This window comes from Pseudoclavibacter sp. RFBI5, assembly GCF_002931395.1.
Lineage (GTDB): Bacteria > Actinomycetota > Actinomycetes > Actinomycetales > Microbacteriaceae > Pseudoclavibacter.
Genome location: NZ_PSYA01000008.1, coordinates 1 through 57,336, shown reverse-complemented (window position 1 = coordinate 57,336; position 57,336 = coordinate 1). Strand labels below are relative to the sequence as shown.

Sequence of the window (57,336 nt, the reverse complement as noted above, 5' to 3'; positions counted from 1 at the left end):
TGCTGGCCTGCTGGCGCTGCTCGGCCGCACCGGCGAGCGCACCGAGGACGCCCACATGGTGGTCTCCAGCACGCGCCCGCCGCTTCGAGAGTGGACGGCAGCGAACCCCCGCGTGGCCGGACAGCCGCTCCCGCTCTCCCCCGGTCAGGCCCGCCTCTGGTTCCTCAACCGACTCGCGCCGAGCTCCGGCGACTACAACGTCGTCCTCAGCGCTCGGCTCGACGGCGAACTGGACCGGGAGGCGCTCGTCGGCGCGCTCGACGACCTCGTCGCCCGCCACGAGGTGCTGCGCACGAGCTACCCGGAGGCCGACGGGGCACCCGTGCAGCGCATCCACGCCCCGGTCTCCGGCCTGCTCCAGAGCGAGCCGGTCGACGCCTCCGCCGGCTTCGACCTCACTCGCGACCTGCCCTTCCGCGCGGGACTCTCCGAGCAGGGCGACGGATCCTGGCTGCTCCAGCTCGTGATCCACCACATCGCGACCGACGGAGCCTCGCTGGCCCCCCTCGCCCACGATCTCGCAACCGCGTACACGGCGCGAAGGAGCGGCTCCGCAGCACTCCGGCGCCCGCTGCCTGCCCAGTTCGCCGACTTCGCGCGCCTGCTCACGGCGCACGAGGACGAGGCATGCGAAGCACGCGAGCTCACCGCCTGGACCGACTTCCTCGACGGTGCGCCGTCGGTGCTGGAGCTCAGCGCAGACGGCGCCCGCGAAGCCGGGAGCGCCCAGCCGGCGCGCCAGCTGGCCTTCACGGTCCCCGCGAACGTCGCCACCGGTCTCGGCTCCGTCGCCGCCGGCACGTCCGCGAGCGGCTTCCACGGCTGGCTCGGCGCGCTCGCCGGCTTCCTCATGCGCACGGGCTCGGGCACGGACCTCGTGATCGGGGCCCCGTCGGCGGGGCGCCAGGATGCTGACCTGAGCGACCTGATCGGGTTCTTCGTCAACACGCTGCCCCTCAGGATCCAGCTCGGAGACGACGCCACCCTGGCAGGCGCCGTCGAGGCCGCACGAGCGTCAGCGCTCTTCGGCATCGACCACGAGCAGGTGCCGTTCGAGCGCATCGTCGAGGCCGTCGCGCCGGAACGCGTGCTCGGACGCCACCCCCTGTTCCAGACGATGCTGGCCGTGGAAGAGCAGAGCGATCTGCCGCTTGCGCTCCCCGGCGTCGATGTCTCGCCCGTGGCCCCGGAGAGCACGGGAGGCGCGAAGTTCGACCTGTCCTTCACGCTGCGCCCGGCCGAGGCCGGCTCCGACGTGCCAGGAGTGCTCGAGTACAACTCCGCGCTGTTCAGCGAGGCAGCGGCCAACGGCCTCGTCGAGCGACTCCTCGCCTTCCTCACGGTCGCGACCGAGACCCCGGATGCGCCGCTCGCGTCGATCACCATCCCTGGCACCCCGGAACGGCTGCCTGCCTGGCGGCCTGACGGTGACGCGGCTGCGGACGCGGACCTCCGCTCCGTGCTCGAGGCCTTCGATGCCGCGGCAGAGCGCACCCCGGACGCACCGGCCGTCGTCGCCCCGGATGGTGCGGTCGATTTCCGGACCCTCGCCGAGCGGACCGAGCAGGTGTCCCTGGCGCTGCGTCGCGGCGGCGTGACACGGGGCGGCGTCGTCGCCTACCGCCTGCCACGGTCGGTCGACACCGTCGCCGCTCTCCTCGGAATCTGGCGGGCCGGTGCCGTCGCGATGCCCATAGACCCCGAGTACCCGAGCGAGCGCGTCGACGCGATGCTCGATGCGGCCCGTCCCGCGCTGGTCATCGACGGAGGACTCGACGAGATCCTCGCCGAAGGCGCCGGCGCCGGCGCCGGCGGCGAGGCGGGCAAGACCGGCGGCTCCGAGGTGCGCACCGCGCAGCTCGACGCCCCCGCCTACCTCATCTTCACCTCGGGAACGACCGGGGTCCCCAAGGGAGTCCAGGTGCCCCACCGCGCTCTCGCGAGCCTCCTGCGCAGCCACCGCTCGACCCTGCTGCCGGACGCCGCCGAGCGCCGCATCCGCGTCGCGCACACCACCGGCGTCGGCTTCGACGCGGCCATGGACCCCATCCTGTGGCTCGCGAGCGGCCACGAGCTGCACGTCATCGCAGACGACGTGCGCCGCGACCCGGAGGCGCTCGTCCAGCTGTTCGCCGACCGGCAGATCAGGGCATGGGAGACGACGCCGAGCTACGTCGAGGCGCTCACCGCGCAGACGGGCCTCGAGCACTGGCTCGACTCCCTCTCAGCCGCGGACAGCTTCACGCTCCTCCTCGGCGGCGAAGCGATCAGCGGCGAGCTCTGGACCTGGCTGCGTCGCCGGACCAGCACCCGTGCCTGGAACCTGTACGGCCCGACCGAGGTCGGCGTCGACTCGATGCTCGCCAGCATCGAGGACACGAAGGAGCCCACGCTCGGATCCACGACTCGGGACGTCGTCGGCCACGTGCTCGATGCCCGCCTCCGACCGGCACCAGCTGGCAGCATCGGCGAGCTCTGGCTCTCCGGGCCCCAGCTCGCCGACGGCTACACGGGCCGCTCAGCAGCCACCGCCGAGCGCTTCGTCGCCGACCCCTTCGCCCGCGACGGCAGCCGCATGTACCGCACCGGCGACCTCGTGGTCGTGCGGGACGCGATGCCTGACGAGCCCAGCCGCGTCGTCTCGCTCGGCCGCACCGATGCGCAGCTCAAGATCCGCGGACACCGCGTGGAACCCGAGGAGCTGACCCGCGTCATCTCCGAGCAGCCCGGCGTCGCCAGTGCCGTGGTCCTTCCCGTCGAGTCGGCCGGACAGACTGTGCTCGGCGCCTGGATCGTGCCGAGCGAGCTGCCCGCCGAGTCGGACGACACGGCGCGGGAACAGCTGGCCGATCAGGTGCTCGCGGCCGTTCGCGGACGGGTGCCCGACTACATGCATCCGGTCGGCATCAGGGTCATCGCGCGCATCCCGCTCACGCCGAACGGCAAGCTCGACCGAGACGCCCTCCCGGAACAGCAGGCGAGCGGAGGCACCGGGCGCGCCCCGAGCACACGCGCCGAGCTGGCCGTGGCAGCGGCCTTCGCCGAGACGCTCGGCGTCGACGACGTCCGCGCCGACGACTCGTTCTTCGCGCTCGGAGGCCACTCGTTCGTCGCGCAGCCGACCATCCGGGCCATCAACGACGCGCTCGGCACCGAGCTGCCCGTGCAAGCCATCTTCCAGGCGCCGTCGGTCGAGGGCCTCGCCGCCCTCGCAAGCGACGGTGGCGGCGACATCGCGGAGAGCCTCCGGATGATCCTGCCGCTGCGCCCAGCGCGCGACGCGGACGGCTCCACCGCCGGCCAGGAGCCGCTCTTCGCGGTCCACCCAGCGAGCGGGATCTCCTGGAAGTTCGCGGGGCTCCTCGCGCACCTCGAGGGCAGCCGGCCGCTCTACGGACTGCAGCTGCCCGGCATCGCGCCCGATGTCGATCACGAATTCGAGCACAGCTCGCTCGAGGAGCTGCTCGACGCGTACGTGAAGGCCATGAAGAGCGTGCAGCCCGAGGGTCCGTATCGGATCGTCGGATGGTCCTTCGGCGGACGCCTGGCGCACCACCTCGCCGCCCACCTCCAGCGAGGCGGCGACGAGGTCGAGCTCCTCGCCATCATCGACGCCTACCCGACGGAGCATTCTTCCGTCGCCGGAGTCGACGGCGGCGACCGCATGTGGCGCGCGTTCCTCGACGCCAACGAGGTGGCGGCCCCGGCAGGCGAGCTCGACGCCGAAGCGGTGCGCGCAGTCCTGGCAGAGGCGGGCAACCCCCTCGCGGACATCCCGGCACGGAGCATCGACCGCATGGTGCGCGGCTTCCTCCGCGTCGGCGCGCTCCTCGACACGACCCCGATCCCCACCTTCGAGGGCGGGCTGCACGTGTTCGAGGCGCGCGTCGACGTGCCGGCAGACCGGCCAGCCCCACAGGCCTGGGCGGCGCACGCCACGGGTCGGGTCACCTCGAGCGGAGTCCAGGCTCGCCACTCGGCGCTGCTCGACGACGCCTCCCTCCGCGTGATCGCCCCAGTGCTCGACACGCTCATGTCCGATTCACATGCACAGCTTGCCAACCGATAGCGAGCCTGCTCCGAAGCACCTGGAGAACCATTCGCGCCACCTCACTCACGAACCCCCGCGTGAACAGAGAAGGGAACATCATGACCAATCCGTTCGATGACATCTCCGCAGAGTTCCGAGTCCTCGTCAACGAGCTGCAGCAGCACTCCCTCTGGCCCGACTTCGCCGACGTGCCCGCAGGCTGGGTCGTCGTCTACGGCCCAGCCCCCAAGCAGGCCTGCCTCGACTACGTGACCGAGAACTGGCGAGACATCACGCCCGTCCGCGAGCGCGACCTGGCGGTCTCGTGATCTCGATCCGCGGGCTCAGGAAGCGCTTCGGCGACTTCACCGCGCTCGACGGCGTCGACCTCGAGATCCCAGCAGGCTCCGTCCACGCACTCCTCGGCCCGAACGGGGCGGGCAAGACCACCACCGTCCGAGTCGTCACGACCCTCCTCGACCCGGATGCCGGCGACGTGCAGGTCGCCGGCCACTCCGTCCGGCGCGAGGCTCAGGACGTGCGCCGCAGCATCGGCGTCTCCGGCCAGTACGCGGCCGTCGACGAGAAGCTCACCGGAGTCGAGAACCTGACGATGGTCGGCCAGCTCTACGGCATGCGGCGCCGAGACGCGAAGGCACGCGCGAACGAGCTGCTCCGCGACTTCCGCCTCGACGACCTGCACCCCAAGAAGCGCGCGGGCGACTACTCGGGCGGTATGCGCCGCCGCCTCGACCTTGCCGGCGCCATCGTCGCCAGGCCACCAGTCGTGATCCTCGACGAGCCGACGACGGGACTCGACCCGCGCGGGCGTCGCGATACCTGGGATGCGATCCAGACGCTCGCGACGGCAGGCACGACGGTGCTCCTCACAACCCAGTACCTGGAGGAGGCCGACCAGCTGGCCGATGCCATCTCGGTCATCGACTCGGGCCGGATCGTGGCAGAGGGCACCGCGTCGGCGCTCAAGGCGCGGGCAGGAGGAGCCGCGATCGATCTTGTGCTCGAGCGGGCGGAGGACGGCCACAGGGCTCTCCAGATCGTCGCCGCGGTCGGACGCGAGGCGTCCCTCGACGACCGCGCCGTGCGCATCACCGCCAAGGCACCGAACGGCAGCCGTGATCTCGCTGCCGTGCTCGCTGGCCTCTCGGAGGCCGGGATCGGCACGATCGAGGCGGCGCTGCGGCAGCCGACCCTCGACGAGGTCTTCCTCCAGATCACGGGGCAGCGACCCGACGATGCGTCCGCCGAGCTGCACACCAACGACGAGCGACAGGCGGTCACCGCATGAGCGCAATCACCGCGGCCTTCCGCGACGGCAGCATCGTCGCCCGCAGGAACGTGCTCAACGTGCAGCGCACGCCTGGCGCCCTCGTGACCGGCATCGCGCAGCCCATCATCTTCGTCCTCATCCTCGCCTTCGTCTTCGGCGGCGCGTTGGGCGGCGCCGACTACCGGCAGTTCCTGATCGGCGGCATTCTCGCCCAGACCCTGACCTTCAACTCCTCGTTCACCGCCGTCTACCTCGCGAAGGACCTGCAGTCCGGCCTCATCGATCGGCTCCGCACGCTCCCCATGTCGCGCGTCGGCGTCATCCTCGGACGGACGAGCTCCGATCTCGTCACGAGCATCATCTCCATCGCCGTGATCCTGACGTGCGGACTCGCGATCGGCTGGCGCGTCGAATCCGGCCCGCTCGAAGTGCTCGCCGCTTTCGCGCTGCTGCTGCTCTTCGCCTTCGCGACCTCCTGGATCGGCGCGACCATCGCGCTCACTGCAAAGAGCGTCGAGGTCGCGCAGAGCCTCGGCCTCCTGTGGCTGTTCCCCGTCTGCTTCATCTCCGGTGCCTTCGTCTCGGCGGACATGCTCCCCGGCCCCCTTCGCGCGTTCGCGGAGTGGAACCCGGTCACGGCGGTCGCAAGCGCCGTCAGGGAGCTCTTCGGCAACGCGGCCCCGAGCGGCTTCACGGCTGCCGGAGGATGGCCCGCCGAGAACGCCGTCCTGTACGCGTTCCTGTGCAGCGTCGCGATCATCGCGATCTTCGCGCCGATCGCCGTGTGGCAGTACCGCCGCATCAGCCGCCGATGATCGCCGTGCTCGCCGCTGGCATCGACGAGGTCCTCGACGCCGCGTCGCAGTGCGCGAGCACCGACGATCTCGCCGCCGCCGGCGCTCGGGGCACCGAGGAGCTGCGTCGCCGCACGCTGGCGGGGCGCTCCGCCCTCCGGCTGCTGGCGGCCTGGGGCCGCGGGGTCCCGCTCGAGCTGGCCGGCGAGCTCGTCATCGACCGCCGCTGCGCAGACTGCGGCGGGCGCCACGGGCAGCCGACGAGCAGCGACCTCTCGCTCAGCTCCTCGACGACGAGCGGCCGGGTGCTCGTCGCGATCGCCGACCCGGCGGACGCGATCGGCGTCGACATCGAGACCGTGCCGACACAGCTGTGGTCCGAGTTCGACGCGTACGCCCTGCACCCAGCAGAGCGGCTGCGGATGCCCGCGTCGACGCAGCGGGTGGGCGTCGCCGCTCGCATCGCCCTCTGGACGGCGAAGGAGGCCGCGCTGAAGGTCTCCGGCCGTGGCCTCCGAGACGAGCCGTCCTCGCTGCTCGTCGAGGAGCATCCTCTCGATGGGCACCCCTCCTGGCGCATCGTCCACGGTGCGCCGAGTCCCGCATCTGGTCCGTCTTCCGTGAGTGTGCGCCAACTCGCGATCGGCGGCAGCGCGGCGGCATCGATCGCCACCACCCGCCCCCAGGAGGTACGGCTGTGGAGCATGCCCGAGCTGCTGACCGAGCTCGGCTGCCTCCCGAACACCGGCTACGACGTGGGCGAGCTCTCGCACCTGACCTGACCGCGGAAGCTCCCCGGGCCCGCCAGATGGGCCGAACCCACCAGATGGGCCGAGCCCACCAGATGGGAAAAGGCTGTGCTTCTCACCCCACACGGGCCGGCATCTTCCCGGATTCCAGGCGTGGAAAGCACAATGTGGCTATGCGGAGAGTCAATGTCATCGTGGCCGGGACTGTCCAGGGTGTCGGCTACCGCTTCACCACGGCGCAGGAGGCACAGCGGCTGGGTGTGAGCGGCTGGGTCCGCAACCTGCACGACGGCCGGGTCGAAGCCGAGCTCGAAGGAGAGGAGCACCAGGTGGATGCGCTCCTCGCGTGGATGAGCAAAGGGCCCCCGTACGCCGAAGTCACCGCATCTCGCGTCTCCGAGCGGACCCCAAAGGGAACCGAGGGCTTCCGCGTCGTGCGCTGAGCCTCCCGGCGTTAGCCTCCCCGCGTTGACCTCCCCCTAGGTCGTGAGCCCGCCGAAGAGCACCGAGACCATCATGGCGACGATGACCGAGTTGAACGCGAACGCCAGCACCACGTTGGTCCGGGCGATGCGCCAGCCGCGGCGCGACGTGATCTCAGCCGACGCCGTCGCCGCCATCGTCGACATCAGGACCGCGAGCGTCAGGTAGTCGCCGAAGCGAGGCTCCTCCTCGAACGGGAACACGATCTGCGACCGGCGCGCGGCATCCCGCTCGCGCTCGTCCGCTCCCCCATGTCCCGCCTCAGCATCAGGGACCGCGTCGAGGCGGAGGTACTCCAACGCGAACGCGTAGACCATGAGCGCCCACGAGGCCGCGACCGTGGCGAGCCCGAGCACCACGAAGATGGTCTGGTCGCGGAAGGCGGGTTCCTGCGCGATAGCGACCGTGAGGGCGACCGCGACCATGGCGCCCGCCATCGTCCAGTCCGTCGCTCCCCCGTAGCCGACGAGCCGATGCCACCAGCGGCGCTTCGTGATGCGCTCTCGCCTCGAGGCGACCCGCAGCTGCACCGCGTCCGCGTTGCGGTAGGCGAGGTGCGTCCAGACCAGGTACACCGTTCCGAACAGCGGCCAGAACACGATGAAGATGCTCACGAGGTAGCGAACCGTGTCGCCGATCTCGACGCCGAGGCGTCTCGCCACGAACAGGTAGAAGGCCGCTGCGAACGGCACCGCGATGAGCGCGCTCCAGTTGGCCCGTGCAGTGTCGCCCATGATGCGTCTCGCCATGCGGACATCCTCCCGCATCGTGCGGGGAACCGAGCGGCAGCTCAGACGAAAAAGCCCCGGTCAGATTCAGCTGACCGGGGCTTCGTGGTGGATCTGAGGGGATTCGAACCCCTGACCCCCTGCATGCCATGCAGGTGCGCTACCAGCTGCGCCACAGACCCGCACCCGTTTCCGGGAACTCGAAAATAATAGCTCAGAAGCTGGGACGCACCAAATCGAGGCGGCCAGCGCGTGTCGCTACCGAGCGGTGCGACGGGGCCAGGCATCCACACCCATGCGCACCGCGATGACGACGAGGAAGGCCGCGAAGAGCAGATTCGCGAGCGAGGGCGAGATGGCGGCGGCGCTCAAGCCCCCGAGGCTCGTCGTGAGGCAGGCGGCGCCGCCGACCGCGAGGCCGGCACCCACATCCACGTTCTTGCGGCGCAGGTTGCTGATCGTGCCGGACAGCGCCGTCGGAATCATCATGAGCAGGGAGCTGCCCTTCGCGAGCAGGTCGCTCGAGCCGAAGAGCACGACCAGCATCGGCACGACCACGACTCCCCCGCCGATGCCGAGCAGGCCGGACAGCACGCCCGTGCAGAGGCCCAGGAACACCAGCAGCGCGCCGCCGAGCAGATCGATGTGCACTGCGGCGTCCCTCGACGGCACGACGAGGAAGAGCGAGACGATGACGACGCCGATGAACGCGATGAACGCCCACTGCAGCGTGCGCTTCGAGATCTTCTCCAGCAGCCATGACCCGAGCGGGGCACCCGCGATCGCGCCGATGGCCAGGAGCCCCGCCAGGAGCAGGTCGACGTTGCCGCCGACCGCGTACGTCACCACCCCGACGATCGCCGACGGCAGGATGGCGAGCAGCGAGGTGCCAGCGGCCAAGCGGGTGTCGAGCCGCACCAGATAGACGAGTGCGGGCACGATGAGGATGCCCCCGCCGACCCCGAAGAGCCCAGAGAGGAAGCCCGCGAGCAAGCCGGTGAGGATGAGCCAGACCCATCCGCCCTTCGACCTGCGGGGCGTCACGCCGCTCAGCTCTGCTCGGCCTGGTTCGGCTGCTCGGCGGCTGCGTCGCCCTCGCCGAGATCGAGCTTCACGACGGGTGCGTCGTTCCACAGGCGCTCGAGCCCGTAGAACGTGCGCTCCTCCTCGTGGAAGACGTGCACGACGATGTCGTTGAAGTCGAGGAGCACCCAGCGACCCTCGCGACGGCCCTCTCGGCGCAGCGTGCGCTGCCCGATGTCGCGCATCGCGTCTTCGATCTCATCGGCGATGGAGAGCACCATGCGCTCGTTGCGACCGGAGACGAGGAGGAAGATGTCCGTGAGCGGCATGTTGTTCGAGACATCCAGGGCGACGATGTCGAAGCCGAGTCTCTTGTCGGCAGCCTTCGCTGCGATGTCTGCCAGTTCGATTGCTCGCGTACTCGCGGTCATTCGGTCCCTTTCATTGAGAGCCCAGATGAGCTCAACGTGGTGTCCGAGAGGCGATGCGCTCGCCAGCTGATCAGAACCAACCCTGAACAATACCCAGGATCACTGCGACAACGCCAGCCACAGCGACGGCGAGGCCACTCACGACCGCCCAGATCGACAGCCGCACGCCGTGCCCACGGCGGGGTGCGAGCGGCATTCCAGGCTCGCGCACCGCGCGGCTGGCCGCGACCGGACTGTGCTCCTCGACAGCCCTCGAGTGCAGCTGCTCGTCGCCCTCGTCAGCGTGGTCGATCTCCGGCGAGTCGAGCCCCGTCGTCAGCGTGCCGAAGTTGGAGAGCTCGCGGGAGACCTGCATCTTGCCCGTGATCATGAGATCACCCGCGCCGCTGAGGGCGCCGGTGATATCGGGCGAGCTCATCTCCGGCATGACGATCATGCCCGTCGGCGTCTCGTCCGTGGAGTGGCTGGCCATGACGAGGCGTCGGAAGTAGTCGCCGCTCGTGCCGTCCTCCTGAGCCTCCTGCTCGACGGCCGCCGGGCTCCGATTGAACGAGTCGCCGGGCAACTCGGGGGCCTCAGCGACCTCCTCGACCTCAGCGACGTCCGGGGTCTCAGAAGCCTCAGTGGCCTCGAGCGTCGCCGTCACGTCGATCGGCGTCGGTGAGAGGCCGTCGATCTGGAGCGGAGCCTCGAGCGCGACGCCGGATGCGAGCTGCGCCAGCTGCGCCGATTCAGCAGGAGGGGCCGGAGCGGCTGGAACGATGGGAGCGGCCGGAGCAGCTTCGTCGGATCCCGCCCTGGTCTCCACGGAGACCGTCGGCGCCATCGTCGGGAGCTCTGGCTGCTCGCCCTTCTCGCGGCGACGTTCGAGCTCGCGAAGCTCGCGGCGGGTCAGTGGCGCGTCACTCATATGGCATCAATCTCTTCTGCCGTGTACAGCCTGTGCTTGGCCATGTACTGCACGACACCGTCTGGCACCAGGTACCAGACCGGCTTCTCCTCGTAGGCCCTCGCCCTGATGTCCGTCGAGGAGATCGCCAGGGCTGGGATCTTGAGCGCCGTCACCTTGTCGGCGGGGATGCCGTCGGTGCGCATCTCGTGCCCCGGTCGCGAGACGGCGACGAACTGGGCGAGCTCGAACAGCTCGAGCGAGTTCTTCCACCCGAGGATCTGCGCGATGGCATCCGCACCCGTGATGAAGTACAGGTCCGCGTCCGGACGGAGTCGCTGGACGTCGCGCAGGGTGTCGATCGTGTACGTGGGGCCGTCGCGGTCGACGTCGACACGACTCACCTTGAACCGGGGATTCGAGGCAGTCGCGATGACCGTCATCAGGTAGCGGTGCTCGACCGGGGTGACGTGCGACTTGTGCGACGGCTTCCCCGTCGGCACGAAGAGCACCTCATCGAGATCGAAGTGCGCCGCCGCCTCGCTCGCCGCCACGAGGTGCCCGTGGTGGATCGGGTCGAAGGTTCCACCCATGACGCCGACTCTGCGGCGCTCGGGAACGGGGGAAGGCTCGACGGTGTGAGGCATAAGGCGGGCGCGTCTCCGCGCTAGTGCTTCGAGTGCTCCGAGCCGGCCTCGATGACGCCAGCGTGGTTGAACGGCTCGTAGGGAACGACCTTGGAGTCGACCGGGTTGCTGTGCCACGTGTTGCGGAACGCGTACGTGACGACGATGAGGGCAACGAAGGCGACGAGCGTGACGACACCGAACATGATCGGTGGCATCACCAGCTCGTTGACGATGTGGTGCCCCTCTTCGGCCAGCACGGATTGGGCCAGCACGGCATCAGCAAGCGCAGCGGGAATCAGCTCGATCATGCGTCCCACCCTACCAATGTTCGCGAGGTCACTCGTCGACCTTCCACACGCCGCCCTCGCGCTCGCGCTCGAGTTCGGCACGCGCCGCGGCCTTGCCGTCCATGCGCTCGTAGTAGCCCTCGCGCCGCTCACGCGTGGTGGTGCGGCTGTTCTCCTCGAGGCGACTGTCCGTGCCACGCGGCGAGACCGTGAGCTCTGCCGCGCTCGTGAGCGTCGGCTCCCAGTCGAAGACGATGCCCTGCGCGCCAGGCCCGATGATGACGGCGGAACCGGCGATTGCACCGGCCTTGAAGAGGGCTTCCTCGACACCGATCTTGTTGAGGCGGTCCGCGAGGTAGCCGATGGCCTCGTCGTTCGCGAAGTCCGTCTGCGCGACCCAACGCTGCGGCTTCTCACCGAGGATCCGGTACGTGTTTCCGTGCGTTCCACCCTCGACGCGGATCTCGAACGGCTTCTCGTCGACGGGGCGCGGACGCAGCACGATGCGCGGCTTGATGGCCAGCTCGGCGAGCTTGGCCTCCCTGTCGCGGTCGATGAGCTCGCCGAGCGCGAAGGAGAGCTCCTTGAGGCCCTCGTGGCTCACCGTCGAGATCTCGAAGACACGGTAGCCGCGCTCCTCCAGCTCGGGGCGCACGAATTCCGCGAGCTCACGCCCATCGTGCAGGTCGATCTTGTTGAGCGCGACGAACTGCGGGCGCTCCAGGAGCGGCGTCTGCCCCTCCGGCACCGGGTAGTTGCCGAGCTCCTCGAGGATGACATCGAGGTCGCTGATCGGGTCGCGGCCCGGGTCGAGCGTTCCGCAGTCGAGCACGTGCAGCAGCGCGGAGCACCGCTCGACGTGCCGCAGGAAGTCGAGGCCGAGGCCCTTGCCCTCGCTCGCGCCCTCAATGAGGCCGGGAACGTCGGCGACCGTGTAGCGGTACTGGGCCGCCTGCACGACGCCGAGGTTCGGGTGGAGCGTGGTGAAGGGGTAGTCGGCGATCTTCGGCTTGGCCGCGGACATCGCCGCGATGAGGCTCGACTTGCCAGCAGACGGGTAGCCGACGAAGGCCACATCCGCGACGATCTTGAGCTCGAGCTGCACCTGCAGCTCCTCGCCTGGCGTGCCGAGCAGAGCGAAGCCAGGCGCCTTGCGCTTCGTGTTGGCGAGCGACGCGTTGCCGAGACCGCCCTGTCCGCCTTCGGCAGCGACGTAGCGCATGCCGGGCTCGGAGAGGTCAGCGAGTTCGACGCCGTCCGCGTCGCGGACGACCGTTCCGATGGGAACCGGCAGATCGAGCGGCTGACCGGTGTACCCGTTGCGCCAATCGCCCATCCCGAAGCCGCCCTTGTCGCTCGAGCGATGCGGCTTGTGGTGGTACGACAGCAGCGTCGTCTCCTGCGGGTCGGCGTAGAACGTGATGCTGCCGCCGTTGCCGCCATCACCGCCGTCGGGGCCGGCGAGTGGCTTGAACTTCTCGCGCTTGACAGAGACGCAGCCGTTGCCACCCTCTCCAGCGCGCAGATACAGCGTCACCTGGTCGACGAAGGTGGCCATGAAGAGCTCCTGTAGAACGATAAGTCGTGAAAATACGGATGAGGGGCGGACCGTGGCCCGCCCCTCATCCTGACACCGCCCTGGATTCAGGGACTGTGCTTGCTGCTATTCGCCAGCGACGATGTTGACCACCTTGCGGCGGCCCTTCGCACCGAACTCGACGATGCCTGCCGAGAGGGCGAACAGCGTGTCGTCGCCACCGCGGCCCACGAGGGCGCCGGGGTGGAAGTGCGTGCCGCGCTGACGGACGAGGATCTCGCCCGCGCTGACGGTCTGGCCCGCGAAACGCTTCACGCCGAGGCGCTGAGCGTTCGAGTCACGGCCGTTGCGAGTCGAGCTCGCTCCCTTTTTGTGTGCCATTGAAGTCTGCTCCTCGACTTACTTGATGTCGGTGATCTTGATGCGCGTGAGCTCCTGACGGTGGCCCTGACGCTTCTTGTAACCGGTCTTGTTCTTGTACTTCTGGATGACGATCTTCGGGCCGCGGAGGTCGTTGAGGACCTCTGCAGTCACCGTGACCTTAGCGAGCTTCTCTGCGTCACTCGTGATGGTCTCACCGTCGACGAGCAGCACAGCCGGAAGCGTGACGTTGCCCTTCTTGTCGGCAACAACACGGTTCGTGGTGAGCACAGTGCCCACCTCTACCTTCTCCTGCCGTCCACCGGCGCGCACAACTGCGAATACCACTTCAGTACCTTTTCTCCGAGCCCGACAAGGTCGGACGCTGTGTCTTCAAACTCTGGAAGCCCTGCTCGCTGCGGCGAGCTGACTCTGCCCTGCAACCGGGCGAGGGAATGCCAGCACGAATGCAAACGTGCAACAGCGAACCACTTTACCCGGCAGGGTCGGTGCGCGCAAGCGCACCCACCCACTCGACGCTTTCGCGTCCGGTCGCCCTACTCTGTCATCTTACTCGGCAGAGAGCGGCGGCGTCGTGATGCGGCGGCGGCGCGGACGCCCCGAAGCACCCTTGGGCGGCTCAACCGTCGCCGGTTGCGCTGCCTTCGGCGCAGACGCCGTCGGCGCTTCCTGAACCTTCTCAGGGGCGGCGGCGGGCGTCGTCACCTCGACCGCGGCGGGGGCCTCGGTCGTTTCGCCCGCTGCCGGCTGCTGCTCACCCTCTGGGGTGACCAGCGCATCCAGCAGCGAGTCGAGTTCACGAAGCGCTGCCGGGTCGGCCTCGCGCTTGGTCTGTGCCGGCTCGGCGCTCTGGGCCGAGTCGAAGTCGAAGAGGTTCTCGCTGGCGCGCGCCTTCCGGTCGTCGCCATCCGACTGCTGCACCGCATTGCGGTCGAGCGTCACCGGCTCGCTCGGCGCCTGCTCCGGAGCCTCCGACGTCGCCGGAGCCTGAGCATCCGTCTTGGCGCGCCTGCGGCCGCGACGCGAACGACGCGACTCACCCTGCTGCCCGGACTGCTCGTCGCCGCCACGCTCGTCGGCGACCGGCGCCTGGGCGCTCGCCTGCACGACGGGCTGCTGCTCTTCCGAAGGCTCGCCCTGCTTCTGCCCGGTGAGCGTCGACGCCGCGATCTTCGAGAGAGCGCCCCGCGCCTCCTCGGTGATGCCGTGCGTCGACGTCGCGGCCGGAGCTGCGACGGCACGAGGAGCCTGCTGCTCACGCTGCTGACCACCGCGGCCCTTGCGACTGCTCTTCGCGTTCGCGCTGCTGTCAGGCGCTCCCCCACGGTGCTTGAGCACCGGGTCGTGGAAGACGATGACACCGCGGCCAGCGCAGGACTCGCACGGCTCGCTGAACGTCTCGAGCAGGCCGAGACCGAGCTTCTTGCGGGTCATCTGCACGAGCCCGAGGCTCGTCACCTCTGCGACCTGGTGCTTCGTGCGGTCACGGCTCAGGCATTCGATGAGGCGACGCATGACGAGGTCGCGGTTCGATTCGAGCACCATGTCGATGAAGTCGACGACGATGATGCCGCCGATGTCGCGAAGACGCAGCTGGCGGACGACCTCTTCGGCCGCCTCCAGGTTGTTCTTGGTGACCGTCTCCTCGAGGTTGCCGCCGGAGCCGACGAACTTCCCCGTGTTGACGTCGACGACCGTCATGGCCTCCGTGCGGTCGATCACCAGCGAGCCGCCGGACGGCAGCCAGACCTTCCGGTCCAGCGCCTTCTCGATGTGCTCGGTCGCGCGGTACTCGGCGAAGACGTCGCCGCCCTGGAACGCCTCGACGCGGTCGACGAGGTCAGGGGCGACCTGGTGCAGGTAGTTCGTGATGGTCTCGAGCTCTTCGCTGCCCTGGATCACGATCTTGTGGAAGTCCTCGTTGAAGACGTCGCGGATGATCTTGACGAGGAGGTCGGGCTCGGAGTGCAGGAGCGCCGGAGCGGGTCCCGCCTCGATGCGCGAGGAGATGTCGGCCCACTGCGCGGTGAGTCGGTTGACGTCGAGCTCGAGCTGATCCTGGGTCGCGCCCTCGGCAGCCGTGCGCACGATGACGCCGACGCCTGCCGGCAGCGTCTCCTTGAGGATCTTCTTGAGGCGTGCGCGCTCCGTGTCCGGGAGCTTGCGGGAGATGCCGTTCATGGAGTTCCCCGGCACGTAGACCAGGTAGCGACCAGGCAGCGACACCTGGCTCGTGAGGCGGGCGCCCTTGTGGCCGATCGGGTCCTTCGTGACCTGGACGAGCACGCGGTCGCCCGGCTTGAGGGCGTTCTCGATGCGACGCGACTTGCCGCCGACCTCCGCAGCGGCCCAGTCGACCTCACCGGAGTAGAGCACGGCGTTGCGGCCGCGCCCGATGTCGATGAAGGCGGCCTCCATGCTCGGGAGCACGTTCTGCACGCGACCGAGGTACACGTTGCCGATGAGCGACGACTCCTGCGAACGCGCGACGTAGTGCTCGACGAGCACCTTGTCCTCGAGCACGCCGATCTGGACGCGGTCGTCCTTGGCGCGGACGAGCATCACGCGGTCGACCGCCTCGCGACGAGCGAGGAACTCGGACTCGGTGATGACCTGGCGGCGACGCCCGCTCTCGCGGCCCTCGCGGCGGCGCTGACGCTTCGCCTCGAGACGCGTGGACCCCTTGATCTTCTGCGGCTCCGTGATGAGCACGGGCTCTTCGACCGGCTGCTCCTCGCGGGACTGACGACGACGCGTCGTCGACTGCTGGCGCTCTGCCGGGGCCTGTCGGCGGTCGTCGCGCGACGACTCCCTCGAACGGTCGCCGCGGTCAGCGCGGTCGTTGCGGTCAGCGCGGTCACGCTCGCCACGGTCCGAACGCTCGCCACGCTCGGAGCGGTCGTTGCGATCCTGCCTGTCGTAGCGATCGTTCCGGTCGCCGCGCTCCTGGCGCTCGTACGGCTCGTCGTCCTGACGGCGACCGCGGCCGCGGTCTTCGCGTGGGCTGCGTTCCAGCACCGGGGGCAGATCCGGCTGCAGGAAGAAGAGCGTCGTGGAGGAGATGACGGACGGGACCGACGACGCGGACTCCTCGGTCGACTCGTGCTCCACTGCGCCTACCCCTGCCGCAGTCGCGGACTCCTGGCCCGCCTCTGCGTCGAACTGCTCATCGGTGGTGTTCTGGTCTGATTCGTTTGTGGTCACCATTTCTGGTGTGCTCCTACTCCGGCGTGGCGCAAAGCGTGCGCCCACCCCTCCGGGCGATGAAGATGCCATGCATCCTCATCGAAAATGGTCTCCGCCCGTTCGGCGGAAAGGTTGTACGTGGTGTGCCGCGGTTGCGGCGATCCTGCCTGCGGCCCGTGCGACGGAGCGTTGCTCTGCTCGTGGCTCGTGCCTGAAAAACTTCGGGTGCCGTGGGACTCTGCCCGGTCGACCTTTCCAGTATCGCACGGCCACCGCATCCAGACCCGATTTCGGCTGTGCGCCCACCGTCAGGACAGGACCCGCCTGTGGTGTGCGATGCCGAGGATGCGCTCGGCGGCCGCGCAGTACCCGGCGAGGAACGCGCTCGCCACGAGCCCGACCGCATCCTCCGTCGGAAGGAAGCGCGGGTGGTGGAGCGTCGGGGCGTAGGCGCCTCCGGGCCCAGGCAGACCTGCCGTCTCGACGCCTGCGAAGCACATGATCGAGGGAACCTCGTCGCAGTAGTACGAGAAGTCGTCGCCGCCGAGCGAGCGCATGGGCTCCGCCCCGTCGACGCCGAGGCGCGCGAGCCAGTCGTCGGCATCGGACGCGAGGTGGGTGTCGTTGATGAGGACGGGCATGTTCTGGTGCATGTGCACGATCGCCTCCGTGCCGTACGCCTCAGCAGTGCGCACCGCGAGGTGCTGCACGGCCGCGAACAGCAGCTCGCGGTCTTTCGGCGCCGTCGTGCGCATCGACGCGAGCAGCCGGGCGCTCGAGGGCAGCACGTTCGCAGCCCCCTCACCTGCGGTGAGCGTCCCGACGCTGATCACGGCGGGATTCATGGGCGAGATCGTGCGACGGACGACCTCGGGGAGTCCGAGCGCGATCTGGGCGACGGCAGCGACAGGGTCGGCCGCCTGGTGCGGGTACGCGCCGTGGCCGCCTCGTCCCTGCAGCGAGATCTCGATCTCGTCGGCAGCCGCGTTGATGTAGCCGCCGCCGATCGCGATCGCCCCTCGAGGGACGCCCGGGTGGACGTGCGCGCCGATGACGTGCTCGACCTGGAAGCGCTCGAGGCCGCCCTCCTGCACGATCTGATGCGCGCCCGAGGGGTAGGTCTCCTCCCGTGGCTGCAGGATCGGCACGAGTCCGACGGGGAGGTCGAGGTGGTCCGCGGCCCGGATGAAGGCGACGAGCGCCGCTTGGTGGACATCGTGCCCGCAGGCGTGCATCGCGCCGTTCGACGAGGCGAACGGCACCCCGGTGAGCTCGGTCAGCGGCAGCGCATCTAGCTCGGCACGCACCCCGACGGCACCCCCGGTCGCGGGGCCGAGGCGCCCGATGCGTCCGGAGTCGGCGATGCGGTGCATCGTGACCCGGTCGCCGAGCTCGGCCTCGAGGCGGGCAGCGGTGTCGTTCTCCTCACCGGAGAGCCGGGGGTCGGCGTGGAGCTCCTGACGCAACCGGACCGCCGCTGGCAGCTCCTCACGCAGCGCAGCCCGCCACGCCGAGGCCAGCTCGTCGAGCCGCTCGCTGTGCTCCGTCGACGCCGATCTCCCAGCCTTCATCTCGCAACTCGCCCCCGAATCAATGTTCTCGCACCTGACGGCCCGCCTACCGCGAAGCCTACGACTCGGCCGAAGCCCGACCGAGTCGTCCACCTCTCGAGTCGGTCAGGCCGCGAACCAGATGCCGAGCTCGCGCTCGGCGGACTCGACGGAGTCGGAGCCGTGCACGATGTTGAGGAGCACGCCGGCATCCCAGTCACGACCGAGGTCGCCTCGGATCGTGCCGGGCGCGGCAGTCGTGGGGTCGGTCGTGCCGGCGAGCGACCGGAAGCCCTCGATGACGCGGTGGCCCGCGACGCGGATCGCGACGGTCGGCCCCGACTGCATGAACTCGAGGAGGCCCTCGTAGAACGGCTTGCCCTCGTGCTCCGCGTAGTGCTCCGACAGGAGCGCACGGTCTGCGTGGACGAGGCGGAGGTCGACGAGCGAGTAGCCCTTCGTCTCGATGCGGCGAAGCACTTCGCCCGTGAGGCCGCGCTGAACGCCGTCCGGCTTGACGAGGACGAGCGTCTCTTCGATGGTTGCCATGATTCCTCCATTGGTCGTGGTGGTCGGCCCTGCGAGGGGCCAGGTCGTTCGGTGAATGCGTGCAGGTCAGCTGGTCAGCTGCTCGGTGGGTTGTTCTGCTCCGTGATGGGCATCCCGTCGACGCCGATCTCACCCGCCGCGAGGCGACGGTTGTACTCGGCGATGATCGGAGCGCGCTGCCGGTCGATCTGGCCGCCCTTCCACATGAAGTACGTCCAGGATGCGAGGAACAGCGCCCCGACCACGAACATACCGGGGTGGAGGAAACCGGCGGCGACGAGCAGGATCTGCACGGCCCACCCGAGCCAGATCCCCCACTCGTACCTGAGCAGCCCGATCGTCACGACGATGAGCACGGCGAAGGTGAGGCCGAGCGCAAACGCCGGAACGGGCTCGAGCACGCGCATCCCGAACACGAGCAGCGTGCCGAGGAAGACGACGAAGAGCTCGAAGCCAAGGAAGATGGAGCCGATGACCTCGCGGATGCTGCGCTGACGGGGCAGCCGGCCGCTGTTGCGCCGACTCACGACTCTTGCGCCCAGCCTTCGTCGCGCGAGAGGGTGAGCGCGGTGCCGATGAGCGTCACGGAACCCGTGATGAGCACGGCGGCGTTCCTGCCATCATCTGCGCCATCGGCCAGGAGATCGAGGGCGATCTCGCGGGCGCGCTCGATGGCATCCTCCGCTCGCTCGAGCACCTCGGGCTCGCCGCCGGTGACCTCGCGCACGATGTCGCCGAGCTCCTCGGCGTCGATGGCGCGCACCGAGTCGGACTGGGTGACGACGAAGCGCTCCGCGATGGGCTGCAGGGCGCGGACGATGCCGGCCGCGTCCTTGTCCGCCAGGACTCCGAGCACCACGACGACGCGCGAGAAGTCGAACGACTCGGTCACGGCCCTCGCGAGCGCCTCGGCGCCGTGCGGGTTGTGGGCGGCGTCGATGAGCATGGGCGGGGTGATGCCGATGCGCTCGAGGCGACCCGGCGACTTCACCTCGCCGAACGCCGCCTCGACGAGCTCATCGCGCAGGCTCCGGTTCGCGCCGAAGAACGCCTCGACGGCAGCGAGCGCGACGGCGGCGTTGTGCGCCTGGTACTCGCCGTCCAGCGGCAGGAGGAGGTCCTCGTACGTGCCAGCGACGCCGCGAACCGTCACGAGGCGTCCGCCGACGGCCAGCTGGTTGCTGACGACGGAGAAGTCCCTCGGCTCGGCGTACATGTGCGCCTCGGACATCTCTGCGGCACGTGTGATCTCCGCGAGGACCTCGGGCTGCTGCTCTGCGGTGACGACGCGCGCGGCGGGCTTGATGATGCCGGCCTTGGTGCGCGCGATCTCCGAGAGCGTCCTGCCGAGTCGCTGCGTGTGGTCGAGCGCGATGGGCGTGAAGACGGCGACCTCGCCATCGGCGACGTTCGTGGAGTCCCACTCGCCTCCCATGCCCACCTCGACCACAGCGACATCCACGGGAGCGTCGGCGAAGCACGCGTAGGCGAGCACCGTGAGGGCCTCGAAGAACGTGAGGCGCGGCTCTCCCGCCGCCTCGAGCTCCGCATCGACGATCGAGAGGAAGGGCGTGATGTCCTCCCAGTTCGCGACGAGTCGCTCGTCGCTGATGGGACTCCCGTCGACGGCGATGCGCTCGTTGATGCGCTCGAGGTGCGGACTCGTGAGGAGGCCCGTGCGCAGGCCGTGGGCGCGCAGCACGGTCTCGATGATGCGCGCGGTCGAGCTCTTGCCGTTGGTGCCCGTGATGTGGATGACCGGGTACGCCGTGTGCACGTCTCCGAGGAGCTCGACGGCGCGCCTCGTCGCGTGGAGTCGCGGCTCGGGGGCCGCCTCCCCCACCCGCTCCATGAGCTCGTCGAAGACACGCTCGCCTTCGCTGACCCAGTCGGTGCCCTCGAGGAGCGTTCGCTCGTCTTCCTCGCGCTCCGTCAGGACCTCGTCCTCGTCGTCGGAGAGCGCCGGCGTGAACGTCTCGGCGATGTCCCTCGGCTCGAGCTCGAAGTCGCCGGATGCGTCCGAGGCCTCCGATTCGCCGGACTGCTCTTCCCAGTCGCCGGAATCCTGCTGGTCGCGTTCGCTCACGCCACTACCTCCACGTCGATCTCAAGGGCACCATACGTGTCCGCGCTCACCTCGTCGTCAGCCGGCGACGCGAGTCCGCCGGTGACCTGGAACTCCACCGCGAGGGTCTCCCCCGAGATGAGCTCCCGATGCGCCTCGATGGCGGCGACCGACGCGTCGTCGGCGCGCAGGGCGAGGCGGATGCGGTCGGAGACCTCGAGTCCTGCCTCCTTGCGCGCGTCCTGGACCGCACGCACGACATCGCGAGCGAGGCCCTCTGCGGCGAGCTCCGGACTCACGTTCGTGTCGAGCACGAGGATGCCGCCGCTCGGCAGCAGCGTGATGGCTCGGTCGTCGCTCTCGCCTGCGGTGACGAGCTTGACCTCGTATTCACCCGCCTCGAGCTGCAGTCCGCCAGCCGTGACGACGCCGTCGACCTCGCTCCAGTCTCCGGACTTCGAGGCCTTGATCGCCAGCTGCACCTGCTTGCCGAGGCGCGGGCCGGCGGCGCGCGCGTTGACCTGCAGGACGCGGTCGATGCCGTACTTGGCCTCGGACTCGGCGACGAAGCGCTCGAACTCCACGGACTTCACGTTGAGCTCGTCACGCAGGATGCTCGCGAAGGGCTCGAGCGCGTCCGTGTTCGGCGCGACGACGGTGAGGCTCGCGAGCGGGAGGCGCACGCGGCGCCCGGCCTGCTTGCGCAGGGACAGCGCCGAGCTCGTGACGCGGCGGACCGCATCCATCGAGTCGACGAGCGCCTGATCGCTGGGGAACGCCGACGCGTCCGGCCAGTCGGTGAGGTGCACGCTGCGGCCGCCCGTGAGCCCGCGCCACACCGTCTCGGAGATGAGCGGCGTGAGTGGCGCGGCGACGCGCGTGAGCGTCTCGAGCACGGTGTAGAGCGTGTCGAACGCCTCGGTGCTCGTGGCGTCGTCGGTCACTCCTCGCCAGAAGCGGTCGCGCGAGCGACGCACGTACCAGTTGGTGAGCACGTCGCCGAAGTCGCGCAGGCGCGATGCGGCGGTCGTCGAGTCGAGTGCCTCGAGGTCTGCCTGCACCTCGGAGACGAGCACGCCCAGCTTGGCGAGGATGTACTGATCGAGCACGTCGCTCGAGTCGGTGCGGAACGTCGCCTCGTACGCCTGGGTCGAGCCGACCGCGGTGTTCGCGTAGGTCGTGAAGAAGTAGTACGTCGACCACAGCGGCAGGAGGAACTGGCGGACGCCCTCGCGGATCGTCTCCTCGGTCACGATGAGGTTCCCGCCGCGCAGCACGGGGCTCGCCATGAGGAACCAGCGCATGGCATCCGACCCGTCTCGGTCGAACACCTCCTGCACGTCCGGGTAGTTGCGGAGGCTCTTCGACATCTTGCGACCGTCGTTGCCGAGCACGATGCCGTGGCTCACGACCCGCTTGAACGCGGGGCGGTGGAAGAGCGCCGTCGAGAGCACGTGCATGACATAGAACCAGCCGCGCGTCTGCCCGATGTACTCGACGATGAAGTCGGCGGGCGAGTGCGAGTCGAACCACTCGCGGTTCTCGAACGGGTAGTGCACCTGCGCGTACGGCATGGAGCCGGAATCGAACCACACGTCGAGGACATCGGGGATGCGCCGCATCGTGGATGCACCGCTCGGGTCGTCCGGGTTCGGGCGCGTGAGCTCGTCGATGAACGGGCGGTGAAGGTCGGTCGGGCGCACCCCGAAGTCGCGCTCGATGTCGTCGAGCGAGCCGTATACGTCGATGCGCGGATAGTCGGGGTTGTCGCTCTTCCACACGGGGATGGGGCTGCCCCAGTACCGGTTGCGGCTGATCGACCAGTCGCGGGCCCCTTCGAGCCACTTGCCGAACTGGCCGTCCTTGACGTTGTCCGGCACCCAGTCGATCTGCTGGTTGAGTTCGACGAGCTCGTCGCGGAACTGCGTGACGCGCACGAACCAGCTCGAGACGGCCTTGTAGATGAGGGGCTTGCGGCAGCGCCAGCAGTGCGGGTAGGAGTGCTCGTAGCTGGCCTGCTTGAACAGCCGGCCGTCGGCCCGCAGGAGCTGGGTGAGCGGCTTGTTGGCGTCGAAGACCTGCAGGCCGGCGACGGGCTCGACGGCGGAGAGGAACTTGCCGCCCTCGTCGACGGAGAGGATCGTTGGGATGCCGGCGGCGTCGCTGAGCACCTTGTCGTCCTCACCGTAGGCGGGCGCCTGGTGCACGATGCCGGTGCCGTCGCTCGTGGTGACGTAGTCGCCGAGCAGGAACTGCCACGCGTTCTGCGTGCCGTAGGTCTCGGTGTCGGCGTAGAAGTCCCACAGCCGCTGGTAGCGGACGCCGGCCAGCTCGGCGCCCGTGAGGCTGCGGCTGGTCGCGTCGACCGCGTCCTCCGCGCTCTCGTAGCCGAGCTCCTTGGCATGGGCCGCGACGCGTGCGCTGGCGAGCAGGAAGGAGCCAGCGCCCGTCGCCGTGCCGTCTGCCGCGCCGAGCGGGCCAGCTGGCACGACGGCGTAGTCGATGTCCGGGCCGACCGCGAGGGCCAGGTTGGTCGGGAGCGTCCACGGGGTCGTCGTCCAGGCGAGCGCCTTCACGCCGGCGAGGCCGAGCGCATCCGCTCGCTCCCCCTCGAGCGGGAAGGTGACGGTGACGGTCTGGTCCTGACGCATCTGGTAGACGTCGTCGTCCATGCGCAGTTCGTGGTTGGAGAGGGGCGTCTCGTCGTTCCAGCAGTACGGGAGCACGCGGAAGCCCTCGTAGGCGAGCCCGTCGTCGTAGAGCTTCTTGAAGGCCCAGAGCACCGACTCCATGTACGAGATGTCGAGCGTCTTGTAGTCGTTCTCGAAGTCGACCCAGCGGGCCTGGCGGGTGACGTACTCCTGCCACTCGCGCGTGTACTTGAGCACCGACTCGCGGGCGGCGTCGTTGAACGTGTCGATGCCCATGGCCTCGATCTCGGCCTTCGACTGGATGCCGAGCTGGCGCATGGCCTCGAGCTCGGCGGGCAGGCCGTGCGTGTCCCAGCCGAAGCGGCGGTGCACCTGGCGGCCGCGCATCGTGAAGTAGCGGGGGAAGACGTCCTTCGCGTACCCGGTGAGGAGGTGCCCGTAGTGCGGGAGCCCGTTCGCGAAGGGAGGGCCGTCGTAGAAGACCCACTCCTCGGCGCCCTCGCGCTGGTCGATGGAGGCCTGGAAGGTGCCGTCTTCGCGCCAGAAGTCGAGCACGCGCTCTTCGAGGCGCGGGAACGACGGCGAGGCGGCGACGCTGTCTCTTGTCGAGCTGGCGGGATCGGCGGCTGGTCCGAACGAGGCCTTCGGGTAGCTCATGCGGTGGAACTCCTGGCAGTAAGTGGATGTGCTTGGTCTGCTTCAGGGACGCCTTCCGGCGCGGTACCACCCCGATTGCGCGCTCCCCCGGATCTGTCTTCCGTTGAAGGAAGGACGTCCGGCGGCGCTCGCCACTCGTTCCGGGCTGTGACGGGCCCTCCCGACCGGTTCTACTTGGCCTGCGTTCCTCGAGAGGCTCGCTCACCGTTCTTCCGGGGACTCCCCGCTGATGGGCGGATCACAGTCATGCTGCCAACATCGTACGCGCCCGGGCAAGCTGCGCGAAACGGACAGGCCAGGCTCAGGGGAAGGCTGTGTACGCTCGCTTCTTCTGGATTCATCGACGGACGGCACTCAGCGCATGCTCACCTCTCACCTCTCGAAGCTCGCAGCGACCGGCATCTTCGCGACCATCGCGCTCACCGGATGCTCAGCGCTCGGCGGAGGGGAGACTGCGGCTCCGTCTCCCTCGGCTGCGACGACGACCGAGGCCACGACGGCCGAGGGCGGCGGAACCTGCGCGGACGTCCAGGCCGAGATCGATTCGATCAACACGAGCGTCCAGGGCATCCCCGACCAGGTGCCCGGTGACATCCCCGGAGCTGTCGCGACGCTCGAGACCGTAGGCGCCAGCCTCACGACGCTGCAGCAGAGCGTCACGGACCCCGACCTCAAGACGCACGTCGACACGCTCGTCACCGAGGTGACGGAGCTGCAGACCACAGCTGGGGAGCTCACGAACGGCGAGGGTGGCTTCGCGGCCGCCGCGAGCATCCTGACGCAGCTCGGCGAGGTCGAGTCGGCCCTCTCGTCGCTGACGGCTTACTGCGAGCTGCAGACGAGCTAGAGGAACCGAAAGGCCCTCGAGCAGCGCTGTCCGGAACCTTGCGAGAACTGCGGTCCCGCGCGACGGTCTCGCCTGCAGTCAGCTTCCGTGAAGCGGCTCCTGCAGTGCTGAGCCGCGCAGAGTTCTGCGCCGGAAGAGTCGATACTCCCAGCCCGGTCGGAGGGCTCGCCACCTGCCCGTCCGGTCGCGCACGATTTCGAGCTGGTTCTTGTGGGCCAGGTGATGATGGAAGCTGCAGAGGAGCACTCCCTCGTCGACGTTCGTGACGCCGCCTTCAACCCACGGCGTGGTGTGGTGCGCTTCGCACATGCCAGGCGGCTTCCAGCAGCCCGGCGTGATGCAGCCCCCGTCGCGGGAGGCGAGCGCTCGGCGTTGCGCGCGACTGTACAACCGCTGACGGCGGCCGAGTCTCAACGGTTCTCCGTTGGAACCCAGGAGCGCCACCTGCACGAACCCGTCGCAGAGGGTCTTCGCGACCAGGCTCGGCGGCACTGGCGTTCCGGTGCGCTCGAGGTGCGGCACGTCGAGCGGGCGCTTGGCCTCTCCCTTCAGGCCAGCGTCCGTCGTGGTGATGACCACGGTGGGCGCCTCTCCGCCCGCGCGGGGAGCGTCCGGGGCTTCCGCGAATCGCGCGAAGACCGACTCCACGGCGTCCATGCGCTGCTGGGCTGGCGTGCGTCGGTCGGGGATTTGCTCATCCGGATGCGAGACGTCCACGTCCGCCGCGTCGATTCCCTCGGCACCGCGTCCGTCAGCGCCAGCGCTCCCGATGGGCGGGGCATCTTCGAAGGCAACCTTGCGGCGGGGCGAGGTGACCGTCTCGCACACCTTCCGGAGCAGCTCCCCCTGCTCCGGAGTCGCAACGAATCGCCCCGTGACCGTGCCATCCGAACGCTCCCGCATCCAGAATCCCCGCTTGCGCGCAACGCGCTCCGCGAGCGGTTCCGTGCCGTCGGGGTCGAGGAACGCCACCCACTGCGCGGCCTGGACCCGAAGCAGTTCCGGAGTTGCCGGGGCAAGATCTTCTGGGTTCACGCCCCGCGCCGAGTCGACAAGCTCTGCCTCAGCCGCGTCGAGATGCGCTCGCTCGGCACGGCCGTTCACGGGCTTCAATCCCTGCACGATCGCGGACGCCTGCGCGAGCGAGATCTGCGCGGCTGCAAGCGCCGTCGCAACGGCCGGATGTGCCGGCCCGAGATGCTCGCCCGTCAGACTCATCGGGGCACGGGTGGTCTCCGCAACGCGAACCAGCGACCCGGCCTCGGCGTAGGGAACCCCCAGAAGCTGCTGGAGCATCTCCGCGAGGTTGGCGAAGCCCATGCTCCGGACGAGCTCGTCGCGCGCCGAGCCCTCCTCGTCACGTCGAAGCACCTCCCCCGCAACCTCGACCAACGCCGCGTCCAGCGCGCGCCGACGGCTCGCGAGCTCCGCGATCACCACGGGAATCTCCATCGCCAGCAAAACCAGGGCGTTGCCGGGGGCCGCGATGAGCGCGTCGACCGTCGCGGTCTCGGGCGAGGACCGCCTGGAGGCCGCCTCGTTGCGCCCCGTGCCAGCCTGCCCAAGAACCATGATGACCTCCCCCCGGGATCACCTCGAGCCTAGCACTTAGAGCGTCACTTGGGACCTGTTGACCAGGAATTTATCGATGTTCTTCGAAGACAGAATCGAACCACCAAGCTCCAGATCAGAGGACACCAGGCTGGAGCGGGCGTCTCGAGGCCGAACGCCTTCAGCACCGCAGGCCTACGCGGCCGAGTACGCCAGGAAGATCGGGGCGCTCGCCTCGTCCACGACGCTCGAGAAGCTGCCTCGGGTCGGCCCCTCCTCGATCCAGAACACGGTCGCGGCGATGGTCGCCGAGATGATCGAGCCTGCGCAGACGGTTCGCTGCAACCGGCCCAGCCCAGGCTCTGCTCGGGCGAGGAAGTCCGTGAGCGCCGACTGCTGGGCGAGCGCGCGCTTCGTGCCCGTCGCGGCGAGGTCTGCACTCGTGCCTGCCACACTGCGCAGCGAGCCCGCCCAGCGGACGGTCTCGGGCTGCACCGTGTCGGCGATCTCGAGGAGCACCTTCCGGAGCGTCTCGAGACCGTCTCCCCTCTTCGGAACGCCGCGCGCGACGAGCTCGGTCGCCGCGGCCTCGAGCCGGAGAGGAACCTCGGCGAGGAGCGGGTCGAGACCGACCCACAGCACGTCGGCTTTGGCAGCGAAGTAGTTGAAGAACGAGCTTCTCGCGACGCCGGCACGGCGGGCGATGTCGCTCGCGCTCGTCTGCTCGTAGCCCTGCTCGAGGAACAGCTCGAGGGCGGCCTCTTCGAGCGTCTCGCGACTCGACGCGGAGGGTCGGCCTCGACGCGCGACCCGTTCCTCGTGCTCCGTCATCATCTTCTCATTTCTGCATGGTGTTCAAATAAGCAGTTACACTCTCCGAGTGCCAGCATCAGCCACCCGCCGCGCGGCGAAGCCCATCGCGCTCCTCGCCCTCGCCGCAGCCCTCATCGTGCCACTTGCCGCATGCTCCAGCGAGGCGACCTCGTCGGACCAGCCGAAAACCCTCAGGTACGCCTCAGGAGACGCTGAGCCCACGTGCCTCGACCCGCACGTCGGCGGCAACTGGCCCCAGGCGATCCTCGCGAACCAGTTCCTGGAGTCGCTCTTCTCGAAGAACGACGCAGGGGAGATCATCCCATGGCTGGCAACAGGAGCCGAAGCGTCTGACGACCAGCTGAGCTGGACGATCACCCTCAAAGAAGGCGTGAGCTTCACCGACGGCACCCCGTTCGACGCGGACGCCGTCGTGGCGAACGTCGAACACATCAAGAACCCCGAGACCGCCTCCTCGACGGCCATCCTCGCCCTCGGGAAGGTCTCCGAAGCGGTCGCAGTCGACGCGCGCACCGTGCGCTTCGACCTCAGCGAGCCGGACAGCGCGCTCCTGGAGTCGCTCGCACAGACCTGGCTGGCCATCGAGTCCCCAGCCGGGCTCGAGCGCGGGACCGAGGAGAACTGCCTCGCCCCGATCGGCACCGGCGCCTTCCAGGTCGCGTCGTGGGAGAAGCAGTCCCAGGTCGTGCTGACGCGCAACGAGAACCACACGTCAGCGCCGGAGGACGGCGTGACGAGCGAGGGCCAGCCCGGAGCGGCGGTCGGCACCATCGAGTGGAAGTTCATCCCAGACGCCGCCACCCGCCTCGCCGCGCTCCAGTCCGACCAGGTCGACATCATCGACTCCGTGCAACCGGATGCGCTCTCGCAGTTCCAGGCGAACGGCACGGAGGAGACGCTCATCGGCGCCCGCCCCGGTGTGACGGCCCGCATCGAGCTCAACACCACGCGTGCACCCTTCGACGACCCCAAGGTGCGCGAGGCGTTCGCTGCCTCCGCCGACATCGACGCTGCGGTCGAGTCGCTCTACTTCGGAACCCTCGACCGGTCGACCTCCGTGCTCTCGAGCGCAACACCCTTCGCGACCTCGCACCCCGACTCCTTCGGGTTCGACGCGGCACGCGCATCCACGCTGCTCGACGAGGCCGGCTGGACCGAGCGCGACGCCGACGGCGTCCGCACGAAGAACGGCGAGCGCCTCGAGGTCGCATTCCCGGTCTCCACGAACCAGTCGATCCCGGCCGAGATCTCAGTGCTCGAGCAGATCGGAGCGACGAGCTCCGAGGTGGGCTTCGATGTGCAGCTCGAGCTGCTCGACCTCTCGACCTGGTACGAGCGCAGCGGCACGTGGGAGTTCGATGCCATCGTCGCGCCGTACTCGAAGAACTCCGCCGACGTGCTCCGCATCGTCTACTCGACCGACAGCATCACCCCCGCCCCGAGCGGCTACCACGCCAACAACACCGGCCTCTCGCTGCCCGCTCTCGACGAGGCGCTCGACGCGGCCGTGAAGACCAGTGACGACGCCGAGCGCGAGCGGCTCTACGGCGAGGCCCAGCAGCTCATCATCGACAGCGGCACCGTCATCCCGCTCTACGACCAGACGGTGCAGTTCGCCTACGGAGACAACGTGCACGGCTTCCGCCTCCAGCCGAACGTCAACGTGCCCTCGCTCGTGAACGTCACCATCGAGTAGCTGGGCCACGACTGAGCACGGCACACGAGACAATCGAGCGATGACGAAGGATGCGCGACCACGCGCGGCACGCCTGCTGCCGCTGATTCCGCGCATCCTCCTGCGTCTCGGCGGCGCGCTGTTCGTACTGTGGGCCGTCGTGACCGTCACCTTCTTCGCGGTGCGCGCCGTGCCTGGCGACCCCGTGCTCGCGATCCTCGGCGGGCCGGGCTCCAACGCGAGCGCCGAGGCCGTCGCGCAGGCCCGCGCCGAGAACGGGCTCGACCAGCCGCTCTTCCTCCAGTACCTCGCGCAGCGGTGGCGCACGGCGACCGGAGACCTCGGCTTCAGCTACGCCCAGCGCGAGAGCGTCGCGTCGCTCATCGGCGAGCAGCTGCCCGGCACGCTCGCCCTCGCCGGCCTCTCCCTCCTCCTCGCCTGGGCGATCGCGCTCACCGTGGCCTGGTGGTCGACCGGGAGGAGCCGAATCGCGTGGGGCATCGCATCGACGCTCGAGGTCGTCGCGGCAGCGGTGCCGCACTTCTGGCTGGCCTCCGTGCTCGTGCTGATCTTCGCTGGAATGCTCGGGCTCCCCGTCGCCGTCTCGGGTCCGGGACTCTCCGGGCTCATGCTGCCGAGCGTCACCCTCGCGCTCCCCCTCGCCGGGTACCTGGGGCAGGTCATGCGCGAGCAGATGCTCGACGCCCTCGAGTCGCCGTTCGTGCTGGCCGCGCGAGCGCGCGGCGAAGGGCCGAGCGGCATCTTCTGGCGGCACGTGCTGCGCCACGCGGCGATCCCCGCAGTCGGCCTCAGCGGCTGGGCTCTCGGCTCCCTCGTCTCCGGCGCAGTGGTCGTCGAGACGATCTTCGCGAGGCCAGGACTCGGCCGCTCTCTGCTCGCCGCGGTCGGTGCGAGGGACGTGCCCTACGTGATCGGCGTCCTCGTCGTCGTCGCGGCCGCCTACATGCTCGTGACCGTCCTCACCGACCTGGTCGAGCCGGTCATCGATCCGCGCTCCCGCGACCGAGCGGGCGTGACCGCATGAGTCTCGACGCGGCCGCGGTTCGGGATGCTCGTGCGGGCACGACGGGACAGCGCGACGGCCGCACCCGCTCCCGCTCCCGCTCGCGGCGCGGGCTCTGGCTCGGCGTCTGGCTCGCCGTGGCGGCGATCTACCTGCTCGCCGCGGTCTTCCCGCAGCTCCTCGCCCCCGGCGACCCGCTCGCCGTGAACCCCGCCGATGCGTTCTCACCTCCCGTCCCCGCGCATCCGCTCGGCACGGACGAGTCCGGCAGGGGTGTCTACACCCGCATCGTGCACGGCGCCTCGTCGTCGCTCACGATCGGCGCCCTCGCAACCGTGATCGGCCTCCTCCTCGGGGCCGTGCTCGGCCTCGCCGCGGGCCTCGGACCCCGATGGCTCGACTTCGGGACGACGAGGATCGTCGAGGTCTTCTTCGCCTTCCCCGGCATCCTCCTCGCGCTCCTGCTCATCACGCTCGCGGGCCCTGGCGTCGTCACGACGACCATCGCGGTCGGACTCTCCACTGCCCCTGGCTACGCGCGCCTCATCCGCTCTCAGGTGCTGCGCGTGCGGGCGAGCGCCTACATGGAGGCGGACCTCGTGCTCGGCAGGTCGCGCTGGCACAGCTTCACGAGGACGCTGCTGCCGAACGTCGCCTGGCCCCTCTTCTCGCTCGCCACGCTCGGCCTCGGCCAGGCCATCGTGTGGGCGGCTGCGCTCAGCTACCTGGGTCTCGGCGAACCGCCACCCAGCCCGGAATGGGGATCGATGCTCTCCGCAGGCCGCCTCTACCTGCCGACCGGCAGCTGGTGGCTCACCATCTTCCCTGGCACCGCGATCGTGGGCGCGGCCGTCACGGCGACGATGCTCGGTCGCATCATGCAGCAGGGCACGAGGCAGGCAGGATGAGCGACGCGTCGCGCCCGGTACCCCAGCGGGAAGCGCTGACCGTGCGGGCAGAAGAGCTGCGTATCTCCTTCGGCGACTTCGAGGCGGTGCGCGGAGTCTCCTTCGACGTGCGGCGCGGCGAGTGCCTCGCGCTCGTCGGCGAGTCGGGCTCCGGCAAGTCGGTGACCGCCCGGGCGCTGCTCGGGCTGAGCGGCGACGGCGCCCGAGTGGACGCCAGCACGCTCACCCTCGGCAGCGTCGACCTGCCATTGGCGAGTGGCGACGGCGGCTGGAGGTCGATCCGCGGCGGTCGCATCGGGCTCGTGCACCAGGATGCGCTCGTCGCGCTCGACCCGCTCCGCCCCGTCTGGCGCGAGGTCGACGACGCGCTGCGGCTGCACACCGATCTCGGGCGCGAGGCTCGCCGCAGCCGCGTCCTCGAACTGCTCGGGCGGGCCGGACTCGAGGATCCCGAGTCGATCGCACGCCGCCGCAGCGGTCAGCTCTCCGGCGGCCAGCGACAGCGTGTGCTCATCGCCGCCGCCCTGGCGGGGGAACCCGAGCTGCTCATCGCCGACGAGCCGACGAGCTCCGTCGACCAGGCCGTGCAGGCGCAGCTGATCGAGCTGTTCGACGCGCTCAAGGCCGACGGCATGACGATGCTCTTCATCACCCACGACCTGGGCGTCGTCCAGCGCCTCGCCGACCGGGTCGCCGTCATGAGCGAAGGACTCATCGTCGAGACGGCGCCGACGGCGCGGCTCTTCACCGCTCCCGAGCACAGGGTCACTCGCCAGCTGCTCGCCGCGCAGCCGAAGGCGGCTCTCGACTCGCTCAGGGCCACGCCCGAGGTGGATGCGCCTGGACCGCTCCTGGAGGTGCGCGGCGTCTCGAAGACCTTCCGGGGAACGGGGAGCGCGCCCATCCAGGCCGTGCGGGAGGCGTCCTTCACACTCTCGCGCGGCGAGACGCTCGGGATCGTCGGCAGCTCGGGCTCCGGCAAGTCGACGCTGGCCCGCATCGCGCTCGGCTTGGAGCGGCCGGACGCGGGCACCGTGTCGTTCCTCGGCGTCGCCTGGAGCCCCGCCCCCGAGCGCCTGCGCCGCTCCCGCCGGGCCAAGCTCGGCTCCGTACCCCAGGATGCGCTCTCCAGCTTCGACCCTCGGCGCACGGTCGGCGAGATCCTCGCCGACGCGCTCACCGCTGGGCGCTCGACGTCCGTCCGGACGCGGCGAGACGCCATCGACGCGGCGCTCGAGCGAGTCGGGCTCGACGGCTCGATCGCCGGTCTCCGCCCGCTCCACCTGAGCGGTGGCCAGCGCCAGCGCCTCGCCATCGCCCGCGCGCTCGCCCCCGAACCCGAGGTGCTGATGTGCGACGAGCCCGTCTCATCCCTCGACGTGACCGTGCAGTCGCAGGTGCTCGCGCTCCTCGAACGACTCGTCGACGAGCTGGGCCTGGCCTGCGTGTTCATCTCGCACGACCTCGCCGTCGTCGCGCAGCTCGCCGACCGGGTCGCCGTCATGAGCGACGGCGAGATCGTCGAGACGGCATCCGTGTCCGAGCTGTTCTCCACGCCGAAGCACCCGGCCAGCCGCGCGCTCCTCGACGCCCACAAGAGCCTCGAGGTGCGCTGAGCCGACCGGGCGCATCGCCGCCGGTACCGCCTACTCGACCGTCAGGAACCCCGAGCCGACGGACACGGAGAGCGTGTTCTTGGCGGAGTCCGACTGCCGGACATTGACGTTCGCCATCCCCGACTCGTTCAAGCCCGTCTCGAGCTTGTAGGTGCCGTCCGGCAGCGAGACGCTTCCGAAGCCCGACTCGATGGAGATGTCGGTGCTCTTCGGGGCCGCTCCCCCGAAGATGGCATTGAGGGCCCCCGAGCTGGCGGCGAGCGTCACATCCCCCGACACCTCGGCGTCGATGTTGGAAGCGCCAGACCCCGTCGTGAGGCTCAGGTTGGCAGCCGACCCCTCGAAGTCGCTCGCACCCGAGTTCGTCTCGATGACCAGGTCCCCGAAGTCGCCGTCGATGGTCGCGGCCCCCGAGGTGACGTTGACCTGCGCGTCCAGCTTCCCGTCCTCCAGGCTCTCCGGGAGGGTCAGCGAGAGCTCCTCCTCGCCGAACCCGCCGCCGTTCCTGCTGCCGCCCACCCGCTCGACGACGAGCTCGCCGCCCTCGGTCACGAGCTGCCACGCGTCGGCCTTCGTGAACCCCTTCGACTGCACACGCAGCTCGGCCTGCGAGACGTCGCCGAACTCGATCTCCATGCCGACCGAGTCGATGTCGACGCGCAGCGAGGTGACGCCGGCGATCGACTGGCTGATCGTGGTCTCGTCGCGCAGGACGTCGCGGAGGTTGGCGAAGAATCCGCTGGTCACGGTTCCGGCGACGACCATGCCGCCGATGATCGCGACCGTGATGGTGATCCACCCGAATCGCTTCGGGCTGATGCCGTCGGCGTCCGCGTCTGGGCGGGTGTCGGGCTCGAGAGTTGGCGTGGTCATCGGAGTTCTCCGTTCGTGGCGCGGGCCGTGAGGCCCTGTCCATCGAGGTGTGTCTGTGGCTGCGGGCGGGGCGCATGCCCCTGCCCGTCGAGGTGGGCGAGTACGGCGAGCACCCTGCGGTTGCCGCCGTCGCCCTGGTCGAGCTCGAGCTTCTGGAAGACCGCCGAGATGTGCTTCTCGACGCTCCCCGCGCTGACGTGGAGCGCCTCGGCGATCGCGTGGTTGGAGCGACCTTCGGCCATGAGCCCGAGCACCTCCGACTCGCGGGGCGTGAGGCGCTCGAAACGCGCATCCCTGGTCTTCCTGGCGAGCAGCTGGGCGACGACCTCGGGGTCGAGCACCGTGCCGCCGGCCGCGACGCTGTCGACGCCGGCGAGGAACTGCTCGACGTCGGCGACCCGGTCCTTGAGGAGGTAGCCGAGCCCGCCCCTCGAACTCGAGATGAGCTCCGACGCGTACCGCTCCTCCACGTACTGCGAGAGGACCAGCACGGCGAGGCTCGGGTCGGTGGCCCGGAGCCGGAGCGCGGCCCGGATGCCCTCGTCGGTGAACCCCGGTGGCAGGCGGACGTCGAGGATGACGAGCTCCGGGTCGGTCTCGGCGACGAGCCGGTCGAGCCTGCCGTCGTCGGCGAGGATGCCCACCATGGTGTGGCCGGCGTCCTCGAGCAGGCGGGCGATGCCCTCCCGCAGGAGCGCGGAGTCTTCGCAGATCAGGATGCGCATGGCACGCTCACCTCGATCGTCGTCGGGCCTTCCGGCGGGCTCGAGATCATGATCGCGCCGCCTGCCGCTTCGATGCGGTCGGTCACCCCGTCGAGTCCGCCGCCAGGGACGAGACGTGCCCCTCCCCGGCCGTCATCCTGGATGCGGGCCCAGAGCATCGAGCCGCGCATGCGGACCTGCACCGAGATCTCCGACGCACCGGAGTGCTTCGCCGCGTTGCCGAGCGACTCGGCGACCGCGAAGTAGACGGCGGCCTCCGCATCCTTCGAGCAGCGTCCGGGGAGCTGCGCGTCGAGCACGACGGGGATGTGCGAGCGGGCAGCGAGCCCCGAGAGCGCGGCATCGAGGCCACGGTCGGTGAGCACGGCGGGCTGGAACCCACGGGCCAGCTGCCGCAGCTCGGTGACGGCGTCCTTCGTCGAGGCGTGCGCCTCGTCGATGAGCTCGGCAGCCCTGGCGGGATCCGAGTTCAGCTTCTGCTTGGCCATGCCGAGCGTCATGCCGATCGAGACGAGCCTCGGCTGCACGCTGTCGTGCAGGTCACGCTCGATGCGGTCGCGCTCCGTGGCGGCGCCTCGAACAGCGACGGTGCGGCGACGCCCCGCGTCGCGCACCTCCTCCTCGAGCTGCTGCTCCCGGTCGCGGGAGAGGAGGCTGATGGACGCCGCGCGCTGCACGTAGGCGAACGCGACGATGAGGGCGATGGCGATCAGCAGCATGCCGATGCCGATGAGCAGGCCGATGAACGGGGTGACGGCGAAGTCCATGCCCCAGACGGTCAGGGTCTCCCGGTTCTGCAGCGGCGAGAAGAGCGCGAAGACGCCGGAGACGCCGAGCTGCAGGGCGCCGAGGGAGAGCGTTCCGAGCACCGCGACGATCACGAGGTGCAGCATCGCCTTCCAGTTCGCCCCGTCGGCGAACTGCACGAGGGGCGTGAGCACGAACCGCCAGCCGTCGCGGCGACGCGAGCGGCGCATCCCGGCGTCGTCGAGCGGCCGGTTGTAGAGGGCCGCCACCCGGCGCCGCTCGAAGGCGGAGACGCCGCGGAACGAGAACGCGAGGCCAGCGAGGACGACGACGCCGACGCCCAGCACGAAGAGCAGTCCGACGCCGAGTCCGAGGAGACCGAACATGAGCGAGAGGAGGAGCGGCGCGATGACGCCGCCGGCGGCGAGGTGCAGCGAGGTCAGACTCAGCTGCTTGACGTTGTTCTTCATGTCCACAACGCTATGGTCGCGCGCCTCGCCGCAACACGGAGCATCCCTCACACCTCAGCGGGGGTTTTCCCCCAGATGTCCCTCCGCCCGCACAGGGAGGAATCCGGGCGCAGCTGCGAGCATGGACGCATGACTCTGGACGTCGTGATCATCGCCGACACCCACCTCCCGAAGCGCGCTCAGGCACTCCCGGAGGTGCTCTGGCGGGCGATCGAACGCGCGGACGTGGTCTTCCATGCCGGTGACTGGGTCGACAGCGACACGCTCGATGCGCTGCAGGCTCGGGCGCGCAGGATGGTCGGCGTGTGGGGCAACAACGATGGCCCGGAACTGCGAGAGCGCCTGCCGGAGGTCGCCCGCGTCGAACTCGATGGCGTCCGCTTCGCGATGACCCACGAGACCGGGCAGAAGGCGGGTCGGGAGCGCCGCATGGACACGCTCTTCCCCGACACCGACGTGCTGGTCTTCGGGCACAGCCACATCCCGTGGGACACGACCACCCCCACCGGGCTGCGCCTCCTTAATCCCGGCTCCCCCACCGACCGTCGCCGACAGCCGCGGGTCACCTACCTGACCGTGCGGGTGGATGCCGGGCAGCTCACGCGGGTGGAGCTTCGGGACGCGCGCACGGGTGATCTGGTTCCAGACGCCGACGGCGCTGACTGAGCACCGGGTCCCGACTCCCAGCCCGGCTCCCGGCTACGCGTCGGCGGTCGCCGTGTCCGCGTCGATGTCGTGGCGCTCGAGGAACTCGAACACCTCGCGCTGGTCGACGCCGGGGAAGTCGCCCGTCGGGAGGGGCGAGAACACGTGCGCGTGCACTCGGGCGCTCGGCCAGGCCTTCGCCGACCAGCGCTCGCTGAGCTCAGCCCCCGGCGTGCGGCAGCATGCACCGTCGGGGCAGGTCGACGATGCGCGCTGCTTCGTGTCGCGCCCGCGGAACCAGCGGGCCTCGTCGAACGGCACGCCGATCGTGATGGAGAACTCGCCGGCGTCGGCGTGCCCGGTCTGGGTGGAGCACCAGAACGTGCCGGCAGGGGTGTCGGTGTACTGGTAGGTCTCCGTGGTCCGGTTCGTCCGGGCGAGGGCGCTCACGGCCGAGAACTTCCGGCACACGAACTGGCCCTCGACGGAGCCGGTGACGTCCTGCGGGAGCGGGAGGGAGTCGTTCTCGTAGGCCTTCGAGATGGAACCCTTGTCGTCGACGCGCAGGAAGTGCAGCTTGATGTCGAGGTGCGAGGTGAGCAGGTTCGTCATGCGCAGGGCGGCGGCTTCGTGGGTCACGCCGAACGCGTCCCGGAAGTCCTCGACGGCCATGTCGCGGCGCTCCTTCGCGTCGCGGAGGAACGCGACCGAACGCGCCTCCGGCATGAGGCAGGCCGCCGCGAAGTAATTGATCTCGAGGCGCTGGCGCAGGAAGTCGGCGTAGTCCTCGGGGCGGCGGTGGCCGAGCACCCGGTGCGCCATCGCCTGCAGCGCCATCGCGCGCAGCCCGTGCCCGCCGGGGATGGAGGCTGGCGGCAGGTAGATGCGGCCGTTCTCCAGGTCGGTGATGGAGCGCGTGGACCTGGGCAGGTCGTTGACGTAGATGAGCTGGAACCCGAGGTGGTCGGCCATCTTGCCGACCGAGTGGTGCATGAGGGCGCCGCGCGTGTGGTCCACCCTGCTGAGCAGCTCGTCGGCGAGCTTGTCGAGGTCGGGCATGTAGTTGTCGTGGGCGCGCATCGCGAGCCGCAGCTCGGTGTTGGCGCGGCGCGCCTCCTCGGGCGTCGCGCTCGCCTCGGTCCGGCGGCGCACGATCTCGCTGTGCATGCCGGTGAGGGCGCGCAGCACCTCGTCGGAGAGCGACTTCGTCGAGGGGATGCGCGGGAGCCCGAGCTCCTGGTAGACGGTCGAGGTCTGCGCGCGCTCGAGCTCGATCTCGAGGCGGGAGCGATCATCCGGCGGCGTGTTGGCGAGCATCTCGCTCAGGTCGACGTCGAACACCTCGGCGAGCTGCTGCAGCACGGAGAGCTTCGGCTCGCGCTTGCCGTTCTCGATGAGCGAGAGCTGGCTGGCGAGCAGCCCGGTCTTCTCGCCGAGCGCTTCGAGCGTGAGCGAGCGCTCCTTGCGGTAGTAGCGGATGCGCCGCCCGAGCAGGAGGGAATCCACTGCGCCGCCTTTCCCTGTGGTTGCTGTCGATTTTTGCGCAGCGGGGAAAGGACCGAGTCCGCTCATGGGTGCCTCCGGGCATCTGAATTGCTGATGTGTGAAATTTTGCCATTTTTCTCGGCCAATCTCCATCCCGGGGCGCCCGGCGCAGGTCAACACTGGGTGTACGACGCCATGCACGTATGCGAGACGGAGACAGCTCGCATGCAGAACCGTGAAAGCAGCATCGAAATGACTGAACAGGCACATGACCACCTCGACGTCCCGCAGCGGGCAGCGAACCCGGAAGTCAACGACTGGGTCCGCGAGATCGCCGCACTGACGAAGCCGAGCCGCATCGTCTGGTGCGACGGCTCCCAGTCCGAGATCGACGCCCTCACCGCCGAGATGGTCGAAGCAGGCACGCTCATCAAGCTCAACGAAGAGCTCCGCCCTGGCTCCTACCTCGCCCGCTCCGACGCCGGCGATGTCGCCCGCGTCGAGAGCCGCACCTACATCTGCTCGGAGAACGAGGAAGACGCGGGCCCCACGAACAACTGGCGTGCGCCGGCCGAGATGAAGGCCGAGCTGAGCGGCCTCTTCGACGGCTCAATGCGCGGCCGCCCCATGTACGTCGTTCCCTTCGCGATGGGCCCGCTCGGCGGGGCGATCACGCAGTACGGCGTCGAGATCACGGACTCCCCGTACGTCGTGCTGTCGATGGCTCTCATGACCCGCTCCGGCGACGGCGCCCTCGAGCACCTCACGCCGGGACGCGACTGGGTGAAGGCCCTGCACACGGTCGGCTTCCCGCTCGAGTTCGAGGACGGCTCGAGCCGCCCCGACGTCGCCTGGCCGCACAACGAGTCGAAGTACATCACCCACTTCCCCGAGACGCGGGAGATCATCTCCTACGGCTCCGGGTACGGCGGCAACGCGCTCCTCGGCAAGAAGTGCTTCGCGCTGCGCATCGCGTCGGCCATGGGGCACGACGAGGGCTGGATGGCCGAGCACATGCTCCTCATCCAGGTCACGAGCCCTGAGGGCAAGACCTACACGCTCACGGGTGCATTCCCCTCCGCGACCGGCAAGACGAACTTCGCGATGATGAAGCCGAAGCTCGATGGCTGGAAGGTCGAGACGCTCGGCGACGACATCGTGTGGATGCGCAAGGCGGCCGACGGTCGACTCAACGCTATCAACCCAGAGTTCGGGTTCTTCGGCGTCGCACCGGGCACGGGCTACGACACCAACCCCGTCGCGATGGAGACCATCACGACGAACACGATCTTCACGAACGTCGCGCTGACCGACGACGGCGACGTCTGGTGGGAGGGCATGACCGACGAGGCGCCCGCGCACCTCATCGACTGGCAGGGCAACGACTGGACTCCCGAGTCCGGAACGAAGGCCGCGCATCCGAACGCCCGCTTCACGGTGCGCGCCTCGCAGTGCCCGACCCTCTCCCCCGCCTGGGAGGCTCCCGACGGCGTGCCCGTCGACGCGATCCTCTTCGGCGGCCGCCGTGCGAGCAACGTCCCGCTGGTCTTCGAGTCGAAGGACTGGCAGCACGGCTGCTTCCTCGGCGCGACGCTCGCCAGCGAGCAGACCGCGGCCGCAGAGGGCCCAGTCGGCATCCTGCGCCGCGACCCCTTCGCCATGCAGCCCTTCGCCGGCTACCACATGGCCGACTACTGGGGACACTGGCTGAACATCGGCGCCGACCTCGGCGACAAGGCACCCCGCATCTTCCAGGTCAACTGGTTCCGCAAGGACCAGGACGGCAAGTTCCTGTGGCCCGGCTTCGGCGAGAACGTGCGCGCCGTGAAGTGGATCGTCGACCGACTCGAGAACCGTGCCGACTCGCTGGAGAGCCCTATCGGCCAGCTGCCCGTGACGAGCGACATCGACATCTCGGGCCTCGAGGGCTTCGAGCCCGCCGCACTCGAGGAGATCTTCACGGTCGACCCCGAGTCGTGGCTCGTGGAGGTCGGCGTGACCCGCGAGTACTTCGACAGCATCGGCGAGAAGGTCCCCGCGGCGCTCTACACCGAGCTCGACGCCGTGCACGGTGCGCTGGACGCGGCTGCCGCATCCACCCAGACCAAGGCCCCCATCGGGGCCTGACAGACGGCGGCGAGCGGGACTCCGACCACTCGCCGCAAGCTGTGCCCCTCCGCGCGCGCGTGGCGCGGAGGGGCGCACAACTCCTGGCAGCTCGAACCCCTGTGTTCGCAGCTGAGCCCCTCAAGGATGCGCCCCTGAGGGGCTTTTCCTTGCCCTCGCACGCGACCCGCCCGGCAACCCGCGACACCCCTGGAGCCGCTACCCTAGACGGGTTCACAACAGGCACCCCAGACTCGGTGCCGCCAACATCGACACGGAGTGTGCATGTCCAGCTCGCCCTCAGTTCCTTCTTCTTCCTCAACTCAGGGCATTCCTGACAAGCCCGTCCTCGAGGGCCTCGAAGTCAAGTGGGGTGAGCGCTGGGAGGACTCCGGCACCTACCGCTTCAACCGCGAAGGCGCGACTCGAGGCGACATCTACTCGATCGACACGCCTCCCCCCACGGCGTCAGGCTCGCTCCACGTCGGCCACGTCTTCTCGTACACGCACACCGACGTCGTCGCGCGCTTCCAGCGCATGAGCGGCAAGCGCGTCTTCTACCCGATGGGCTGGGACGACAACGGCCTCCCCACCGAGCGACGCGTGCAGAACTACTACGGCGTGCGCTGCGACCCATCGCTCCCCTACGAGGCCGACTTCACGCCGCCGCACGAGGGTGGCGACGGCAAGAGCATCAAGGCCGCCGACCAGCAGCCCATCTCGCGCCGCAACTTCATCGAACTGTGCGAGCAGCTCACCATCGAGGACGAGAAGGCCTTCGAGGAGCTCTGGCGCCAGCTCGGCCTCTCGGTCGACTGGACGCAGAGCTACCGCACGATCGACGACTCCTCGCGCCGCAAGAGCCAGCTCGGGTTCCTCCGCAACCTCGAGCGCGGCGAGGCCTACCAGGACCAGGCGCCGACGCTGTGGGACATCACCTTCCGCACGGCCGTCGCGCAGGCCGAACTCGAAGACCGCGAGCAGCCGGGCGCCTACCACCGCATCGGCTTCGCCCGCGAGGGCGGCGAGCCGATCTTCATCGAGACGACGCGCCCCGAGCTCCTCCCGGCGTGTGTGGCCCTGGTCGCGCACCCCGACGACGAGCGCTACCAGCCGCTCTTCGGCACGACCGTCACGACGCCCCTGTTCGGTGTCGAGGTGCCCGTGCTCGCGCATCCGCTCGCCCAGAAGGACAAGGGCAGCGGAATCGCCATGATCTGCACGTTCGGCGACGTCACCGACGTCGTGTGGTGGCGTGAGCTGAAGCTCCCGAACCGCACCGTGCTCGGCAAGGACGGCCGCCTCATCGCGGACGCCCCAGAGGCCATCACGAGCGAGGCGGGCAAGGCCGCGTACGCCGAGCTCGCCGGCAAGACCGTGTTCAGCGCCAAGAAGGCCGTCGTCGAGCTCCTCCAGGCGTCCGGCGACCTGGTCGGCGACCCCAAGCCCATCCAGCACCCCGTGAAGTTCTTCGAGAAGGGCGACCGCCCGCTCGAGATCGTCTCTACCCGCCAGTGGTACGTGAAGAACGGCGCGACCGACGTCGACCTCAAGGCCCGCCTCATCGAGCTCGGCCGCGAGATCTCCTTCTGGCCCGACTTCATGCGCGTGCGCTACGAGAACTGGGTCGAGGGCCTCTCCGGCGACTGGCTGATCTCGCGCCAGCGCTTCTTTGGCGTGCCCATCCCCGTCTGGTACCCCATCGACGCCGACGGCGAGGTGCAGTACGAGTCGCCCATCACCCCGGATGCGTCGCAGCTGCCCGTCGACCCGTCCTCCGACGTCCCGAACGGCTACACCGAGGCGCAGCGGGGCGAAGCTGGCGGCTTCCTCGGCGAGGTCGACGTCATGGACACCTGGATGACCTCCTCCCTCACCCCGCAGCTCGCTGGCGGATGGGAGTCCGACGAGGAGCTCTTCGGTCTCGTCTTCCCCTACGACCTTCGCCCGCAGGGCCAGGACATCATTCGCACGTGGCTCTTCTCGACCGTGCTGCGCGCGCAGCTCGAGCACGGCGTCGCCCCCTGGTCGAACGCCACGATCTCCGGCTTCATCGTCGACCCCGACCGCAAGAAGATGTCGAAGTCGAAGGGCAACGTGGTCACGCCCGCCGACATGCTCCAGGCGCACGGCTCCGACGCCGTCCGCTACTGGGCGGCCTCCAGCCGCCTCGGCACCGACGCGGCGTTCGACCCGAAGAACCCGACGCAGATCAAGATCGGCCGCCGCCTCGCGATCAAGGTGCTCAACGCGTCGAAGCTCGTGCTGGGCTACGGCGACCACGTCGGCGAGGTCACGGAGCCGCTCGACCGCTCGATGCTCGCCGAGCTGAACCGCGTCGTCGGCGAGGCGACGAAGGCGTTCTCCGACTACAACCACGCTCGCGCGCTCGAGGTCACCGAGACGTTCTTCTGGACGTTCTGCGACGACTACCTCGAGCTCGTGAAGGAGCGCGCGTACGGCGCCGGCGAGGACGCCGCGGCTCAGGCCTCGGCCGTCACCGCCATGCGCTCGGCGATCGACGTGCTCCAGCGCCTCTTCGCCCCGTTCATCCCCTTCGCGACCGCCGAGTCGTGGTCGTGGTGGCACGACTCCGAGCTGCACACGGCGGCCTGGCCGACGTCGGCGGACCTCGCGGCGGCCGGCGACCAGGACGGCGCGCTCCTCGCACTGACAAGCACGGCCCTCACGAGCATCCGCGGCGCGAAGACCGCGGCGAAGGCTTCCCAGAAGACGCCAGTGGCGAGTGCGGTCATCGCGGCACCCGAGGAGTCGGTGGCGCTGCTTCGCCTCGCTTCCGCGGATCTCCGCCACGTCGGTCGCATCGAGCAGCTCGACTTCGAGGTCGCCGAGGCGCTCGAGGTCCGGGATATCGAGCTGCTCGTCGTCCCGCAGACCGAAGCGTCGTCGTAGGCTGGGGGTTCCCCCCAAGTCTGAGTGCAGCAGCGACGTCAGTGACAGAAGAGGAGTCAGGGCCGGCATGACAGTTCCTGAAAAGGCCAAGCCCCGCAAGCGAACGCGGGACCGCGCCGCGGCGCGTCCCAGCATCGAGGTCAGGGCCATGGGCCCGACCGACTACTTCGTCTGGCAGCCGCTCTTCGCGCAGCACGTGGATGCGCTGGGCGAGAGCTCGAACGACGGGCGCGCGCTCGGCGTGTGGCGCCACGTCGCCAGCAAGACGGGCAACCTCGAGGGCATGATCGCGTTCGTCGAGGGCGAGCCCCGCGGCTACGTGCTGTTCCGTGAGCGCCTCGACATCCGCGGTGCGCGCACGGTGCTGAACATCGAGGCGAAGTACTCGGGCGCCGACTCGAACCGGGCGGCCGTCAACGAGGAGCTCCTCGGCGCGGTGTTCGCCGCGGCTGCGAAGCGCGGATTCGACGCCATCTCGTGGCTGGTCGACGCCGAGGACGAGGTCGGCCTGCAGCAGTCCGCGCGCATGGGCAGCCGCAGCGACGAGGTCCGCTTCGAGATCTCCGTCGACTCCCGCCAGCAGAACGAGGGCTAGACGTGCTCATCGGCGAACGGTGGCGGGCGGGCAGCCGCCCGCCCCGCTCGCTCGAGAAGTACCCGGAGTTCGTCGAGGCCTGCTCCGCACAGGAGCACTTCCTCTCCCCGACCGTCGACGATGTCTCGAAACTGTGGTGGACGCTCACCTGGCTCGAGGGGCGGCCCGTCGCCGAGCTCGAACAGGGGCCGCGGGTCGCGCTCCGCGCTGACGGCTCGGTGCAGGTGAGCGGCGCCGACGAACCGGTCGGAGCTGGCGTCGGCGTCGCCGACGGGGACTCCCCCGAGCACGACGTGTTCGACGAAGACGAAGATGACGACGATCTCTTCCCGGAGCCAGCGCCCCGCGCCTGAGCGGCGTCTCCCCGCTGCCCGGCCCTGCTGCCCGCTCGACCTCTCCGCACCGCCGGGCCCTGCCTGCGTGCCCCGATCCCCTCTCGTCCACGGTCCGCTCCCCGTCCCGGTCCCCGGTCCCCGGTCCCCAAAGCTGAGTTGTGGTCGTCTCGATCGCGTGAGAACGACCACAACTCCGCTCTGCGTTTCGCGGACGGGGTGACGACCGGATGCGTCCGCTGAGCGCGGACAGCGGATGCGCGTGCCGTGTCGGTGGTCGCGCCTAGGGTTGGAAGCATGACCCAGACCGTGCAGCTCGACGCCGAGAACCCGTTCGCCAACCCCAGCTCGCTTCCCTTCCAGTTGCCGCCGTTCGGAGAGGTGCGCGAAGAGCACTTCCTCCCGGCGTTCGAAGCTGGCATGGCGCAGCAGCTCGCGGAGGTCCAGGCGATCACGGCGAACCCCGAGCCTGCGACGTTCGCGAACACGGTCGAGGCCCTCGAGCGATCCGGCCAGCTCCTCGAGCGCACGGCCGCCGTCTTCTTCACGCTCAGCTCCGGCGATGCGACCCCGGGCATCGACAAGATCGAGGCGGAGATCGGGCCTCGGCTGACGGCGCACGAAGACTCCATCACGCTGAACCGGGCACTGTTCGCGCGCATCCAGTCGGTGTACGACACCCGCGAGCAGGCAGGGCTCACCGACGAGCAGACGTTCCTGGTCGAGAAGCTGCACCGCAACTCGAGCCTCGCGGGTGCCGGCCTCGACGATGCGTCTTCGGCTCGTCTGCGTGAGCTCAACGGCCGCCTGTCGGAGCTCGAGGTGCAGTTCGACCAGAAGCTGCAGGCCGACAGCAACGCGCTCGCCCTGGTCGTCGACTCCGCGGAAGAACTCGCGGGGCTCGACGAGAGTGCCATCTCGGCCGCATCCGCTGCCGCGGAGGCTCGCGGGCTCACCGGCAAGTACTTGATCTCGCTGGTGCTCTTCACGGGCCACCCGCTGCTCTCGACGCTCACGAACCGCGAGACGCGACGCAAGCTGTTCGAGGCGTCGTCCGCGCGCGGCAGCCGCGGTGGCGACCACGACACGAGGGCCACGGCGCTCGAGATGGTGCGCGTGCGCGCCGAGCGGGCCCGTCTGCTCGGCTTCGAGAACCACGCTGAGGCCGCCGCGGCGAAGTCGACCGCAGGGAGCGCATCCGCGATCCGAGCGCGCCTCGAGCAGCTCTCGACTCCCGCCGCCGCCAACGCGCGCCGTGAGCAGGACGTGCTGCAGGCCACCATCGACGCCGAACAGGCCGCGGCCGGTGAGCCGAGCTTCGCGCTCGAGCCGTGGGACTGGGCGTTCTACACCGAGAAGGTGCGCGCCCGCGACTACGCCGTCGACACGTCGCAGATGCGCCCGTTCTTCGAGGCGAAGGCGGTGCTCGAGAACGGCGTCTTCTACGCCGCGAACCGCCTCTTCGGAGTCACGTTCACCGAGCGGCCCGAGCTGCGCGGTCACCACGCGGACGCGGTCGTGTACGAGGTGGGCAACGAGGACGGCACCGAGGTCGGGCTGTTCTCGCTCGACCTCTACACGCGCGATTCGAAGCGGGGTGGCGCGTGGATGAACTCGGTCATTCAGCAGAACCGCCTGCTCGGCGAGCCGACGGTCGTGCTCAACACGTTGAACGTGCCGAAGCCCGCTGAGGGGTCGCCGACGCTGCTCACGTTCGACGAGGTGGAGACGCTCTTCCACGAGTTCGGGCACGCTCTGCACGGCCTGTTCGCGCTGGTCGGCTACCCGAGCCTCGGTGGCACGAATGTGCCCCGCGACTTCGTCGAGTTCCCGAGCCAGGTGAACGAGATGTGGATGCTGTGGCCCGAGGTGCTGCGCAACTACGCGAAGCATCACGAGACGGGTGAGCAGCTGTCGGAGGAGCTCGTCGAGCGCCTGCTCGACTCGGCGTCATTCAACGAGGGCTTCGGCACCAGCGAGTACCTGGCTGCGTCGGTCATCGACCTCGAATGGCACTCGCTGTCGCCCGAGGAGGCGGCCGGGGTGACCGACGTCGAGGCATTCGAGCAAGCCGTCCTGCGCCGCTACGGGCTCGATCTTCCCGCCGTGCCGCCGCGGTACACGCTCCCCTACTTCCAGCACATCTTCGCCGGCGGCTACAGCGCCGGCTACTACGGCTACATCTGGAGCGAGGTGCTCGACGCGGCGACGGTCGACTGGTTCGCGGAGCAGGCGGAGCTCGACGGCGGCCTGCGAGCTGCGGGCGAGCGCTTCCGTCGCAGCATCCTCGAGCCTGGTGGCTCCCGCGAGGCGATGTCGCTGGTCAGCGACCTCCTCGGCGGTCCCGCCCCCATCGAGCCGCTGCTCAAGCGCCGCGGACTGCAGTAGCTGCGATGGAGGGGCTTCGGCCCCTCCATCTTGCGGCCACTTCGGCACGCTTTGGAGGCCTTGGGACGCAGTCGTCAGGAATGACGAGGTGTTCCTCGGCACGACTGATGTCCGGGTACCGTCTCCCGCTCGGACTGCGCTGAGCCGACGTCCAGAACGGCATGTTCGGCTGGACGGCATGGAGCTCTTCTGGGGTATCGCGTTGATCGTGGTCGGCGGCACGGCAGCGGTCGTCGACAACTGGCGCCACGCGGTCGTGAACCCTGAGCACCGGATCCCGTGGATCGGCCGCCCGCCGGTGCTCCCCCGAGCCTGGTACGTGGCGCGCGTCATCATGGGGTTCGCCACCGTCTACGGCGTCCTGACCGTCATGAGGGCCACCGAGCTGCCGATGTTCATGGCTGCGGTGCTCGCAGCCGTCGCTGTCCTGCCCGGGTTCTTCGTGGCGGTGGCCCACAACCGGCGGGTCAATCGTCAGCGGCTCGAAACTGCCCCGCAGTAGGAATAGACCTGCGCGAGCCCGAGTCGCACTCCCGAAGAGACACATTCAGGATTACTGCACCAGCAACGCTATAACCGGTGGGGCTTCATTCCTCGACCGATACGGTGGATGCATGAGTTCGTCGGTCGTTGTCGTTCCGCGAGGCCACTGGATCAGTGCCTGGTTCCTGCTTCTCTTCGCGGTTCCCGTCGTCCGCGTCGACGACGTCGACCACCCGGCCCGTTGGGGACAGCCGACCGAGATCACCGTTGAGCCTGGCTCGCACAGAGTCGGCGTCGGTGCGAGGTACCACGGAACCAGAAGCGCGGTCGGCATCGGGGGCGCGGAATCCAGCTTCGTGGTCGCTGAGCAACAGCGACTCCTCTTGGACGCCAGGAACGGCTTCTTCAACCACGACCCCTTCCGAGTGACCGAGCGATCGATCGGAGCACTTCGGTGACCGGTCCGGATGTCCCGGCCATGGGATGCTCGGGAGCCGCGCGCGATGTCGCCGCCCGTCTGCTCCTCGGCCCCCGCGGGCGCAGGCTGTGCCTCGAGTACGCCGTGCACTCCAGCCCAGCGGTCGGCTCAGCCCTGTTCCCACTCGCGCGTCACGTCGACGTCAACCCGGGGGTTCTCTACAGCCTGACCGGACACGCGCCCATGCCCACGGACGATCCGATCCCCACTGCTGAGGAGTTGGCCGCGTGCCTCAGCGGCGTCGACCTGGCAACGGTCGATCCCGAGGGCGTGACGGAAGCCCTGCGCGCGTCACTCAACTCGGCCCGCTACTGGCAGGAACCAGACGGCAACGACGAGGTTGCGGCGTTGCCCGAAGTCCGGGCCGCACTCCACCCGATCGCTGAACTCGTCGCAGCAGCGCTCCCGGGCCTCGCCTCCCCGCGGGGAAAGAAGCAGTGGGCGGTGGACTGGAACCCGGCGGAGAACGCCGCACCGCTCCCCACCGACCCGGCAGCCGCCCTCCGGACGTGGACGCGGGAGCTGGCCGACGAGGAGCAACGGGCAGCGCGAGACCGACCATTGGATCCGCACGCGCGCTGGTCGGGAACCTGGTGGTCGGTGCCACAGACAATCCTCGAAACCCGAGGAACCGTGGAGGCGGCGCTCGAGCTCATGGAGGACTCCTTCGGCTGGACGGCGGCGACCTTCATTCCGGTCAGCGGCGTTGGGTCCGTGCTGGAGATCGAGTCGGCAGACGACTGGGCGAGGCTCTGCCGCGACTACCCGGCCGAGGTGACGGCGTCGCGGCGCCACGACTGGTTCCGGACGACTGGGCGGAACGGTCGCTGGGTCATTCCGCACTGGGAGCGCGTCGCGCAGGACTGGGACGCCGTGCACCTCACGGCCCTGGGCTACTACTCCTCGGCAACGCAGGTCGTGGGCGTCGATACGGAGTTCGCATCCGTGATCGCAGGGTGGGCGCCCGACTCGACGCTGTGGCTGCGCGACGTCGCTCGCGAAGCTACCGCGGCACGCGAGGAGTGGTCCCGGCCGACTGAGCAGGATGAATGGGCACGCAACACCGCCGCGTAGTCACAACGCCTGACCTTCAACCTGTGGGCCGAGCCGGAGTGATGCTCGCTCGTGCGGGACAAGCCGAGCATCTTTCCAGGGCTCTCACGAACAGCGCCGTACGTTGGTGAATCATGATCGAAGACCACGTTCGCGTCGAAGCGGCGTCCGAGCTTGACGTCGCCGCGGTAGCGAATCTCATCGCCCAAGCGCGTGCCTGGTTGGCGTCTCGTGGCATCGACCAGTGGCAGGACGAGGTGCCGATGTCGCTCTTGGAATCCGATGCGGCGGACGGGCGCCTGTTCGTCGTGAGGGACGGGGACCTCACCGTGGCGACGGTCACCCTCTCCGACTCCGACACCGCGATCTGGGGCACCACCGCGCGCACGGCTCTCTACGTGCACCGTTTGGCGGTCGCGCAGACGCACCGGGGCGTCGGTCTCGGCGAGAGGATCCTCGATTGGGCGCGGTCGCAGGCGACGGCTGGCAGCATTCCGCTCCTTCGACTCGACTGCGCGACCGAGAACCGCGTGCTGCGGTCGTACTACGAACAGCGAGGGTTTCGGCACGTTCGGGATGCCACCGTCATCTCACCCGACGGTGCACGCGAGCTGGCGTGCAGCCTCTATGAGGCAGAGCTCCCTCGCCTCTGAGAGGTGCTCGTGCCGATCTTCGCCACGAGCGCCAGGACGATGACGCCTGCGGCGACGAAGAGCATCGCTGTGAGGAAGATCATGACCGAGACGACAAGACCCTGGACGCATCGCCTCCATGGGCGACCAGGTCCTCGAGTCCCACCGCCGCGGTGAGGCGTCACCCAGAACAACGTGTTGGTGTGGGCCATATGGAACTCTTCTGGGGCATCGTGCTGCTGGCCATCGGATCGGCGGCGTGCGCCGTCGACGTCGTCCGACTGTCCAGGAGCATCCCGGGGCAGAGGATCCCGCTGTTCGGCCGGCCGCCGAAGCTGCCGCGCCTGTGGTTCCTCCCCCGCCTGGTCATGGTCTTCGCCGTCATTGTTGGACTGCAGCTGCTCGGGCGAGCCGCAGACCTGACATTCCTCCTGACCGCCGTCTTGCTGGGGGTGATCCTGCTCGTGCCGGCTCTCGGGGTCGCAGCGCTGCACAACCGCCGGATCGGCATGCGCGCCGCGAGGCAGGCGCAGGACGATCTCGAGGGATCCGAGGCCACCGGGCGCTAGCGGGGATGCGAGGCGCCGCGAGGCGATCCGCTCGGCAGGGCCGCGAATCGCTGCCCTGAGCCACAGCGTCCCGGGCAGACGAGATCTAAGCTCGTGCCATGTCGATGGTGGAATCCGAGCCGGAAAGCGCAGCGGCAAGCGCACGCGCGCCGCACGGGGAAGCCAGGACCATTGCCCTCGCCGTATCGGGGGTGTTCGTTCTCGGGTTCTTGGCGCTCGCACTCGGCCAAGGGATCGCGGAGATGCTCGTCTACGGTGCCGCGATGGAGGGTGACCGGGATCCGCACTCGTCCGCCGCGCTGAACTACGGCGAGGCGAAGTCCATGACCGACCTCGCGATCCTCGCCCTCGGCGTCGCCTGGATCGCATACCTCGGGGCCGCCGTCAGTTTCGCCAGCATCGGTCCGCGCGCCTTCGGCCGCACGTTCGGGATGCTCGTCCTGCTCTCGGTCATCGTCATCGTGGTTCCCGTCGGCTGGCCTCTACTCGACCTCGCGGTGCGATGAGCGACGACGTGCCCACCTGGCACACGGCCGAGCATCGCCCAGTTCGCCCCTCGGCCTGGCGCCCGATCCTCGGGTGGAGCATCGCAACCGTCATCATCCTGTTCGCGGCGGCGGCGACGCTCGTCATCGGCGTCTTCCTCGCGCTCAGCGTCGGCGAGGTCCTCCACTACGGCCCCGAAGCCAACGCGAGCGACACCTGGACCACACCCAAGGGACACTACGAGGAGGCCATCCTCACGACGTGGATAGCCGGTGTCGCTCACTTCCTGGTCTGGTTCTTCAGCCTTTCGGCGGCCGCCATCACCGCCGCCTGCACCCACAAGTCAGTGTGGTGGTCGCTCGGCATCATCACGGTCCTCATCGCGCTCGAGATCAGCGCCGCTGTCGTCATCCAGCACGTCAGGTACGAGGCGGGCGAATACCTGGGGTGAGCGAGCCCCGCGGTGCGCGCCGCTAGATCTGCGCGGCCGCTGCGAGGTCAACGACGCGCATGACCTCGCGCTTGGGTGAGAGCTGCACCACCGTGATCGCGGCCGCGAAGGCTGCGCTGTTCTTCTCCCGCGCAACCTGGATGCGGCGCCGGAACGTCCCCAATTGCACGTCGAGCTTCTCGGCAGCGTCGGCGACCGACATGCCAGGCAGCTCCCCGCGAGGTGTGGCGCCGATCGCCTCGGATGCGATCTTGTTTCGCTGCGCCGCACGCTCGCGCGACTGCCGCGCCCTGGCCTCGCGTTCCTCCGGGGTGCCGCCGAATCTCGTGGTCGCGGTCGCCCCCGTGACGCCGAGCGCCGCTCCGATCTGCGCCCACGTCGAACCGGCGGCGCGAGCGCGCTCGACAGCATCCACGAGGCCGACTTCCTCGAGCCATCTGGCCGCGTCGCGCGTCGCCGTGACGCGCGCAAGCGGATCGCCGTTGCCCGGCGCCAGTCGTTCGAGGGCAGCTTCAAGTGGTTCACGCATGGCATCCATCTGATCGAGCGTACGTCGAGCAACGGCAACCCGTCCGCCGGCCACCTCGAACCGCTCCGAAGGCACTCCCTGGCCGCCTCGCGCCTCGGCCCGGTATCCTCGGCGGCATGCTCAGCGACGGCAACCAAGTGCCTGCAGAGTCGGTCCCGGACTGGGAGTTCCGGTTCAGCACAGGCGAGCGTGAGCAGGCGTCGCTGACCGGGGATCAGCGCATCCGTCTGACTCACCTGCAGTCACTTCTCCCGGCGACGGGTCACGCCCTGCCCGCGCAGCGCCGCGAGGAGCTGACGGTGGGGGTGCGAGCGCTCGTCGAGGAAGGGGTCAGCGTCGACCTGCTGGCAGTCGAGCTCCGCCTTCCCCGTGCCTTCGTGGCCAGCATCAACGAGGCCTGAGCCAGGCTCTCGGCTCTCGGTTGATTCGCGATCCGCCCCGCCAGGCGTAGGGTGTTCTCCATCGTGATTCGAAGCCAGGAGGTGACACCCATGAACGCAGGACCAACAGTGGGTGCTCCCCGCAGCTCACGAACTCGCGACTAAGCAGGTCGCGCTGGGAGCGCCCGTCACGCACCGTGAAAGGCAACTCCCATGGACCTCCCTTCCTCCTCCGCTCCCCTGCTCGTGCCGTCTGACGCACGCAGCCCCCGCCGCGCACTTGTGCTCGGCGGAGGCGGCTCAACCGGCAACGCCTGGCTCATCGGGGTGCTCGCGGGCCTCGACGCGGCGGGCCTCGACGTCGCGTCCGCCGACCTCGTCGTGGGCACCTCGGCGGGGGCAACCGCCGGTGCTCAGCTCGCCGGGGCGACACCGTCCGACCTGTTCGAGGCGATTCTCGCCGCGCCCGCGCGACCCCTCCCGTCCGGGCCCCGGCACCCGCCCACACCGGGGGCAGTATCCGAACAGGTCGCAGCCCAGCTCGAACAGATGCAGCGGCTCATCGCCGGATCCGCGGACGCGACGGACATGCGCCGACGACTCGGCGCATCCGCGCTCGAGCGGCTGTCGGCTGCCGACGGATCGTGGCAGGACCGCTGGCGCAGCATCGTCGCCTCCCGCCTCCCAGTGCTGGACTGGCCTGCGAGGCAGCTGCTGCTCACCGCCGTCGACGCCGCGACCGGCGACCCGGTGACGTTCGACCAGCACAGCGGTGCGGACCTCGTCGACGTCGTCGCAGCGAGCACATCGAGCGGCCTCCCGTACAGCGTCGGCGATCGGTGGCTCATCGACGGCGGCTTCCGCCGAAACGAGAACGCCGACCTCGCAATGGGCTTCGACCGTGTCCTGGTGCTTGCCCCGTTCTCGGGGAAGAGCCTCACACCGCGCGAGTGGGGCCTGCAGCTGGATGCGCAGCTCGAGGAGCTGCGCACGACCGGCAGCACCGTCGAGACCATCTTCCCGGGTGCTGAGCTCGACCACCTGTTCGGGGCCAACGCCATGGACCTCTCGCTGCGACCATCCGCCGCTCGCGCCGGATTCGCGCGTGGGCAGCGCTGTGCGGAGGAGGTGGCTGCGAGCTGGGTGTAACGATGGGGTGAAATCTTCGCCCAGAGGATTCCCAGAAGAAGTAAGGGTCACCTAAGCTGAGGGAATTCAGTCTTCGGTGCGATCCCCTCGCACCGATCCCGCCCGAAGGGATCCCTCATGACCATCGTCACCGACACCGCGACGACCATCAGCGCGCGCCTGCGCGAGCGCACCTCGCAGGCCCACGAAAGCGCCGAACGCTCGCGCTTCCTCGAGCGCCTCCTGGGCGGCCAGCTCGGCATCGACGCCTGGGCTGCGCTGCTGCAGCAGTACGGCTTCATGTACGAAGCACTCGAGAGCGCGGCGGTCCCCGTGCGCGAGAGCAACAAGCTCGGCGCTATCCCGGCCGTTGAGCTGAACCGTGCCGCTTCGATCGCAGCCGACCTGGAAGCGCTCGCTCCGCGGCTCACGCAGCCGCTCCCCGGTGAGCTCCCGGCCACCCGCGAGTACGCGGAACGCATCACCGCATCCGCCGACGACCCGGCCCGCTACCTCGCACACCACTACACGCGCTACCTCGGCGACCTCTCCGGTGGCCAGGCAATGCGCGTCATGCTCGACCGCACCTACGGTCTCCCCGCGCACGAAGCGACGTTCTTCGACTTCACCGAGATCCCCGCGATCGTGCCGTTCAAGCGCGCCTACCGCACCCAGCTCGACGACCTCGCCTTCGACGAAGCGGCCATCGTGCGCCTCCTCGACGAAGCCAACGCGAGCTTCACCTGCAACGAGCGCATCTTCGAAGCGCTCGACGCGCGCTTCTAGCGACAAGCGCGCGCAGACGCAGACGCAGACGCGCAGGTGCGCAGGTGCGCAGGTGCGAACGGCCCGCGTCCACTCGGATGCGGGCCGTTCTCGCGTGCCCGCAGGCCTCCGCACCGACTCGCGCACCTCGCGGGAGCGGCTCCTAACCCGGCCAGTGCGCGCAGAGTTGTGGCGAAACGCGGTCGGGACGAGCGGCACCAGCACCGGGCCACAACACTGCGCCGCAGCCTGAGCCTGGACCTGCACCCTTCACCCGCACCCGCCACGCGCCACGCGCACCCGCAGCTGTCCCTGCATCTGCGCCCGTATCCGCACTTGCGCCCGCACCCGTACCTGCGCCCACATCCGCATCCGCACTTGCGCCCGCACCTGCCCCCGTGCTTGCACCCGCACCCGGATCTGGACCCGTGTTTGCGCCTCTCCCCGCATCTTCACCCGCGGCGCGCCTGCAACCGGACCTGCGCGCCTGCATCTGCACTCGACGGCACCGCCCACGAGCGACACGAGCGCAAAGTTGTGGCCAGGTGAGGTCGGGAAGCGGAGCAACAGCATCCCGCCACAACTATGTCGAGGTACCAAGGCAGCGAGTAGAGCAGCGCGCAGAGCAACAAACGACACGAGCGAACCCGGCAAACGTCGCGCGCGTCCCAGCACAAGGCCGAGAGCTGAGTTGTGGTCGCTACGAGCGCACTTTGACGACCACAACTCCACTTTGGGCGAGCGGACCACAGGTTCGCCCCCTCGGGGCATCTCGACTCCCCGCAAACGTCGCGCGCGTCCCAGCACAAGGCCGGGAGCTGAGTTGCGGTCGCTACGAGCGCGCTTTGACGACCACAACTCCACTTTGGGCGAGCGGACGACGGCTCCGACGGGTCGGAAGCCGCGCCTACCCGAAGAGGTTCGGGTCGAGGCCGAGCCTTCGTCGGACGAGGAGCGAGATCGACCAGTTCAGACCGGCGATGGCGAGCATGCCTGCTCCCCCGCCGAGCACCATAGGCGCAGTGATCTCCCCGATCTGCAGGCCCGAGGCCTCACTCGCGGTAGCGACCGGGCCAGCCTCCGACTGCGCGGCTCCCCCGCCGGCGGTCGCGACACCGGCCGCAGGCGCCGTCGTGGTGGTGGCGGGTGCGGCCGCGTTCGGAGCCCGCGTCCCGCTCGAGGCGTTGTTCTGCGTGAGCGTCGGCGCGGCCGGCGCGCTGTACGCGCCCACGGTGGGCGTGTGGTTGCCGGCGAGGCTCACCGTGAGCGGGATCGTCGGCTTGTAGGCGTCGCGAGCGCCGTTCGAGGTGAACCAGTACGAGAACTGGCCGGTCTCCTTCTGGAAGTCGACGAAGTCCGACGGGAACGCGCCCCAGTAGCTGGAGTTCAGCGCCGTGCGTGCCGCCTGTGCTGTCGCGGTCGAGTCGCCCCCGCCGACCACTCCCTGCGACTGGCCGGTGCCGCTGTATGAGACGCCCACGTAGTCGGGGGTGGTCGTGATGACATCGCCGCTGGTGTCGACGCCGGTCAGGTTGGCGAGGGTGATGGTGCGCTCGGCCAGCGGCATCCACTTCGAGGCATCCGTCATCGACGCCCCGTAGCCGGACGCGGTCGCGGTGATGGTGCCCTTGCCGTTCCCGTCCACCTTGAGCACGGGGTCGGTTGCCGTCCAGTAGGTGAGCCCGCCGTAGAAGGCGACGGTGAAGCTGCCGCGCCACTGCACGGTGAGCTCCGACCCGGAGCGGGTCGCCTCGCCGCCCGTGATGCGCACCTGGGATTCCGTGTGCGAGCCGAGCCGTGCCGTCGAGACGGCGGTGCCGGTGCGGTCGATGCACTTCGTCGCCCAGCTCGCCTGCTCGAAGCCGTTGCCGTTGGGCTTGATGATGGTCACGTTGCCGTCGGCGGAGCGGTACTCGCTCGCGTTCCAGGCCCGCGATGAGCCCGTGTCTCCGGCCTCGCCTGCCGCGAGGAAGTTGCATCCTCCGGCGTAGGCGCCGCTCGTGGCTTCCTTGTTGAGCCCCCAGTAGAACGTCGCGCCGTCGGCGGATGCGCCGCCGCCGTCAGTGGGTGTGGTCGGCTCGGTAGTCGGGGGCGTCGTGGGCGCGGTTGTCTGCTCGGGCGGCACGGTGGGTTCGGGGCGCGATCCTGTGCTGAGCTGCTGTGTCGCGGATGCACCAGCCTGGGTTGCGAGGTACGGGGTCACGGTGATCGCGTACTCGGTGTCGGCGGTGAGCCCGGGGACGATGGTCGTTCCCCGGCCTGTCGCATCCGCTGGAACCTGCAGGATCGCACCGACGGCCGTGCCGCCCTGCGTGAGCTGCACCTGGTACCCCGTCGGGGGGCCTCCGCCGTCGGCAGGCCAGGTGATGGTGGTCGTGAACGAGTTCGCCTGGACGTCGCTGACCGTCACTCCTGGCTGCGTCGTCGTCCCGAGCGGCGGTACGACGGTGATGCGGAGCTGGTGGCCGGCGCCGAGGTCGATCGGGGCCTCTGCTGCACCGTTGCGCACGGCGAGGGTGAACACGTGCGCACCCTCGGGCAGGTCCGCGACGTCCCACGTGCCAAGACCGGCACCGGCCGTGATCTGCGCGGTCGTGCCCGGCAGCAGCTGCAGCTCGCTCCCGTCCGCGGCGCGGAGCACGGGCTCCCCGGAGATGTCCTCGCCGAGGTTGGCGAATCGCACCTCGGTGCCCTCGGCGTAGCCGAGCGCCACCCGCTCGTGGGCGGGAGTGGCCGTCGGGGAGGTGTCGAAGCGCAGCTCGAGCGGCGCGGCGACCTTCTTCGGGTCGGCGATGCCGCCCGAGGAGTACCAGTAGCTCGACTGCCCGCTCGCTTCGTGGAACGCCACGAAGTCCTTCGGCCAGGAGCCCCAGTCGTCGCCCGTGCGGGCCTGCGGGGTGCTGACGGCGCCCGCATCCACGCCCCGGTAGTCGGGGGTGATGGTGGTACCGGATGCCGTGAGCTGGGCCGGCGTGGCATCGATCGTGGCGAGCGTGACACGCTGTGGGTCGAGTCTCTGCCACTTCGTCGGGTCGTCCATGTCGGCGCCGTAGCCGCCAGCGGTGCCCGTGAGCGTGCCCCTGCCGTCGGTGAGGTCGAGCCTGAGGTCGTCGACGGACCAGTACGTCATTCCGCCGTAGAAGACCACGGTGAAGGCACCGTCCCAGGAGATGCTGGCCGTGCCGGCTTCGAGGTCGACGGTGCCGGTGCCGTCGGCGAGGTTGACCTGGTTGGCGCTTGTCGATCCGGCTGCCGTGCCGACTCTGCTCCCGCCTGCGTCGAGGCACCTGGAGTCCCACGTGGCGGGCACCTGGTTGCCGGCGGCGTCGGGCTTCGTGATCGTGACGCTGCCGTCGCTCGCCGAGTAGAGGCGATCGTCGGCCCAGACCGCGGAGCTGCCGTTGTCGCCGGATGCTCCGGCGGAGAGGAAGTTGCACCCGCCGAAGTAGGCGCCACCGCCGGCCTCGTCGTTCATGGCCCAGGAGAGGCCGACCCCCGTGACCGGTGTCGATGCCGCCTCGGCGGAGTCCGCGGCCAGGAGCCCGACTCCCGCGAGGAGTCCCATGATGCCGATGCCGGCGAGGATGCGCGTGCCGATCCCCGGGGCCGGCAGGCGGCGCCCGCGCGGGGTGCCTAGGCGGTGCGTCGCTGAGGTCACCGTGCGTCCTCCCGGCGTCCGGCCGCGCTCGAGAGGATGAGGGTGGGCGCATCGCGCTCCTCGCCGCCCGCGTCGCCGCGGGCGTCGTCGAGCGGACTCGGGTGGCGCGGTGAGGGAGCGTCCATGGCGAAGAAGTCGACGAGCTTGTCGTTCTCGAGCGGCGCGGGGCCGGCGGGAACGTGCGAGAGCGCCTGCTGGGCCCCGACCGCGCCCAGCCTGCGCCGGGCGCGAGCCTCGCGCTGCTCTTGCGAGAGCCTGACTGCCGCGGTTTTCCTGCGCTGCTTCTCTCGCTCCTGCAGCGCCTTGCGCTCCCGCTGCCCGCGCACCTTCTCGAGTGCGGCCGGGTTGACGCCGAGGAGGAGGCTCTTCGCGGCGAGGTACGCGCCGATCCCGACGGCGAGCGCGACGACCGTGAGGCCGACGAGCAGCAGGACGGGCGCGAGCACCACGAGCCAGGCGAGCGCGTCGCCGACGGAGCCGAGGCCCTGCGACGCGGTTGTGCTCTGCGTTGTCGTCCCGACGGGGGCGGAGGTCGCGACAGGCGCCGCGTCGCCAGGCTGCTCGGCGGGAGCCGCGGGGGCCGCCGCCTGCGGCTGCTGGGCGCTGGCCTCGGCCTGAGGGGCGACGGCTGCCGCACCGCCGGCGAAGGTGAGCGGCGTGAACGACTCGTTGTTCGTGTTCTTCACGCCGTGCGCCCCGATCGTGATGATGCCGCATTGCACGGTGGTGCAGTCGACCGAGGTCGCATTCTGGTCGCGGTCGTACGTCTGGAAGACGGCGCCGGGAATGCGCAGCGTTCCCGACCACGTGCCGTCGGCCGCGACCTCGCCGCCGTTCGCGGCGTAGGAGGTCGACCCGCCAGGGAAGGCGGCGAACAGCTGGTAGCCGACGGGGTTCGTCTCGTCGTCGTACACGTACCGGTAGTCCTCCCCCGTGACGCCGCCGGCGCTCGGCTTCCACGAGCCGCCGTTCGGATCGTCGACCCAGCCGAACAGCACGTAGATGCCGCCGAACCCGCCCTGCACCGACTGGAAGCCGGAACCCGACACCTGGATCTCGCTCTGCGCATCCGCCGCGGGC

The 57,336-nt window shown here is 69.5% G+C and carries 50 protein-coding genes, 1 tRNA gene and 1 pseudogene (1 of these 52 only partly in view); 27 read left to right on the top strand and 25 right to left on the bottom strand.

The features are described from left to right. The 6 genes from C5E06_RS06280 to C5E06_RS06255 all read left to right on the top strand — a co-directional run. On the top strand, positions 1–4,069 hold the 3' end of the coding sequence (locus C5E06_RS06280) for a non-ribosomal peptide synthetase (protein ID WP_104306346.1). 6,371 nt of this gene lie to the left of the window's left edge; 4,069 of the gene's 10,440 nt are visible here — the last part of the coding sequence; its start codon lies off the left edge, out of view; its stop codon occupies positions 4,067–4,069. An 80-nt stretch (positions 4,070–4,149) separates the two neighbouring features. Continuing rightward, the gene (locus C5E06_RS06275; protein WP_104298996.1) at positions 4,150–4,359 is read left to right on the top strand and encodes an MbtH family protein; all 210 of its coding nucleotides are present in this window, start codon (positions 4,150–4,152) and stop codon (positions 4,357–4,359) included. Then, positions 4,356–5,339 carry an ATP-binding cassette domain-containing protein gene (locus C5E06_RS06270; protein ID WP_104306345.1) on the top strand — a complete coding sequence of 328 codons (984 nt, stop codon included), beginning with the start codon at positions 4,356–4,358 and terminating at the stop codon, positions 5,337–5,339. The genes C5E06_RS06275 and C5E06_RS06270 overlap by 4 nt, the downstream gene beginning before the upstream one ends. Beyond that, entirely contained in the window at positions 5,336–6,136 is an 801-nt protein-coding gene (locus C5E06_RS06265) for an ABC transporter permease (protein ID WP_104240835.1), read from the top strand. The genes C5E06_RS06270 and C5E06_RS06265 overlap by 4 nt, the downstream gene beginning before the upstream one ends. Then, a complete protein-coding gene (locus C5E06_RS06260) occupies positions 6,133–6,897 on the top strand; it encodes a 4'-phosphopantetheinyl transferase superfamily protein (protein ID WP_181062902.1) in 765 nt (254 codons plus the stop codon). Before C5E06_RS06265 ends, C5E06_RS06260 begins: the two co-directional genes overlap by 4 nt. Positions 6,898–7,037: 140 nt before the next feature. Then, positions 7,038–7,307: an acylphosphatase gene (locus C5E06_RS06255; protein ID WP_160070539.1), complete on the top strand. Its 270-nt coding sequence runs from the start codon at positions 7,038–7,040 to the stop codon at positions 7,305–7,307. Between the two features lie 36 nt (positions 7,308–7,343). Here C5E06_RS06255 and C5E06_RS06250 read toward each other — a convergent pair whose 3' ends face one another. The 16 genes from C5E06_RS06250 to ileS all read right to left on the bottom strand — a co-directional run bounded on the left by C5E06_RS06250 (position 7,344) and on the right by ileS (position 23,910). After that, positions 7,344–8,096, bottom strand: a complete 753-nt coding sequence (locus C5E06_RS06250) for a DUF1345 domain-containing protein (RefSeq protein ID WP_181059687.1) — start codon at positions 8,094–8,096, stop codon at positions 7,344–7,346. Between the two features lie 85 nt (positions 8,097–8,181). Continuing rightward, positions 8,182–8,257, bottom strand: a tRNA-Ala gene (locus tag C5E06_RS06245). 76 nt (positions 8,258–8,333) lie between these two features. Next, positions 8,334–9,119: a sulfite exporter TauE/SafE family protein gene (locus C5E06_RS06240; protein WP_258067544.1), complete on the bottom strand. Its 786-nt coding sequence runs from the start codon at positions 9,117–9,119 to the stop codon at positions 8,334–8,336. Between the two features lie 5 nt (positions 9,120–9,124). Continuing rightward, positions 9,125–9,529 carry a ribosome silencing factor gene (gene rsfS / locus C5E06_RS06235; protein ID WP_104298995.1) on the bottom strand — a complete coding sequence of 135 codons (405 nt, stop codon included), beginning with the start codon at positions 9,527–9,529 and terminating at the stop codon, positions 9,125–9,127. A gap of 70 nt (positions 9,530–9,599) precedes the next feature. Next, positions 9,600–10,439, bottom strand: coding sequence for a hypothetical protein (locus tag C5E06_RS06230; RefSeq protein ID WP_104306342.1), 840 nt, complete (start codon positions 10,437–10,439; stop codon positions 9,600–9,602). After that, positions 10,436–11,065, bottom strand: coding sequence for a nicotinate-nucleotide adenylyltransferase (nadD, locus tag C5E06_RS06225; protein ID WP_104240830.1), 630 nt, complete (start codon positions 11,063–11,065; stop codon positions 10,436–10,438). The genes C5E06_RS06230 and nadD overlap by 4 nt, the downstream gene beginning before the upstream one ends. Before the next feature lie 20 nt (positions 11,066–11,085). Continuing rightward, positions 11,086–11,355: a hypothetical protein gene (locus tag C5E06_RS06220; RefSeq protein WP_104240829.1), complete on the bottom strand. Its 270-nt coding sequence runs from the start codon at positions 11,353–11,355 to the stop codon at positions 11,086–11,088. Between the two features lie 28 nt (positions 11,356–11,383). Further along, positions 11,384–12,892, bottom strand: coding sequence for a GTPase ObgE (obgE, locus tag C5E06_RS06215; RefSeq protein WP_104306341.1), 1,509 nt, complete (start codon positions 12,890–12,892; stop codon positions 11,384–11,386). 105 nt (positions 12,893–12,997) lie between these two features. Further along, positions 12,998–13,252, bottom strand: coding sequence for a 50S ribosomal protein L27 (gene rpmA, locus C5E06_RS06210; protein ID WP_068481308.1), 255 nt, complete (start codon positions 13,250–13,252; stop codon positions 12,998–13,000). 18 nt (positions 13,253–13,270) lie between these two features. Then, positions 13,271–13,579, bottom strand: coding sequence for a 50S ribosomal protein L21 (gene rplU, locus C5E06_RS06205; protein ID WP_068481311.1), 309 nt, complete (start codon positions 13,577–13,579; stop codon positions 13,271–13,273). Positions 13,580–13,801: 222 nt separating this feature from the next. Further along, entirely contained in the window at positions 13,802–16,459 is a 2,658-nt protein-coding gene (locus C5E06_RS19575) for an Rne/Rng family ribonuclease (protein WP_374953226.1), read from the bottom strand. A gap of 287 nt (positions 16,460–16,746) precedes the next feature. Then, positions 16,747–18,009, bottom strand: coding sequence for a M20 family metallopeptidase (locus tag C5E06_RS06195; protein ID WP_104306340.1), 1,263 nt, complete (start codon positions 18,007–18,009; stop codon positions 16,747–16,749). Between the two features lie 105 nt (positions 18,010–18,114). After that, complete coding sequence (gene ndk / locus C5E06_RS06190; RefSeq protein ID WP_104240826.1) at positions 18,115–18,537, bottom strand: nucleoside-diphosphate kinase; 423 nt, start codon at positions 18,535–18,537, stop codon at positions 18,115–18,117. Positions 18,538–18,611: 74 nt separating this feature from the next. After that, positions 18,612–19,064, bottom strand: a complete 453-nt coding sequence (locus C5E06_RS06185; protein WP_258067541.1) for a DUF4233 domain-containing protein — start codon at positions 19,062–19,064, stop codon at positions 18,612–18,614. After that, positions 19,061–20,623, bottom strand: coding sequence for a folylpolyglutamate synthase/dihydrofolate synthase family protein (locus tag C5E06_RS06180; protein ID WP_308471414.1), 1,563 nt, complete (start codon positions 20,621–20,623; stop codon positions 19,061–19,063). The genes C5E06_RS06185 and C5E06_RS06180 overlap by 4 nt, the downstream gene beginning before the upstream one ends. Beyond that, positions 20,620–23,910 (bottom strand): isoleucine--tRNA ligase, encoded by a 3,291-nt coding sequence (ileS, locus tag C5E06_RS06175; protein ID WP_104306338.1) that lies wholly within the window; start codon positions 23,908–23,910, stop codon positions 20,620–20,622. Before ileS ends, C5E06_RS06180 begins: the two co-directional genes overlap by 4 nt. Positions 23,911–24,271: 361 nt before the next feature. On the opposite strand from ileS, the gene C5E06_RS06170 reads away from it, so the two are divergent. Further along, complete coding sequence (locus C5E06_RS06170) at positions 24,272–24,757, top strand: hypothetical protein (RefSeq protein ID WP_104240823.1); 486 nt, start codon at positions 24,272–24,274, stop codon at positions 24,755–24,757. Positions 24,758–24,835: 78 nt separating this feature from the next. Here the strand turns inward: C5E06_RS06170 and C5E06_RS06165 are convergent, their stop codons facing one another. Then, positions 24,836–26,329 carry an HNH endonuclease signature motif containing protein gene (locus C5E06_RS06165; protein ID WP_104306337.1) on the bottom strand — a complete coding sequence of 498 codons (1,494 nt, stop codon included), beginning with the start codon at positions 26,327–26,329 and terminating at the stop codon, positions 24,836–24,838. Positions 26,330–26,503: 174 nt separating this feature from the next. Continuing rightward, positions 26,504–27,139 (bottom strand): TetR/AcrR family transcriptional regulator, encoded by a 636-nt coding sequence (locus C5E06_RS06160; RefSeq protein WP_104240821.1) that lies wholly within the window; start codon positions 27,137–27,139, stop codon positions 26,504–26,506. Positions 27,140–27,188: 49 nt separating this feature from the next. Between C5E06_RS06160 and C5E06_RS06155 the strand changes: the two genes are divergently transcribed. Genes C5E06_RS06155 through nikE form a run of 4 tightly spaced genes read left to right on the top strand, consistent with a single transcriptional unit; the run spans position 27,189 to position 32,365 of the window. Then, positions 27,189–28,838: an ABC transporter substrate-binding protein gene (locus C5E06_RS06155; RefSeq protein ID WP_181062901.1), complete on the top strand. Its 1,650-nt coding sequence runs from the start codon at positions 27,189–27,191 to the stop codon at positions 28,836–28,838. 40 nt (positions 28,839–28,878) lie between these two features. After that, complete coding sequence (locus tag C5E06_RS06150) at positions 28,879–29,862, top strand: ABC transporter permease (RefSeq protein ID WP_104306336.1); 984 nt, start codon at positions 28,879–28,881, stop codon at positions 29,860–29,862. Beyond that, positions 29,859–30,749 (top strand): ABC transporter permease, encoded by an 891-nt coding sequence (locus C5E06_RS06145; protein ID WP_104306335.1) that lies wholly within the window; start codon positions 29,859–29,861, stop codon positions 30,747–30,749. The genes C5E06_RS06150 and C5E06_RS06145 overlap by 4 nt, the downstream gene beginning before the upstream one ends. Beyond that, positions 30,746–32,365: an ABC transporter ATP-binding protein gene (gene nikE, locus C5E06_RS06140; protein WP_104306334.1), complete on the top strand. Its 1,620-nt coding sequence runs from the start codon at positions 30,746–30,748 to the stop codon at positions 32,363–32,365. The genes C5E06_RS06145 and nikE overlap by 4 nt, the downstream gene beginning before the upstream one ends. Positions 32,366–32,395: 30 nt before the next feature. Here the strand turns inward: nikE and C5E06_RS06135 are convergent, their stop codons facing one another. From C5E06_RS06135 to C5E06_RS06125, 3 genes are read right to left on the bottom strand one after another with little or no spacing between them, the layout of a single operon-like run. Beyond that, entirely contained in the window at positions 32,396–33,238 is an 843-nt protein-coding gene (locus C5E06_RS06135) for a hypothetical protein (protein ID WP_104306333.1), read from the bottom strand. Beyond that, positions 33,235–33,963 carry a response regulator transcription factor gene (locus C5E06_RS06130; RefSeq protein ID WP_104306332.1) on the bottom strand — a complete coding sequence of 243 codons (729 nt, stop codon included), beginning with the start codon at positions 33,961–33,963 and terminating at the stop codon, positions 33,235–33,237. The genes C5E06_RS06135 and C5E06_RS06130 overlap by 4 nt, the downstream gene beginning before the upstream one ends. Further along, entirely contained in the window at positions 33,951–35,180 is a 1,230-nt protein-coding gene (locus C5E06_RS06125; protein ID WP_104306377.1) for a sensor histidine kinase, read from the bottom strand. Before C5E06_RS06125 ends, C5E06_RS06130 begins: the two co-directional genes overlap by 13 nt. Before the next feature lie 129 nt (positions 35,181–35,309). On the opposite strand from C5E06_RS06125, the gene C5E06_RS06120 reads away from it, so the two are divergent. Next, positions 35,310–35,846, top strand: a complete 537-nt coding sequence (locus tag C5E06_RS06120) for a metallophosphoesterase (RefSeq protein ID WP_104306331.1) — start codon at positions 35,310–35,312, stop codon at positions 35,844–35,846. A 33-nt stretch (positions 35,847–35,879) separates the two neighbouring features. Here C5E06_RS06120 and C5E06_RS06115 read toward each other — a convergent pair whose 3' ends face one another. Then, the gene (locus C5E06_RS06115) at positions 35,880–37,331 is read right to left on the bottom strand and encodes a helix-turn-helix transcriptional regulator (RefSeq protein ID WP_258063083.1); all 1,452 of its coding nucleotides are present in this window, start codon (positions 37,329–37,331) and stop codon (positions 35,880–35,882) included. Positions 37,332–37,562: 231 nt separating this feature from the next. On the opposite strand from C5E06_RS06115, the gene C5E06_RS06110 reads away from it, so the two are divergent. From C5E06_RS06110 to C5E06_RS06055, 12 genes are all read left to right on the top strand, one after another. Beyond that, positions 37,563–39,437 carry a phosphoenolpyruvate carboxykinase (GTP) gene (locus C5E06_RS06110; protein ID WP_104240910.1) on the top strand — a complete coding sequence of 625 codons (1,875 nt, stop codon included), beginning with the start codon at positions 37,563–37,565 and terminating at the stop codon, positions 39,435–39,437. Between the two features lie 264 nt (positions 39,438–39,701). Then, positions 39,702–42,329: a valine--tRNA ligase gene (gene valS / locus C5E06_RS06105; protein ID WP_104306329.1), complete on the top strand. Its 2,628-nt coding sequence runs from the start codon at positions 39,702–39,704 to the stop codon at positions 42,327–42,329. 67 nt (positions 42,330–42,396) lie between these two features. Beyond that, complete coding sequence (locus C5E06_RS06100; RefSeq protein ID WP_146080224.1) at positions 42,397–42,924, top strand: hypothetical protein; 528 nt, start codon at positions 42,397–42,399, stop codon at positions 42,922–42,924. A 2-nt stretch (positions 42,925–42,926) separates the two neighbouring features. Further along, the gene (locus C5E06_RS06095) at positions 42,927–43,277 is read left to right on the top strand and encodes a hypothetical protein (protein ID WP_104306328.1); all 351 of its coding nucleotides are present in this window, start codon (positions 42,927–42,929) and stop codon (positions 43,275–43,277) included. 276 nt (positions 43,278–43,553) lie between these two features. Beyond that, the gene (locus tag C5E06_RS06090; RefSeq protein WP_104306327.1) at positions 43,554–45,644 is read left to right on the top strand and encodes a M3 family metallopeptidase; all 2,091 of its coding nucleotides are present in this window, start codon (positions 43,554–43,556) and stop codon (positions 45,642–45,644) included. Between the two features lie 178 nt (positions 45,645–45,822). After that, a complete protein-coding gene (locus C5E06_RS06085) occupies positions 45,823–46,146 on the top strand; it encodes a hypothetical protein (RefSeq protein WP_104240807.1) in 324 nt (107 codons plus the stop codon). Positions 46,147–46,258: 112 nt separating this feature from the next. Continuing rightward, the gene (locus C5E06_RS06080) at positions 46,259–46,585 is read left to right on the top strand and encodes a hypothetical protein (RefSeq protein WP_104306326.1); all 327 of its coding nucleotides are present in this window, start codon (positions 46,259–46,261) and stop codon (positions 46,583–46,585) included. Continuing rightward, positions 46,582–47,679, top strand: coding sequence for a hypothetical protein (locus C5E06_RS06075; protein WP_146081321.1), 1,098 nt, complete (start codon positions 46,582–46,584; stop codon positions 47,677–47,679). Before C5E06_RS06080 ends, C5E06_RS06075 begins: the two co-directional genes overlap by 4 nt. Before the next feature lie 113 nt (positions 47,680–47,792). Beyond that, positions 47,793–48,311, top strand: coding sequence for a GNAT family N-acetyltransferase (locus C5E06_RS06070; RefSeq protein WP_104306324.1), 519 nt, complete (start codon positions 47,793–47,795; stop codon positions 48,309–48,311). Positions 48,312–48,502: 191 nt separating this feature from the next. Beyond that, positions 48,503–48,859, top strand: a complete 357-nt coding sequence (locus C5E06_RS06065) for a hypothetical protein (RefSeq protein WP_104306323.1) — start codon at positions 48,503–48,505, stop codon at positions 48,857–48,859. Between the two features lie 98 nt (positions 48,860–48,957). After that, positions 48,958–49,365: a hypothetical protein gene (locus tag C5E06_RS06060; RefSeq protein WP_146081320.1), complete on the top strand. Its 408-nt coding sequence runs from the start codon at positions 48,958–48,960 to the stop codon at positions 49,363–49,365. Further along, complete coding sequence (locus C5E06_RS06055; RefSeq protein ID WP_104306321.1) at positions 49,362–49,796, top strand: hypothetical protein; 435 nt, start codon at positions 49,362–49,364, stop codon at positions 49,794–49,796. Before C5E06_RS06060 ends, C5E06_RS06055 begins: the two co-directional genes overlap by 4 nt. A 22-nt stretch (positions 49,797–49,818) precedes the next feature. Here the strand turns inward: C5E06_RS06055 and C5E06_RS06050 are convergent, their stop codons facing one another. After that, positions 49,819–50,325: a hypothetical protein gene (locus C5E06_RS06050; RefSeq protein ID WP_146081319.1), complete on the bottom strand. Its 507-nt coding sequence runs from the start codon at positions 50,323–50,325 to the stop codon at positions 49,819–49,821. Between the two features lie 116 nt (positions 50,326–50,441). On the opposite strand from C5E06_RS06050, the gene C5E06_RS06045 reads away from it, so the two are divergent. From C5E06_RS06045 to C5E06_RS06035, 3 genes are all read left to right on the top strand, one after another. Then, positions 50,442–50,726, top strand: a complete 285-nt coding sequence (locus C5E06_RS06045; protein ID WP_104306320.1) for a hypothetical protein — start codon at positions 50,442–50,444, stop codon at positions 50,724–50,726. Between the two features lie 192 nt (positions 50,727–50,918). Continuing rightward, complete coding sequence (locus C5E06_RS06040; RefSeq protein WP_104306319.1) at positions 50,919–51,854, top strand: patatin-like phospholipase family protein; 936 nt, start codon at positions 50,919–50,921, stop codon at positions 51,852–51,854. A 117-nt stretch (positions 51,855–51,971) separates the two neighbouring features. Beyond that, on the top strand, positions 51,972–52,619 hold the full coding sequence (locus C5E06_RS06035; RefSeq protein WP_104306318.1) for a heme oxygenase (biliverdin-producing): 648 nt from the start codon (positions 51,972–51,974) through the stop codon (positions 52,617–52,619). Positions 52,620–53,505: 886 nt separating this feature from the next. On the opposite strand, the gene C5E06_RS06030 is transcribed toward C5E06_RS06035, so the two are convergent. Both C5E06_RS06030 and C5E06_RS19210 read right to left on the bottom strand, forming a co-directional pair. Further along, the gene (locus tag C5E06_RS06030) at positions 53,506–56,256 is read right to left on the bottom strand and encodes a fibronectin type III domain-containing protein (protein ID WP_104306317.1); all 2,751 of its coding nucleotides are present in this window, start codon (positions 56,254–56,256) and stop codon (positions 53,506–53,508) included. Further along, positions 56,253–57,336 (bottom strand): annotated as a pseudogene (locus C5E06_RS19210) (hypothetical protein); the annotation flags it as partial. The pseudogene C5E06_RS19210 and the gene C5E06_RS06030, both read right to left, overlap by 4 nt.

Bases quoted from the DNA above. Each gene is read 5' to 3' on its own strand.
- C5E06_RS06275 (WP_104298996.1), top strand. From the start codon at position 4,150: ATGACCAATCCGTTCGATGACATCTCCGCAGAGTTCCGAGTCCTCGTC.
- C5E06_RS06265 (WP_104240835.1), top strand. From the start codon at position 5,336: ATGAGCGCAATCACCGCGGCCTTCCGCGACGGCAGCATCGTCGCCCGC.
- C5E06_RS06260 (WP_181062902.1), top strand. From the start codon at position 6,133: ATGATCGCCGTGCTCGCCGCTGGCATCGACGAGGTCCTCGACGCCGCG.
- C5E06_RS06255 (WP_160070539.1), top strand. From the start codon at position 7,038: ATGCGGAGAGTCAATGTCATCGTGGCCGGGACTGTCCAGGGTGTCGGC.
- C5E06_RS06250 (WP_181059687.1), bottom strand. From the start codon at position 8,096: ATGGCGAGACGCATCATGGGCGACACTGCACGGGCCAACTGGAGCGCG.
- rsfS (WP_104298995.1), bottom strand. From the start codon at position 9,529: ATGACCGCGAGTACGCGAGCAATCGAACTGGCAGACATCGCAGCGAAG.
- C5E06_RS06230 (WP_104306342.1), bottom strand. From the start codon at position 10,439: ATGAGTGACGCGCCACTGACCCGCCGCGAGCTTCGCGAGCTCGAACGT.
- nadD (WP_104240830.1), bottom strand. From the start codon at position 11,065: ATGCCTCACACCGTCGAGCCTTCCCCCGTTCCCGAGCGCCGCAGAGTC.
- C5E06_RS06220 (WP_104240829.1), bottom strand. From the start codon at position 11,355: ATGATCGAGCTGATTCCCGCTGCGCTTGCTGATGCCGTGCTGGCCCAA.
- obgE (WP_104306341.1), bottom strand. From the start codon at position 12,892: ATGGCCACCTTCGTCGACCAGGTGACGCTGTATCTGCGCGCTGGAGAG.
- rpmA (WP_068481308.1), bottom strand. From the start codon at position 13,252: ATGGCACACAAAAAGGGAGCGAGCTCGACTCGCAACGGCCGTGACTCG.
- C5E06_RS19575 (WP_374953226.1), bottom strand. From the start codon at position 16,459: ATGGTGACCACAAACGAATCAGACCAGAACACCACCGATGAGCAGTTC.
- C5E06_RS06195 (WP_104306340.1), bottom strand. From the start codon at position 18,009: ATGAAGGCTGGGAGATCGGCGTCGACGGAGCACAGCGAGCGGCTCGAC.
- ndk (WP_104240826.1), bottom strand. From the start codon at position 18,537: ATGGCAACCATCGAAGAGACGCTCGTCCTCGTCAAGCCGGACGGCGTT.
- ileS (WP_104306338.1), bottom strand. From the start codon at position 23,910: ATGAGCTACCCGAAGGCCTCGTTCGGACCAGCCGCCGATCCCGCCAGC.
- C5E06_RS06170 (WP_104240823.1), top strand. From the start codon at position 24,272: ATGCTCACCTCTCACCTCTCGAAGCTCGCAGCGACCGGCATCTTCGCG.
- C5E06_RS06165 (WP_104306337.1), bottom strand. From the start codon at position 26,329: ATGGTTCTTGGGCAGGCTGGCACGGGGCGCAACGAGGCGGCCTCCAGG.
- C5E06_RS06160 (WP_104240821.1), bottom strand. From the start codon at position 27,139: ATGACGGAGCACGAGGAACGGGTCGCGCGTCGAGGCCGACCCTCCGCG.
- C5E06_RS06150 (WP_104306336.1), top strand. From the start codon at position 28,879: ATGACGAAGGATGCGCGACCACGCGCGGCACGCCTGCTGCCGCTGATT.
- C5E06_RS06145 (WP_104306335.1), top strand. From the start codon at position 29,859: ATGAGTCTCGACGCGGCCGCGGTTCGGGATGCTCGTGCGGGCACGACG.
- nikE (WP_104306334.1), top strand. From the start codon at position 30,746: ATGAGCGACGCGTCGCGCCCGGTACCCCAGCGGGAAGCGCTGACCGTG.
- C5E06_RS06135 (WP_104306333.1), bottom strand. From the start codon at position 33,238: ATGACCACGCCAACTCTCGAGCCCGACACCCGCCCAGACGCGGACGCC.
- C5E06_RS06130 (WP_104306332.1), bottom strand. From the start codon at position 33,963: ATGCGCATCCTGATCTGCGAAGACTCCGCGCTCCTGCGGGAGGGCATC.
- C5E06_RS06125 (WP_104306377.1), bottom strand. From the start codon at position 35,180: ATGAAGAACAACGTCAAGCAGCTGAGTCTGACCTCGCTGCACCTCGCC.
- C5E06_RS06120 (WP_104306331.1), top strand. From the start codon at position 35,310: ATGACTCTGGACGTCGTGATCATCGCCGACACCCACCTCCCGAAGCGC.
- C5E06_RS06110 (WP_104240910.1), top strand. From the start codon at position 37,563: ATGACTGAACAGGCACATGACCACCTCGACGTCCCGCAGCGGGCAGCG.
- valS (WP_104306329.1), top strand. From the start codon at position 39,702: ATGTCCAGCTCGCCCTCAGTTCCTTCTTCTTCCTCAACTCAGGGCATT.
- C5E06_RS06100 (WP_146080224.1), top strand. From the start codon at position 42,397: ATGACAGTTCCTGAAAAGGCCAAGCCCCGCAAGCGAACGCGGGACCGC.
- C5E06_RS06090 (WP_104306327.1), top strand. From the start codon at position 43,554: ATGACCCAGACCGTGCAGCTCGACGCCGAGAACCCGTTCGCCAACCCC.
- C5E06_RS06085 (WP_104240807.1), top strand. From the start codon at position 45,823: ATGGAGCTCTTCTGGGGTATCGCGTTGATCGTGGTCGGCGGCACGGCA.
- C5E06_RS06080 (WP_104306326.1), top strand. From the start codon at position 46,259: ATGAGTTCGTCGGTCGTTGTCGTTCCGCGAGGCCACTGGATCAGTGCC.
- C5E06_RS06070 (WP_104306324.1), top strand. From the start codon at position 47,793: ATGATCGAAGACCACGTTCGCGTCGAAGCGGCGTCCGAGCTTGACGTC.
- C5E06_RS06065 (WP_104306323.1), top strand. From the start codon at position 48,503: ATGGAACTCTTCTGGGGCATCGTGCTGCTGGCCATCGGATCGGCGGCG.
- C5E06_RS06060 (WP_146081320.1), top strand. From the start codon at position 48,958: ATGTCGATGGTGGAATCCGAGCCGGAAAGCGCAGCGGCAAGCGCACGC.
- C5E06_RS06055 (WP_104306321.1), top strand. From the start codon at position 49,362: ATGAGCGACGACGTGCCCACCTGGCACACGGCCGAGCATCGCCCAGTT.
- C5E06_RS06050 (WP_146081319.1), bottom strand. From the start codon at position 50,325: ATGCGTGAACCACTTGAAGCTGCCCTCGAACGACTGGCGCCGGGCAAC.
- C5E06_RS06045 (WP_104306320.1), top strand. From the start codon at position 50,442: ATGCTCAGCGACGGCAACCAAGTGCCTGCAGAGTCGGTCCCGGACTGG.
- C5E06_RS06040 (WP_104306319.1), top strand. From the start codon at position 50,919: ATGGACCTCCCTTCCTCCTCCGCTCCCCTGCTCGTGCCGTCTGACGCA.
- C5E06_RS06035 (WP_104306318.1), top strand. From the start codon at position 51,972: ATGACCATCGTCACCGACACCGCGACGACCATCAGCGCGCGCCTGCGC.